This is a genomic window from Pseudoalteromonas sp. Of11M-6, assembly GCF_022347905.1.
In the GTDB taxonomy this organism is placed as follows: domain Bacteria; phylum Pseudomonadota; class Gammaproteobacteria; order Enterobacterales; family Alteromonadaceae; genus Pseudoalteromonas.
The window spans coordinates 1-57,671 of the sequence record NZ_JAKRFW010000016.1 but is presented as its reverse complement, the minus strand read 5'-3'; the positions used below and the strand labels follow the sequence as shown (position 1 = coordinate 57,671).

54 protein-coding genes (1 of these 54 running past the window's edge) are annotated in these 57,671 nt (G+C 42.5%); 20 read left to right on the top strand and 34 right to left on the bottom strand.

What is annotated here, in order from left to right:
• The 7 genes from MHN32_RS10560 to MHN32_RS10530 all read right to left on the bottom strand — a co-directional run.
• On the bottom strand, positions 1-292 hold the 5' portion of the coding sequence (locus MHN32_RS10560; protein WP_010604740.1) for a chemotaxis protein CheW. 224 nt of this gene lie to the left of the window's left edge; only the first 292 of its 516 coding nucleotides appear in the window; it begins with the start codon at positions 290-292; the stop codon falls past the left edge of the window.
• Positions 293-615: 323 nt separating this feature from the next.
• Positions 616-1,914, bottom strand: a complete 1,299-nt coding sequence (locus MHN32_RS10555; RefSeq protein ID WP_239421682.1) for an ATP-binding protein — start codon at positions 1,912-1,914, stop codon at positions 616-618.
• Positions 1,915-1,916: 2 nt separating this feature from the next.
• On the bottom strand, positions 1,917-2,498 hold the full coding sequence (locus tag MHN32_RS10550) for a chemotaxis protein CheX (protein WP_010604738.1): 582 nt from the start codon (positions 2,496-2,498) through the stop codon (positions 1,917-1,919).
• Entirely contained in the window at positions 2,495-2,860 is a 366-nt protein-coding gene (locus MHN32_RS10545; protein WP_010604737.1) for a response regulator, read from the bottom strand. The genes MHN32_RS10550 and MHN32_RS10545 overlap by 4 nt, the downstream gene beginning before the upstream one ends.
• Before the next feature lie 284 nt (positions 2,861-3,144).
• On the bottom strand, positions 3,145-3,579 hold the full coding sequence (locus MHN32_RS10540) for an acyl-CoA thioesterase (protein ID WP_010372783.1): 435 nt from the start codon (positions 3,577-3,579) through the stop codon (positions 3,145-3,147).
• Positions 3,576-4,400, bottom strand: coding sequence for a M23 family metallopeptidase (locus MHN32_RS10535; RefSeq protein ID WP_227387132.1), 825 nt, complete (start codon positions 4,398-4,400; stop codon positions 3,576-3,578). The genes MHN32_RS10540 and MHN32_RS10535 overlap by 4 nt, the downstream gene beginning before the upstream one ends.
• The gene (locus MHN32_RS10530; protein ID WP_010604735.1) at positions 4,393-5,247 is read right to left on the bottom strand and encodes a 6-carboxytetrahydropterin synthase; all 855 of its coding nucleotides are present in this window, start codon (positions 5,245-5,247) and stop codon (positions 4,393-4,395) included. The genes MHN32_RS10535 and MHN32_RS10530 overlap by 8 nt, the downstream gene beginning before the upstream one ends.
• Positions 5,248-5,487: 240 nt before the next feature.
• Between MHN32_RS10530 and fabA the strand changes: the two genes are divergently transcribed.
• Positions 5,488-6,003, top strand: a complete 516-nt coding sequence (gene fabA, locus MHN32_RS10525; protein ID WP_239421681.1) for a 3-hydroxyacyl-[acyl-carrier-protein] dehydratase FabA — start codon at positions 5,488-5,490, stop codon at positions 6,001-6,003.
• A gap of 78 nt (positions 6,004-6,081) precedes the next feature.
• Here fabA and rmf read toward each other — a convergent pair whose 3' ends face one another.
• The 7 genes from rmf to lrp form a co-directional block, all read right to left on the bottom strand.
• Positions 6,082-6,252 (bottom strand): ribosome modulation factor, encoded by a 171-nt coding sequence (rmf, locus tag MHN32_RS10520; protein WP_010372771.1) that lies wholly within the window; start codon positions 6,250-6,252, stop codon positions 6,082-6,084.
• Positions 6,253-6,740: 488 nt separating this feature from the next.
• The gene (serS, locus tag MHN32_RS10515; RefSeq protein ID WP_239421680.1) at positions 6,741-8,036 is read right to left on the bottom strand and encodes a serine--tRNA ligase; all 1,296 of its coding nucleotides are present in this window, start codon (positions 8,034-8,036) and stop codon (positions 6,741-6,743) included.
• A gap of 7 nt (positions 8,037-8,043) precedes the next feature.
• Positions 8,044-8,424 (bottom strand): fluoride efflux transporter CrcB, encoded by a 381-nt coding sequence (gene crcB / locus MHN32_RS10510; protein WP_010604733.1) that lies wholly within the window; start codon positions 8,422-8,424, stop codon positions 8,044-8,046.
• 2 nt (positions 8,425-8,426) lie between these two features.
• Positions 8,427-9,767 (bottom strand): replication-associated recombination protein A, encoded by a 1,341-nt coding sequence (locus MHN32_RS10505; protein WP_239421679.1) that lies wholly within the window; start codon positions 9,765-9,767, stop codon positions 8,427-8,429.
• Positions 9,760-10,398: an outer membrane lipoprotein chaperone LolA gene (gene lolA / locus MHN32_RS10500; protein WP_239421678.1), complete on the bottom strand. Its 639-nt coding sequence runs from the start codon at positions 10,396-10,398 to the stop codon at positions 9,760-9,762. The genes MHN32_RS10505 and lolA overlap by 8 nt, the downstream gene beginning before the upstream one ends.
• Positions 10,398-13,007, bottom strand: a complete 2,610-nt coding sequence (locus MHN32_RS10495) for a DNA translocase FtsK (RefSeq protein WP_239421677.1) — start codon at positions 13,005-13,007, stop codon at positions 10,398-10,400. The genes lolA and MHN32_RS10495 overlap by 1 nt, the downstream gene beginning before the upstream one ends.
• A 114-nt stretch (positions 13,008-13,121) precedes the next feature.
• Positions 13,122-13,601, bottom strand: coding sequence for a leucine-responsive transcriptional regulator Lrp (gene lrp, locus MHN32_RS10490; RefSeq protein ID WP_095726862.1), 480 nt, complete (start codon positions 13,599-13,601; stop codon positions 13,122-13,124).
• 139 nt (positions 13,602-13,740) lie between these two features.
• Between lrp and ald the strand changes: the two genes are divergently transcribed.
• Complete coding sequence (ald, locus tag MHN32_RS10485; protein WP_102056785.1) at positions 13,741-14,862, top strand: alanine dehydrogenase; 1,122 nt, start codon at positions 13,741-13,743, stop codon at positions 14,860-14,862.
• Positions 14,863-14,916: 54 nt separating this feature from the next.
• Here the strand turns inward: ald and MHN32_RS10480 are convergent, their stop codons facing one another.
• Positions 14,917-15,876, bottom strand: a complete 960-nt coding sequence (locus tag MHN32_RS10480) for a DUF4382 domain-containing protein (RefSeq protein ID WP_239421676.1) — start codon at positions 15,874-15,876, stop codon at positions 14,917-14,919.
• 165 nt (positions 15,877-16,041) lie between these two features.
• Here MHN32_RS10480 and MHN32_RS10475 point away from each other — a divergent pair, with 165 nt between their 5' ends.
• From MHN32_RS10475 to MHN32_RS10445, 7 genes are all read left to right on the top strand, one after another.
• A complete protein-coding gene (locus MHN32_RS10475) occupies positions 16,042-17,910 on the top strand; it encodes a methyl-accepting chemotaxis protein (RefSeq protein ID WP_206472912.1) in 1,869 nt (622 codons plus the stop codon).
• A gap of 66 nt (positions 17,911-17,976) precedes the next feature.
• The gene (locus tag MHN32_RS10470) at positions 17,977-18,543 is read left to right on the top strand and encodes a PilZ domain-containing protein (protein ID WP_239421675.1); all 567 of its coding nucleotides are present in this window, start codon (positions 17,977-17,979) and stop codon (positions 18,541-18,543) included.
• 114 nt (positions 18,544-18,657) lie between these two features.
• Positions 18,658-19,695: an agmatine deiminase family protein gene (locus MHN32_RS10465; RefSeq protein WP_239421674.1), complete on the top strand. Its 1,038-nt coding sequence runs from the start codon at positions 18,658-18,660 to the stop codon at positions 19,693-19,695.
• 5 nt (positions 19,696-19,700) lie between these two features.
• Complete coding sequence (locus tag MHN32_RS10460; protein WP_010604726.1) at positions 19,701-20,591, top strand: carbon-nitrogen hydrolase; 891 nt, start codon at positions 19,701-19,703, stop codon at positions 20,589-20,591.
• Between the two features lie 16 nt (positions 20,592-20,607).
• Positions 20,608-24,081 (top strand): transcription-repair coupling factor, encoded by a 3,474-nt coding sequence (gene mfd / locus MHN32_RS10455; RefSeq protein ID WP_239421673.1) that lies wholly within the window; start codon positions 20,608-20,610, stop codon positions 24,079-24,081.
• Entirely contained in the window at positions 24,078-24,902 is an 825-nt protein-coding gene (locus MHN32_RS10450; protein WP_239421672.1) for a CsiV family protein, read from the top strand. The genes mfd and MHN32_RS10450 overlap by 4 nt, the downstream gene beginning before the upstream one ends.
• 12 nt (positions 24,903-24,914) lie before the next feature.
• Entirely contained in the window at positions 24,915-25,163 is a 249-nt protein-coding gene (locus MHN32_RS10445) for a hypothetical protein (RefSeq protein WP_010604723.1), read from the top strand.
• A 463-nt stretch (positions 25,164-25,626) separates the two neighbouring features.
• Here the strand turns inward: MHN32_RS10445 and MHN32_RS10440 are convergent, their stop codons facing one another.
• The 7 genes from MHN32_RS10440 to seqA form a co-directional block, all read right to left on the bottom strand.
• Positions 25,627-28,557: a TonB-dependent receptor gene (locus MHN32_RS10440; RefSeq protein ID WP_235367445.1), complete on the bottom strand. Its 2,931-nt coding sequence runs from the start codon at positions 28,555-28,557 to the stop codon at positions 25,627-25,629.
• 649 nt (positions 28,558-29,206) lie between these two features.
• Complete coding sequence (locus MHN32_RS10435; protein ID WP_239421671.1) at positions 29,207-30,778, bottom strand: dihydrolipoyllysine-residue acetyltransferase; 1,572 nt, start codon at positions 30,776-30,778, stop codon at positions 29,207-29,209.
• A gap of 9 nt (positions 30,779-30,787) precedes the next feature.
• On the bottom strand, positions 30,788-31,765 hold the full coding sequence (locus MHN32_RS10430; RefSeq protein WP_010604720.1) for an alpha-ketoacid dehydrogenase subunit beta: 978 nt from the start codon (positions 31,763-31,765) through the stop codon (positions 30,788-30,790).
• Complete coding sequence (locus MHN32_RS10425) at positions 31,765-32,982, bottom strand: thiamine pyrophosphate-dependent dehydrogenase E1 component subunit alpha (protein ID WP_010372716.1); 1,218 nt, start codon at positions 32,980-32,982, stop codon at positions 31,765-31,767. Before MHN32_RS10425 ends, MHN32_RS10430 begins: the two co-directional genes overlap by 1 nt.
• 351 nt (positions 32,983-33,333) lie before the next feature.
• Complete coding sequence (astE, locus tag MHN32_RS10420) at positions 33,334-34,368, bottom strand: succinylglutamate desuccinylase (RefSeq protein ID WP_239421670.1); 1,035 nt, start codon at positions 34,366-34,368, stop codon at positions 33,334-33,336.
• A 245-nt stretch (positions 34,369-34,613) separates the two neighbouring features.
• Positions 34,614-36,251: a phosphoglucomutase (alpha-D-glucose-1,6-bisphosphate-dependent) gene (gene pgm, locus MHN32_RS10415; protein WP_239421669.1), complete on the bottom strand. Its 1,638-nt coding sequence runs from the start codon at positions 36,249-36,251 to the stop codon at positions 34,614-34,616.
• 13 nt (positions 36,252-36,264) lie between these two features.
• Positions 36,265-36,813, bottom strand: coding sequence for a replication initiation negative regulator SeqA (seqA, locus tag MHN32_RS10410; RefSeq protein ID WP_010604716.1), 549 nt, complete (start codon positions 36,811-36,813; stop codon positions 36,265-36,267).
• 136 nt (positions 36,814-36,949) lie between these two features.
• Between seqA and MHN32_RS10405 the strand changes: the two genes are divergently transcribed.
• The 5 genes from MHN32_RS10405 (at position 36,950) to fur (ending at position 39,397) form a co-directional block, all read left to right on the top strand.
• Positions 36,950-37,717, top strand: coding sequence for an alpha/beta fold hydrolase (locus MHN32_RS10405; RefSeq protein ID WP_239421668.1), 768 nt, complete (start codon positions 36,950-36,952; stop codon positions 37,715-37,717).
• Between the two features lie 87 nt (positions 37,718-37,804).
• Entirely contained in the window at positions 37,805-38,026 is a 222-nt protein-coding gene (locus MHN32_RS10400; protein ID WP_010372701.1) for a DUF2788 domain-containing protein, read from the top strand.
• A complete protein-coding gene (ybfE, locus tag MHN32_RS10395; protein ID WP_010372698.1) occupies positions 38,026-38,304 on the top strand; it encodes a LexA regulated protein in 279 nt (92 codons plus the stop codon). Before MHN32_RS10400 ends, ybfE begins: the two co-directional genes overlap by 1 nt.
• A 14-nt stretch (positions 38,305-38,318) precedes the next feature.
• Positions 38,319-38,846 carry a flavodoxin FldA gene (fldA, locus tag MHN32_RS10390; protein WP_010604714.1) on the top strand — a complete coding sequence of 176 codons (528 nt, stop codon included), beginning with the start codon at positions 38,319-38,321 and terminating at the stop codon, positions 38,844-38,846.
• 104 nt (positions 38,847-38,950) lie between these two features.
• Positions 38,951-39,397 carry a ferric iron uptake transcriptional regulator gene (gene fur / locus MHN32_RS10385; protein ID WP_010372691.1) on the top strand — a complete coding sequence of 149 codons (447 nt, stop codon included), beginning with the start codon at positions 38,951-38,953 and terminating at the stop codon, positions 39,395-39,397.
• Positions 39,398-39,487: 90 nt separating this feature from the next.
• On the opposite strand, the gene MHN32_RS10380 is transcribed toward fur, so the two are convergent.
• The 7 genes from MHN32_RS10380 to glnS form a co-directional block, all read right to left on the bottom strand.
• Positions 39,488-40,117 carry a glutathione S-transferase family protein gene (locus tag MHN32_RS10380; RefSeq protein WP_239421667.1) on the bottom strand — a complete coding sequence of 210 codons (630 nt, stop codon included), beginning with the start codon at positions 40,115-40,117 and terminating at the stop codon, positions 39,488-39,490.
• A 54-nt stretch (positions 40,118-40,171) separates the two neighbouring features.
• Complete coding sequence (locus MHN32_RS10375) at positions 40,172-40,525, bottom strand: DUF1428 domain-containing protein (RefSeq protein ID WP_010604712.1); 354 nt, start codon at positions 40,523-40,525, stop codon at positions 40,172-40,174.
• A 14-nt stretch (positions 40,526-40,539) separates the two neighbouring features.
• Positions 40,540-40,929: a YciI family protein gene (locus MHN32_RS10370; protein WP_010372682.1), complete on the bottom strand. Its 390-nt coding sequence runs from the start codon at positions 40,927-40,929 to the stop codon at positions 40,540-40,542.
• An 85-nt stretch (positions 40,930-41,014) separates the two neighbouring features.
• Positions 41,015-41,860 carry a YciI family protein gene (locus MHN32_RS10365; protein ID WP_102056770.1) on the bottom strand — a complete coding sequence of 282 codons (846 nt, stop codon included), beginning with the start codon at positions 41,858-41,860 and terminating at the stop codon, positions 41,015-41,017.
• A gap of 137 nt (positions 41,861-41,997) precedes the next feature.
• Positions 41,998-43,272, bottom strand: a complete 1,275-nt coding sequence (locus MHN32_RS10360) for an RNA polymerase sigma factor (RefSeq protein WP_239421666.1) — start codon at positions 43,270-43,272, stop codon at positions 41,998-42,000.
• Positions 43,273-43,374: 102 nt separating this feature from the next.
• Positions 43,375-45,201 (bottom strand): serine/threonine protein kinase, encoded by a 1,827-nt coding sequence (locus MHN32_RS10355; RefSeq protein ID WP_239421665.1) that lies wholly within the window; start codon positions 45,199-45,201, stop codon positions 43,375-43,377.
• Positions 45,202-45,257: 56 nt separating this feature from the next.
• On the bottom strand, positions 45,258-46,922 hold the full coding sequence (glnS, locus tag MHN32_RS10350) for a glutamine--tRNA ligase (protein WP_211868904.1): 1,665 nt from the start codon (positions 46,920-46,922) through the stop codon (positions 45,258-45,260).
• A 247-nt stretch (positions 46,923-47,169) separates the two neighbouring features.
• On the opposite strand from glnS, the gene MHN32_RS10345 reads away from it, so the two are divergent.
• On the top strand, positions 47,170-48,240 hold the full coding sequence (locus tag MHN32_RS10345) for a DUF3083 family protein (RefSeq protein WP_211868902.1): 1,071 nt from the start codon (positions 47,170-47,172) through the stop codon (positions 48,238-48,240).
• A 111-nt stretch (positions 48,241-48,351) separates the two neighbouring features.
• Here the strand turns inward: MHN32_RS10345 and fos are convergent, their stop codons facing one another.
• The 3 genes from fos to MHN32_RS10330 form a co-directional block, all read right to left on the bottom strand.
• Positions 48,352-48,759, bottom strand: a complete 408-nt coding sequence (gene fos, locus MHN32_RS10340) for a fosfomycin resistance glutathione transferase (RefSeq protein ID WP_239421664.1) — start codon at positions 48,757-48,759, stop codon at positions 48,352-48,354.
• Positions 48,760-48,872: 113 nt separating this feature from the next.
• Positions 48,873-49,799, bottom strand: a complete 927-nt coding sequence (locus tag MHN32_RS10335; RefSeq protein ID WP_239421663.1) for an FAD-binding protein — start codon at positions 49,797-49,799, stop codon at positions 48,873-48,875.
• Complete coding sequence (locus MHN32_RS10330; RefSeq protein WP_239421662.1) at positions 49,796-50,548, bottom strand: electron transfer flavoprotein subunit beta/FixA family protein; 753 nt, start codon at positions 50,546-50,548, stop codon at positions 49,796-49,798. The genes MHN32_RS10335 and MHN32_RS10330 overlap by 4 nt, the downstream gene beginning before the upstream one ends.
• 176 nt (positions 50,549-50,724) lie before the next feature.
• On the opposite strand from MHN32_RS10330, the gene MHN32_RS10325 reads away from it, so the two are divergent.
• Together MHN32_RS10325 and MHN32_RS10320 are read left to right on the top strand one after the other, a co-directional pair.
• Entirely contained in the window at positions 50,725-52,374 is a 1,650-nt protein-coding gene (locus MHN32_RS10325; RefSeq protein WP_239421661.1) for an electron transfer flavoprotein-ubiquinone oxidoreductase, read from the top strand.
• A gap of 84 nt (positions 52,375-52,458) precedes the next feature.
• Entirely contained in the window at positions 52,459-52,938 is a 480-nt protein-coding gene (locus MHN32_RS10320) for an acyl-CoA thioesterase (RefSeq protein ID WP_010372647.1), read from the top strand.
• Positions 52,939-53,320: 382 nt separating this feature from the next.
• Here the strand turns inward: MHN32_RS10320 and MHN32_RS10315 are convergent, their stop codons facing one another.
• Both MHN32_RS10315 and MHN32_RS10310 read right to left on the bottom strand, forming a co-directional pair.
• Entirely contained in the window at positions 53,321-53,608 is a 288-nt protein-coding gene (locus tag MHN32_RS10315; protein WP_239421660.1) for a hypothetical protein, read from the bottom strand.
• Complete coding sequence (locus MHN32_RS10310; RefSeq protein ID WP_102056761.1) at positions 53,608-53,790, bottom strand: hypothetical protein; 183 nt, start codon at positions 53,788-53,790, stop codon at positions 53,608-53,610. The genes MHN32_RS10315 and MHN32_RS10310 overlap by 1 nt, the downstream gene beginning before the upstream one ends.
• Before the next feature lie 157 nt (positions 53,791-53,947).
• On the opposite strand from MHN32_RS10310, the gene tsaA reads away from it, so the two are divergent.
• The 3 genes from tsaA (at position 53,948) to MHN32_RS10295 (ending at position 57,445) form a co-directional block, all read left to right on the top strand.
• Positions 53,948-54,655, top strand: coding sequence for a tRNA (N6-threonylcarbamoyladenosine(37)-N6)-methyltransferase TrmO (gene tsaA, locus MHN32_RS10305; protein WP_010604700.1), 708 nt, complete (start codon positions 53,948-53,950; stop codon positions 54,653-54,655).
• A gap of 131 nt (positions 54,656-54,786) precedes the next feature.
• A complete protein-coding gene (locus MHN32_RS10300) occupies positions 54,787-56,514 on the top strand; it encodes a proline--tRNA ligase (protein WP_010604699.1) in 1,728 nt (575 codons plus the stop codon).
• 130 nt (positions 56,515-56,644) lie between these two features.
• Entirely contained in the window at positions 56,645-57,445 is an 801-nt protein-coding gene (locus MHN32_RS10295) for a UDP-2,3-diacylglucosamine diphosphatase (RefSeq protein ID WP_010604698.1), read from the top strand.
• Positions 57,446-57,671: the final 226 nt, after the last annotated feature.

Sequence of the window (57,671 nt, the reverse complement as noted above, 5' to 3'; positions counted from 1 at the left end):
CACCCATCTCAATGAGGTTGTCAGAAATACTGAATTCACAAATGATAATGCAGGTTCGTCTGCCAACTTCTATTACTTCTCCACAAAGCCGAGCTGACAGATCGATAACGGGTACGACTGAGCCTCTTAAATTAATCACTCCTTTAATAAACTCAGGCATCAAAGGGACTTTTGTCACGGAGCCCAATTCAATAATCTCCTTTATTGACAGGATCTCAATTGCATAGCAATCCTGTCTTGACTGAAAAGTGAGATATTGCAATGACTGTGTGTTTTCTGTGATCGCTTGCATTTTTCGCCCCGTCTCATTTGTCTTATATGTTACTTTAGTCTTGTATTTCTTATCTGTCAAAATTTGAGCAATAATTTATTTTATCTATTTTTGAGTGGTAAAAATAACTTTAAAAACATGTGGTTATAAATTATTTTTCAGTATTTAGCATTGTCGCTGTGACGGTCTTGCATTGGATTTTATGATGATGAAAGCGTCAGAAAGCTAAAGCCAAATAATTGAGAACTGGATAATCAGAACAAAAACAATAAGGGAGTACATGAATTGCAAAGAAACGCTAACCTAATGAAGGCTAATTTTATTTATGAACTGGGTTTGATTGATTAATTATCCGTAAATTCGTCGGAGAAATCTGCTTCGCTGAGCTTAGGAAAGGATACCGTAAACGTTGTGCCGACACCGACTTGTGAGTCAACTTGAATGCGACCCTTGTGCTTGGCGACGATGCTATATGATAGAGACAGCCCAAGGCCAGTGCCTTGACCAACAGGTTTGGTGGTAAAAAATGGATTAAAAATTTTATTGATGTCCTCAGCTGGGATCCCTTTGCCAGTGTCTTGGATAGCAATAATTACCTCGTTTTGTTTATCTTCGATAGAGATAGTTACCGTACCGCTTGACGCTATTGATTGCGCTGCATTGATGATTAAGTTTAAAAATACCTGATTAATCTGCATTGGCTGACAATATAGCAACACTTCATCATCAAGCGAGTAAGTTTTGTTGATAACCGCATGGTACTTAATTGAGTTGTTGGCTATTTTCAGCGTACTTTCAATCCCTTTAATGAGATCTGCCTCTTGCCACTCCTGGTTATCAACATGAGAAAAGGATTTTAAACTCTCAACTATCTTAGAGACTCGGTCCAGCCCTTCTAAGCACTCTTGCAGTAATTCAGGCACATCCTCCTTTAAAAAGTCGATACTATGCTGACTTTGGAGCTGCTGCTCCTGCTGTGCTAGATCACTGTCGGCAAGTGTACTAAAATTCGATTCATAAAAATCGAGCATCGCAAACAGTCCGCTAGCCTGGCCTTCTAAACTTTGAATATTGGAATTCACAAAACCAATTGGATTGTTGATTTCATGCGCCACGCCAGCGGCTAGTTGGCCAATTGCTGCCATTTTCTCAGACTGTAGTAATTGGTTTTGTGTAGCTTCCAACTTAAGGTTGAGTGTTTTTAACTCCTGCTTTTCTATCTCCAATTCTTCGGTTAGACGTTTTTGCTCTTGATAATAGCTCGCAAGCTCCGTCACATCTTGTATGATCACGCATACCTTTTTCACTTCTTCAGAATGCTCAAAAATCGGCACATATTGAATATTCTGATACATTGAAGTTTCATCACCAGTAACAGGACGGCTGCTGCTTAGTTCAAAAACATGAGGACGATGCTCCCAGTAGCTAAAACTTGCTGCTTTTAAAGCAAAAACACTCTTCAATTTCCGCTTAATGATTTTTGCAGCTTCAGGAAATACCTCATCGATAGACATGCCCTCAATATTTTTGGGAGTGTTATCCGGTAGGCGGTTTTTCAAAAATTCATTCGCAAAAACCACCGTATGTGATTGGTCGAGTACACAAATTCCAACCGGAATATAACGCTGCAATTCGTTAAACACAGTCAGTCCTCTATTCCAAGCATGGCATTGAGCTTTTGGATCACAGTTTTAATGGATTTCTCATCCAAACAAATAATCACTCTCGAATCAAAAGCAATAGACTCGATTATAAATGCAATTTTCATCACCAATGTGGTTTTCCACTCGGCAATGTCGTCGGATAGTTGATGTTTGTAAATAGTCGGCATAGTCAATGAGGTTTTAAGCTCTAACTGACTAGAAAAGCCGTTTAAACATGCACCAGCCAAGATATTAGATAAATCTAATAAGACTTCATTAAGATCAGAGTCATCCAGTGGACTATCGTAGTCCATAAGTTCGGCTATTTCTTGTAAGCCTTGCGGTGACAATAGATTAATGACTTCACCTTTAATTTCCCCTAAAAATGACTGCCTCGTTCTGTAAACATGTGCGGTATTACAGATCTCATTGAGTTGATTTGGGCTGACCGAAGTTATTTCAGGGATAGATAAACTAATTTTCGTTTCAATTAATCGAGCTAAAGAGTTCGCTGCTTGGCCCATGGATATATTCATTAGCTCTTGCAAGCCGTCCCTTTGCTCTTCACTGAGTGGCATGTTCATAATAAACCTAGCTCTTGTAGCGTGTTATGTAACTCTTCTTTTTGTAATGGCTTTTGCAAAAAGCGAAATGCGCCGAGTTTATCCACCAACTTCTTCGCTTCGGGCTGAATATCGGCGGAAATAACGATTACCACGGTTTTTGCATGGTGTTCGTGTAGATGCGTAAGAACTTCAAAACCATCCATTTCTGGCATAGTTAGATCCAAAAATAACACCTCTGCTTTGCCCTGCTCAACCATCACCAATGCTTCTTTGCCATTTTTTGCCTCACTGACTTCGACATCCCAGCCTTCAGGTATTGCCCTAAGCACAGCCTTTCTCGACATCATAGAATCGTCTGCAACGGTTACTGGAATTGCCATGAGCACCACTCCTATTTCACTATATTGGTAAAAAGTATGGTCTTTGGCTTTTTGACTGTCAAAAAATTATGAGTAAAAAATGACTCATTTGTCCTCTGAACGAAAGAGATTCAACTTAGAAATAACAAATAATGGCTCGATTAGTTATCGTAAATCAGTTTTAGCGGTTCTTGACGAGTAGCAATTTTACAATCTTGTATGATGTGTTCTTTTAGGTCGGTAAAATATAGGGCTTAGCCCTATATTTGCTTTAGAGATTTTAAAAATAAAATCTTAGCGAAAAACTAGCTATCAAAGCCGTTTAGCATTTTGTCACAAACAACAGGAGTTGGCCTATGATTGTCATCCACGGCAACAAAGGTAAAACTACCTGTAATTGCTAAGTGTTTATCATCTTTGTGCATTCTTTCAAGATAGATTTCAACATCAACCTTTAAGCTGGTATTACCAACATGCACTACCTTCGATACTAATTCTGCGAAAGTACCTGCAGGAATTGCCTCTTTGAAATCAACTCTGTCTGAAGAGATAGTCACCAAAGGTTTGCGGCAAAAACGCGTTGCAGCAATAAAGGCAACTTCGTCCATCCAAGCCAGTGCGTCACCACCAAATAAAGTGTTATGGTGGTTTGTTCGGCCTGGGAAAACGGTCTTTGTTACATGTGTGATTGAGCTTTTGATGCGTTGCTCAACAATGGCTTGTCTTTGTTCGTCTGTCATTTTTGTACTGCTTTATCCGCTAGTGTATCTTTCATAAGTAGAGCTGGATCGAGTCGTTCCCCGAACCAATTAAAGCGCCAATCCAAATGCGGGCCAGTTACCCTGCCCGTCGCGCCAATTTCAGCGATTTTATCGCCTGTTTTTACCGTATCGCCAACCTTAACATCCAGTTTACTAAGGTGGATATACGTAGAGGTAATGCCGTGACCGTGATCGATAATCAAAGTGCCGCCACTGTAATAAAGATCTGGATTTGCAAACACCACTTTACCCGATACCGGCGCTAAGACCGGCTCACCCGTTTTATTTGCGATATCCAATCCAAAATGTGGTCGTTTTGGCTCACCATTAAAATATCTTTGGCTACCATAAACACCTGAAATACGGCCCTTCGCAGGCCTGAAAACGGGGTCTTTAAAGAATAATAAATCCGAATTGCCTTGTCTTGCTTTTGACACAGCTTGTGCTTCTTCACGTATGCGTTTTAGCACCGACTCTGGTGGCGAAACATACTTTTTCGCCACCCCCGTGATCTTGTCTATATCGTAATCTCGTTTCGTGATCACTATCGCTTGGCGATGCTTTTGGCCATCATCAGATTGCCAACTCAAGATGTGGTTAAGTTCAGCATCACGACCAAAACCAAACACGAAATAGCCATCTTTAGAGCGCTTTAATTCTGTTTCGTTTAGCTTTATCTCAGTTGCATTTTCAAGCTTGCCGACGACCATGCCACCTTGTGTCAGGTTACCTTTTAATTCAAGCGCCTCAGCAAATAATGTGGTGCTCGCAAGCAATATGACAATTGCACGTTTAAGCATACGCAATCGCTCCTTTTCCAACCCCTTCGTATGCTCTTACTTCAACCTTATCATGTGGGTTTTGCAGCTTTATTTGGCCAGCAAGATACTCCGCAATACATTCAACTGTTGTATCACAAGGTAATATATCGCAACGTGATTTGCTGATCGCCAACTCAAAATATCCCTGCGACGAGGTATATGCGAACGCATAATCTTTATCATGCGCGGTTACGTACTGAAGCAAACTAGGATCAATCAAGTCTTCTTCACTGCCAAGATAAATATCCTGCCATTTATCCGCCCATTGTTTTTGTAATCTAGGCATGCTGATATCGTTGAGCTTTACACCAATCAGTGAACGATGACCATGAATAATACGCTGACAGTTGCCATCGTGTTTCTTTAAGCCATGGCTATAGTGATAATAGAAGCCAGTTGCGGCCTCTGGACGCAGTGTTATATCTAAATCTTTCACGTTTTCAGGCATATGCGGCATAATAACAGACTTAAGGTAAGCGATTGCATTGGCTTCATTGATTTCATCCCCTTCCACTACACACACCGCTTCTTCTGGTGCATTCATGGCTAAGTGATTTCCATCAAATTGCATATCAAATTCAAATCGGCCTTCACTGTGTTTTGCATTACACGCAAGTGCACTGGGCACCGCTAATTTGTGGTCCAGCTTTTCGTCGATAATACGTTTGATTTGCTTTTTAACTTTTGCAAAGTCTAACACCATAGACTCTTCGTTTAACTCACCATGCAGCACAATATCGGTGATCCAACTTTCACCTACCGCACCACGACGTGGGCAGAGGTACGAAAAATCAATTACGGTCAAAGAGTCAACAAAAAGGATCATAGATCACCCAAAATAGCCTGCTAAAATATCATCTCCGATTATAATGATTTTCACATTATAAATCGCCCCTAATTGGAACTGATTTGCATTTAATCTCTTCAATTTTTTGAAATTTAATCAAATAGACATATCTTTAGCGCAAAATTTACAAGTCTCCGTACGCTTTTTAACTGTTCGGAGTTGTTTAGCGTACATCTGTACGCTAAAGTAGCGTCAATTTGCAAGTTAAGAAGAAGATTTATGGAACCGAAGAACAGCTATACAAAAGAAGAACTTATTTTATGTGGTCGCGGAGAAATGTTTGGTGAAGGCAACTGTCGCCTACCTAGCGACAACATGCTAATGATGGATCGCATCGTTCAAATTAATGATGACGGTGGTGAGCATGGTAAAGGTCAAATTATTGCTGAACTCGATATCAACCCTGATCTGTGGTTCTTCGACTGCCACTTTAAAGGTGATCCAGTAATGCCTGGTTGTTTAGGTTTGGATGCGATGTGGCAATTGGTAGGCTTCTTCCTTGGTTGGTCTGGTGGTCCTGGTCTTGGTCGTGCACTCGGTGTGGGCGAAGTGAAGTTTACGGGTCAAATCTTACCGACTGCTAAAAAAGTGACTTATCGCATTGAAATGAAGCGCGTTATCAAACGTAAGCTATTTATGGGTCTAGCAGATGGCATCGTCGAAGTTGATGGCCGCATGATCTATGAAGCAAAAGATTTGAAAGTAGGTCTTTTCCAAGATACCAGCGCATTTTAACTTTTTCGCTGTTATCGTTTTATAGCTTTAAAAACACACAAAGCCCCATCTGGGGCTTTGCTCTCCTAAAATTCGGTATCAGGTTTTAAAGATGTTGCGATTATCCATCGCTTCTCGCCATCCGCCTAACCATTCTGATCTGTGTTCTACTTGTTGATAGGGACAATTTTCTTTCGACCGACCGGCTAATCCTGCCTTAAATCCTTGTGAATGTGCTCTTTCTAAACGGTCTCTTTTCTGTCTCTTCATAGGTAATATCCTCACCTTTTTCTCGATCAGCATTAACGTTTCTAATACTGTGTAGTTCAAACTTAAGCGAACGTCATTCAAAACGAAGATAGTGACTTGCGATATAATGACAATTCGTACTAACAATTTAAATTAAAGATTTTATTGAGAAAAGTTAAACACGAGCGACATCATATTTCATACAGATGTGCTACTTACCGATGAGATTTGGCCAAACCCATACCTTCAATAAATCACATCTCAGCGAGTCATGCAATGATCAGAAATGTAATTCTTGTACAGCTGACCACAAAAAGCATAATTATTTTAATTTTATATAGATACCTAGATATTCAAGACGTAAATTATTGGTTGATGATCTTATTTTTCTATATTTCTCTGTAAAAAAACATTCATAATATAGTAATAAAAAGAGGCTGGACGAATCCAACCTCTTTTCAATAACTTGAGTTTTTAAATCGAGCAAAGCTCAATTAAGCAGTACTGTCTTAGCTTGCTTTGATAACCTCTACACCACCCATATATGGTTTTAGTGCATCAGGCACAATAATTGATCCATCTGCCTGCTGGTAGTTTTCTAAAATCGCAACTAGAGTACGACCTACCGCTAAACCAGAACCATTAAGAGTATGAAGTAGTTCTGGCTTCTTCTCACCACTACGGCGGAAACGCGCTTGCATACGGCGCGCTTGGAAATCCCACATGTTTGAACAAGAAGAGATTTCTCTGTAGGTATTTTGTGCTGGTAACCAAACTTCCAAATCGTACGTTTTCGTCGCACCGAAACCCATGTCTCCAGTACAAAGCACCACTTTTCTGTAAGGTAAACCAAGTGCTTGTAAAATTTGCTCAGCATGACCTGTTAACTCTTCAAGCGCTGCCATAGAATCTTCAGGTTTTACAAGCTGGACAAGTTCAACCTTATCAAACTGGTGTTGACGAATAAGTCCGCGCGTATCACGTCCATAGCTACCTGCTTCGCTTCTAAAACAAGGCGTGTGCGCCGTCATCTTAATTGGCAGTTCTTTTTCGTCGTAAATAACATCACGAGCGCAGTTAGTTAACGGTACTTCTGCAGTTGGAATTAAACTAAAGCCATCTTGGTCTTCAGATAATGCTTCTGTGTGGAATAAATCTTCTGCAAACTTAGGAAGCTGACCCGTGCCAAACAAGCTCGCTTTATTCACAAGATATGGTACATACATTTCTGTATAACCATTTTGCTCCGTGTGGGTATTCAGCATCAGTTGTACAAGTGCTCTATGCATACGCGCTACGCCACCGCGCATCACTGTAAAGCGGGAACCACTTAGCTTAACACCAGTTTCGAAATCGAGACCCTTATCAAGCGCTTCACCAAGGTCAACATGATCTTTAACTTCAAAGTCAAATTGCTTTGGCTCACCCCAAGTGCTTATTTCAACATTCTCAGACTCATCAGCACCTGCAGGTACCTCTTCAGCAGGGAGATTTGGCAACGACATTGCGTAGTCATTAAGTTCAGCAAGAATTTTATCCTGCTCTTCTTTCGCTGCACTTAATTGGTCGCCCAAGTTTGCAACAGCATCTAGTAAAGGTTGAACGTCTTCCCCTTTCGCTTTAGCTTGACCAATCGCTTTGGAGGAACTGTTACGCTCACTCTGTAATTCCTGAGTTTTGGTTTGTAGCGCTTTGCGCTTTTCTTCTAATTCGGTGATCTTAGCAACATCGAGTTCAAAACCACGCTTTCTCAAACGCGCAGCGGCTTCCTCGATGTCTTGACGAAAGTATTTAGAATCTAACATTGTTTTTTTAACCTTTTTGCATGATGAGGCAGAGACCAACCCAGGCCATAAAGATACACGCCACCACGTTTAATGTGACGTTAAACGCCATTTTCACATATTGCCCTTGTTGAAGTAACAACAAGGAATCCATTGAGAATGTAGAAAAAGTAGTCAGCGCACCTAAAAAGCCAATACCTATCAACGTTTTAGATGGAGAAACTGAAATAACTTCTTTTTCAATTAAACCGTAAAGCACACCCATCAATAATGAACCAAGAATATTAACGATCAACGTCCCAAAAGGGAATCCCTTACCTAAGAGTTTTATCGACATATCGCTGATAAAAAAGCGTAACATTGCACCAAACGCTCCACCTAGCGCAATTGTGAGATAATTTATTAGCATCGCTACTTGTACCTCTTGGTGCTACTTTGCGCATTTTGCATCTGTAGATAGTTAAGCTTGTCGGCTATTTGTTTCTCAAGTCCCCGATCTGTCGGATGATAGTATTGTCGCTCTTGAATGGCTTCTGGAAAGTAATTTTCTCCGGCGGCAAAGGCGCCAGGTTCATTATGTGCATAACGGTATTCTTCGCCAAAACCGAGCTCTTTCATTAGTTTTGTCGGTGCATTTCTGAGATGTTCAGGTACGGGGTAATTCGGATCACTTGCAGCATCGCGTTTAGCTTGATTGAACGCCATGTAGACCGCGTTACTTTTTGGCGCACTCGCAAGATAAAGCGTTGCCTGTGCTATCGCACGCTCTCCTTCGCTTGGCCCAACACGATGAAATATATCCCAAGCATTTAACGCAACTTGCATCGCTCTTGGGTCTGCATTGCCGATATCTTCCGTGGCGATCGCAAGCAATCGCCTTGCAACATAGAGCGGATCGCCTCCGCCTGCTAATATCTTGCAATACCAATAGAGCGCTGCATCTGGTGCGCTGCCGCGAACTGACTTATGAAACGCTGAGATTAGGTCATAGTATAAGTCGCCCTTATTATCATAACTTGATAGTTGGCTGGGCAACACTTGTTTTAGTACAAGTTCATTCACCAAATGAGTGTTTGAATTTGGCTCAAAACTTAAGTCAACCGCCTGCTCCAGTAGATTAAGCGCCTTTCTCGCATCTCCCGAAGCGGCTTTGGCAATGAGTTCAAGTGCGCTGTCATCAATGGTGATGGCTAATTTCGACAGCTGTTCATCTCGTGACAACGCGTCTTTAAGTACTTGACCTAGTTCGTCCTCTACAAGCGATTGTAAGGTATAAACACGCGCGCGGGACAAGATCGCGTTATTCAGTGCAAAAGAAGGGTTTTCAGTGGTCGCGCCAATAAAAATAAAGGTGCCATCTTCAATGTGAGGTAAAAATCCGTCTTGCTGGGATTTGTTAAAGCGATGTACTTCATCAACAAATAACAGCGTACGTCTACCAAATTGAGCTAATCGGTTTTTAGCATCGACGACCGCTTCACGAACCTCTTTAATTCCTGCACTGACAGCGGAAAGTTTGATAAGCTCTGCATCCGCATAGTTGGCAATGATCTCAGCAAGGGTGGTTTTACCCACTCCGGGTGGCCCCCAAAGGATCAGACTATGACAGCGTCCAGATTCGATCGCACGATAAAGTACAGAGCCTTTGGACAAAATATGACTCTGCCCAACATAATGCTCTAACGAGGTTGGCCGCATTCTTGCGGCCAACGGTCGTACATCTGGTGTAAAATCAAACCCTAAACTATTCACTGCCTCTTTGGTCGTCTACGACCACTCCTTGTGGAATTGTAAACTCAAACAAACTCTCTTTTACTGGCGCATTGACTTTGCTTTCCTTAAAGCTAAACGTAGAGACTTGACCTGAAATATCGTTCACTTTCAATAGTGCTAAACCATCGTTTTTGTCATCAAAACGCAGTGTTAATTGCTCTACCTGCGAGTCTACTTTATTTTTTGGCGTGATCAGATATTCTTGACCGTTAAGAGCTACGTTGTACTTCAACCATTGACTGTCCTCTTGTGTCGTAAGTAGCACAAATGGCGTAGTATCAATAAGTTTAGTCGTATCTAGGATGGTCACTTGCTCAGCAAACGTATCGTAGTAATAGGTTGTTGCTCCGCTTGATACAAATAAAGTGTCATCCGGCATCTCTTGTTGCCAGCGGATTTTTAGTGGCTGCGCTAAGGTTATCGCCCCTTCACCGGTTTGCAACTCATTGCCTTCTTGATCTTTAACTATTTGCTCAAACTTACCTTGAAAGCTGGTTAATTCAGCCAGTCTTCCTTTTAGACTTTGCATCGCAGCCTCATCAGCCCACACAGGCTGAATAAAGAGGTTTGATAGTACCGTTAGCAATGCAATTTGCTTAAATTTTTTCATTAATTGGCTCCACCTTTTACCAATACATCTCGTGCACCATTATGACCAGGAGCACTTACCACTCCCGACATTTCCATTTGCTCAACTAATCGAGCGGCACGGTTATAACCAACTCTTAACTTACGTTGTACACTCGAAACAGACACTTTGCCTGTTTCAATAACAAACCCAACGGCTTCATCATAAAGTGGGTCAGACTCTTCATCCCCACCTTCCGGTGCTTCGCCTGGTAGTAAAATATCCTCGGTTGCTTCACCGCATAGAATTTCTTCTACGTAGTTTGGTTTGCCTCTTGCTTTCCAGTCACTTACTACGGCATGTACTTCATGATCGTCAACAAACGCACCATGTACACGAACCGGAACACTCGTTCCTGGCGGCAAATAGAGCATGTCACCCATACCCAACAGGTTTTCTGCACCTTGCTGGTCTAAGATTGTACGTGAATCAATCTTACTTGATACTTGGAACGCCATTCGCGTTGGTATATTCGCTTTGATCAAACCCGTAATGACATCCACTGATGGACGCTGTGTTGCCAGCACTAAATGTATGCCGGCCGCTCGCGCTTTTTGTGCAATACGTGCTATTAACTCTTCTACTTTTTTACCAACAATCATCATCATGTCGGCAAATTCGTCTATAACGACCACGATACTCGGTAATTTATCTAGCTCTTGTGGTTCATCCGCCATACCGTCTGTATCTTTAAAGAGTGGATCTAAGATTGGATGACCCGCTTCTTTGGCGTCTTTAATCTTTTGATTGTAACCTTTAAGGTTACGGACACCGAGTGCCGACATCAGCTTGTAACGGCGTTCCATTTCCCCCACACACCAGCGTAGCGCGTTTGCAGCCTCTTTCATATCAGTAACCACTTCACATAATAAATGTGGGATACCTTCGTAGACTGAAAGCTCAAGCATTTTTGGGTCTATCATGATCATTCGCACATCTTCTGGCGGCGACTTATATAACAAGCTAAGGATCATGACATTAACGCCCACTGACTTACCAGAGCCGGTTGTACCGGCCACCAGCAGGTGCGGCATTTTGGCTAAATCAGCAACAACCGGCTGGCCTGCGATATCTTTACCAAGCACCATAGTCAAAGGAGATGGATTTTGTTCAAACTTAGGGGCATCTATCACTTCGGACAAACGTACGATTTCGCGGTGTTTGTTAGGCAACTCTAAACCCACATACGTCTTGCCTGGGATAACCTCAACTACGCGCACTGAGACTGCAGATAATGAACGCGCTAAGTCTTTTGCCAGACCGGTGATCTTAGCAACTTTAATGCCCGGCGCGAGATCTAACTCAAAGCGCGTAACGACAGGGCCTGGATACACACCAACTACCTGTGCTTGGACATTGAAGTCTAATAGTTTAGTTTCAACTAACCGCGAAACCTGATCTAACTCTTCTTGCGAAATTGGATTCTTAGCCTTGTCCGGCCTATCCAACAAATCTAATGAAGGCAATGGCTCTGCTGGTGGCTGAGCCTCTAGAAGCGCTTCAAATTGCTCTTTTGCGCTTGGTGGAGGCTGATAACCATTGGCCGCCTTTTCAGGTGCTTTAGGCTTAAGAGGCCTTGCAGGAGAAACCACTTTGGTTTCGTGCACAGGTGCTTCATCCAAGGCATTTAATGCCGCGACAGTATCCAGTGGCTCATCCTCTATCGCTGAAAAGTTGATTTCTTGCTCAAGGATATCATCTAGCTCATCGAACACCGACGGTTCTTTCTTCTCTTGTAGATCAGTGTGCTGTGCAGACGAAGTTTGAGGTGTAGATTCAATGTTCGTTTTGCGGAACAATTTATCTTTTAATTTACCAAGTCCACTAGGTTCTTCTTCAACATCGAAGTCAATATCAGTTTCAGTATCGGTTTGCTGCTGGAGAGCCTGCTCATAATCATTTTTTTTCTCGGGAGCTATTATTGGTGTCTCACTGTCTACTCTATCCGCTTTGGTGCTAGCGGCCTCAGGTTTCTGTGAAACTGACTGCGTTTGCTCTATATTGCGCTCTGCTGTCAGTCTATCGCGTAACCATCTAAAGCCGGCGAGTACCTTTTCACCCAAATAATCAACAAATTCAACCCAAGACACACCGGTAAGTAGCGTCATTCCTGCAAAGAAAAAGCATAGTAACAGTATAGAAGTACCGGTAAAGTTAAAGGCGGGCATCATGGCCCCTGCAACCACATCCCCTACTACCCCACCAGATGAGAAATTATAGATATCATCAAAGTTGATACTGCTGATTGCACTCGCAGAGGTGATAAACAATGTTGCGCCAATAAGGCGTAAACCTAGCGTGGTGTAATCGAGTTGCAGTAGCTTATGCGGCTTTTTAAATAGCAGATAACCAAGAAACTGCAGCGCCGCTGGGATCAAAAACGCCAGCCACCCGAAACTCAGCAGCATAATGTCTGCCAGCCAAGCTCCGGCAGCACCCGTTATATTGTTTACTTTTACGTACTCACCGGATTGAGTCCAAGCAGGGTCTGCTGGGTCGAAACTTATCAACGCACACAACATAAATATTGCTGCAGCCGTGCTTACAATCAAACCTGTCTCTAAGAGGCGTTGCACACCATTTAAGCGCATTGTAATTAAACCTTTTTTCTGTTTCTTTTCTGGACTATGTAAGCCCAAAACGTCAGCAAATTAGTGATTTGCGTTAGTATTGCTGTATATACTTACACCTTACCAAGAAATACCTCAAGGTGCACAAGGTTTTATTACTTCTCCTTCTTCTCCTTTTACTTCTTCCATGACCACAAAAGTGCGACTTTCACTGATACTTGGCAGCTTAAGTAAAATTTCTCCTAATACTCCTCGATATTCTGACATGTCGGTCACTCGTGTTTTCAATAGATAGTCGAAACTACCGGACACAAGATGACATTCAATAATTTCGTCATGCTGCTTTACTGCTTGATTAAATCTATCGAATACATCAGGCGAGTTTTTATTCACTGTAACTTCAACAAACACCAAAAGTCCCTGTCCAAGCTTAGCAGGATCGACTACGGCTTTATAACCCCGAATAAATCCTTCTCGTTCCAGCTTTTTAACGCGCTCCAAGCAAGGCGTAGCGCTCAATCCTATGCGTTTGGCTAATTCTACGTTTGAAATTCTGCCATCTTTTTGAAGTTCGACTAAAATCTTTCTGTCGATTCTGTCTAGTTGTTGATACATAGTGTAGTTTTTTATCCTGAATGAATCATTAATTCAGAGTATATCACTACATTAAAATATTAAAACAGTGAGACACACTGGCTATAGGTAAATATAATAGTCAAAAATTTTACCCCGTTCTTATTTTGAGGCGAATATTATGATTATTGGTGTACCTAAAGAGATAAAAAACCACGAATACCGCGTAGGTATGGTTCCTGCGAGCGTTCGTGAACTAATCAATCACGGTCACGAAGTCGTTGTTGAAACAAATGCTGGTATCGGCATTGGTTTTACTGACGAAGATTATGTTCAAGTTGGTGCTAAAGTTTTAGACACTGCAGCAGACGTTTTTGCTACTGCTGATATGATTGTTAAAGTAAAAGAGCCTCAAGCTGTTGAGCGCGCCATGTTACGTGAAGACCAAATCCTATTTACTTACCTTCACCTAGCACCAGACCTTCCACAAACAGAAGATCTAATCAAGAGCGGTGCTATCTGTATTGCATACGAAACGGTAACTGATACACGTGGTGGTCTTCCATTGCTAGCGCCAATGTCAGAAGTTGCTGGTCGTATGTCAATTCAAGCTGGTGCTCAAGCGCTTGAAAAGTCGCGTGAAGGCCGTGGTATGCTGCTAGGTGGCGTGCCTGGTGTTGAACCAGCTAAAGTCGTTGTGATCGGCGGTGGTATGGTTGGTCGTAACGCAGCGCAAATGGCTGTAGGTCTAGGCGCAGACGTTACTATTCTTGACCGTAACATCGATGTTCTACGTTCTTTAAATGCACAGTTTGGTAGCCAAGCTAAAGTTATCTACTCAACTGCTGATGCACTTGAAAAACACGTACTAGAAGCAGATCTTGTGATCGGTGGCGTACTAATTCCAGGTGCAGCGGCTCCTAAGCTTGTAACTGCAGAGCACATCAAAGCGATGAAGCCAGGTGCTGCTATTGTTGACGTTGCAATCGACCAAGGCGGCTGTATTGCTACTTCTAAAGCGACTACACACGCAGATCCAACATACATTGTTGACGACGTAGTTCACTACTGTGTAGCGAACATGCCTGGTGCCGTACCTCGTACTTCAACGTTTGCACTTAACAATGCAACGCTTCCGTACATCATCAAGCTTGCAAACTTAGGCTACAAACAAGCGCTACTTAATGACAAACACTTTATGGACGGCCTAAACGTTCTGAAAGGTCAGGTAACGTGTAAAGAAGTGGCAGAAGGCTTCAACATGGAATATGTTGACCCACGCGCTGCACTAGAAAATGCTTAATTTTGAATTTTAAGTAGTAAAAAGGGCTTCACTTGAAGCCCTTTTTGTTTGCTGTTAGTTTGTCTCAAAATTCACTTCGGTATCTTGCGTCAACGTAATGTCTTTTGTTTGATACAAACTAAAATCCGCATCTATCGTTTCGGCATCATCTAAATGACCTAAGCACGAATACCCTACTTTGTAATCTCCAGAACCAATAAATGCTATCTCATATTCACTCTCAGCATCTAAGTTTGCAGTTGCTACTGGCGCTGAGTCTTCATCACTGATGTCGCTTGGCACTGCAACATCGGCTTTATAAAGATAAACAACATGTTTGTACTCTCCGACAAGAGGGGCTAGGTCTGCGTTATCTGCTATACATGCATTTTTCACAGACTCGCTAACCATACCCTCAATCTCGAAACTGGTTAACAGATTTTCCAAACGGACAGCTGTTGGTTTTAGATAAACGGTGTCATCATTTGTGCGCTTCAACAGCGCCTTATTTAAGTCAAACTCCAATACGATTTGGTTTTCACCTTCATTTAACGAGAAGTTATTGAGTTGGATTTCACCCACACCATCATTACCTTTACGGGTTACGGCTAGCGGTGCTTGGCTACCATCTAAAAAACGCACGCTAGAGGTTAAATCAAAATTAGACCCCGCACCACCGTTTACAACATCGGCTCTAATCCACTCATAATCACCGGCATCGATCTCTTGGTCGTTTACAACCAAATAGATATCATCACCCGTATACTCAAGCAGATTGATCTTCATTGGATTACCCTGCGCATCCAAGGTATCAAATGTCACATCTTCTTTTCCAGATGCTCTAAATGTCAGCCGTTGAATAACGAGGTTTACCTCTGCAAGATTATTCACAGCAGCATCTGAAACACCAACACTTACGGTGGTTTTTTGAGTTGGTTGTGAGGTGTTGTTGTCGTTTGAGTCAGAACCTGAACCGCCACCGCATGCAGCGAGTATCATTGCCGAGGCAATCGCTGTTAAAACTGGTTTGTACATGATGTTTTCTCCTCTTCTAAGTCTTAAAGAATAGGAATTGCGCCATGAATAAATAATTAATATAAACGCAATAATTTGAAATACCTTCAAATGCAGTGCAGAAGGTTTGGCATTTTCTTATTAAATGTCATAAGTTTAATGTATCAAACTTATTGGAGTGTGGCCGTGAAGTTTAAACACAAAGTCGTATCCGTCTCTGCGCTTGTGCTGCTTGCAGCATTACTGATCTTATCTGTTATTCAATATATTTCCGTGCAATCAGCAATCAAAGCGCAAGCCGAACAAAGTGTGAATGAAATAATTCAGGGAATTGGTAATACTGTCACTGCGCAAATGAAAGGAGCAACCGATCTCGCCGCTCTTGCTACCAACCTCGTAGCTTCCACTGACACCTTAGACGCGGCCTTCCCTATTCTCTCTCAGCCACAGCTCACAACCTCTTTCCTACTAATAGGTTATGGCGAAGAGCAAACAGGAAAGTATGTCGCTAGCGATCCAAAATGGAACCCAGGTGCAAACTGGGATCCGAGAAAGCGGCCTTGGTATACCGACGCAAAAACTGCACGAAAGCTCATTATCACAGCACCTTACGCTGATGCGGTAAGTAACGAAATCGTGGTATCAATTGGTACACCTGTGTTTAAACAAGGCCAATTTAACGGCGCAATTTTTTACGACGTTAGTTTGGCAAAACTCGGCGAAATGATTAACTCGTTTAACCTGCTAGGCGCAGGCTTTGCCTTTATGGTGAGTAAAGACGGGTCGACTATCTCACACCCTGATGTAAAACTAAATGGTAAGTCTTCTCGTGCATTTCTCGGTGACATAAGTATCTCAGAAAATATCCAATACGTTGAAGTTAACGGCGAAGACAAATTAGTGCAGTTTAAAGAGGTCGAAGGCTTAGATTGGTATTTAGGGGTGATGCTGGATGAAGACACCGTTTTTGCTGCACTTTCACGACTGCAAAGAGATGCAGTCATATTTGCCTTTATTTCTGTGGCACTCGCGACTGTGCTACTTTCTTTTGTGATTAGTTTATTATTAAAGCCACTCGATGAAATCAACACTGCCATGGCTGCTATCGCACGTGGTAATGCAGACTTAACCGTACGATTAAATACCGAGCATGAACCCGAATTTGCAGCACTGGCGCAAAATTTTAATGCCTTTACCAGCAGCTTACAGTCTTTGATAGCGAATATTCAAGGTTTAGGCCATGAGGTATTAAACGATGCTCAACAAACATCTAAGGTCGCAAATAAAGCCAAACTTTCCATTCAAGAGCAATTAGCGAGTATCAAAGTCCTTGATGAAGCAACAACACACATGTCTGCAACTGAGCATCAAGTAACACAATCTGCCCATGAAGCCGCTGAAGCAATTAAAACCACCGATCAAGTTGCTCGCCAAGGAGAAACAATCGTTGCAGAAACAACGGAAACAATTCAAGAGCTATCTAATCAAATCAGTTCGGCAATGACCGTAGTTACTGAGTTAGAAAGCTCGTCTACGGCTATTGAACAAATACTATCTGTTATCAACAGTATCGCCGAGCAAACCAACCTCCTAGCGCTCAATGCAGCCATTGAAGCCGCAAGGGCTGGTGAGTCTGGTCGCGGCTTTGCCGTCGTTGCAGATGAAGTGAGATCGCTTGCACAAAGAACACAAGAAGCCACAACTGAAATCCGTGGAATGATAAGTCAACTGCAGTCGGGTTCTGAAAGCGCGGTCACTGTAATGAAGCAAAGCCAACATTATGTCGATAAAACGGTTGAAAAGGCAGACCAAACCAAAGCCGCGCTTGAAGATATGCGCAGCGCCATTCGCCACATTGTCGATTTGAACTCTCGTATTGCTGATATGCTGAATGAGCAAAATGACATTGTAAATAACGTGAATAGCAGTAGCTCATCAATTCGTGGTATTTCCGAGTCGGTGTATAGCGAAGCTAAGAGCGTTGATGCCACCATGCAGTCTCAAGTAGAAAAGATAACAACCCAAGAACAACTACTAGAGCAATTCAAGGTTTGATTATCGGTAAACTAAACCGTTACTATAGAGACAGTTGTAAAGCGGCGCGATGCCAAGAGATAAAACATGAAAGCGAATTTGCAGGAATTATTTGAACAGTATTTTCAGATAGCTGAACAGGTTCAGATCAACCTCTATCCGGTTGATGACAATATGGTTCCAGAGAACGAATATCAATTAGAAGCTGCAATTCCGCCGCTATTTAAGCTCGCGAACGAAATTAATGAGTTAGATCTTAATGCCCTGCGACCACTTCGTAATCTGGGTGATATTGCCAATGAGTTAGCAGCTTATTTGCAGGCGCAATCACGTAAGATTGATTTAATTATCAGCCACATTCTCGCAACTGAAGAACCTGACGACAGTCATCTATTTTGTGACAGCTACGGCGGTGGCGGCCTGACCGCAACGTTAGAAGCAGATTATGAGGTCGGACAATCATTGCGAACTAAAATATTTTTGCGCAATGAAGCCAGTGCTATCTTTTGCTACTCAGAAGTCATTGCCAAGCAAGATGGTAAATTCACTCTCGCCTTTACCGCTATTAGAGAAGCGGATCAAGAGTTACTCGTACGGGCGAGCTTACACGCCCAGACCAGACAACTTAAGCTAAAGCAGCAAAAAGACCTATAAGGCATTTAACGCATTAGGTGCCTTCTTTAAATGCTCAATTATCTTCATAAAACTTACTGACACACCTGAGGTTAATGATAAACTATAGGCTTATTATTATATGGTGATGATTTAATGAGTTTTACTTTACTCCCAGAATGGGCACCACAAGATGCAATCATGCTTACTTGGCCGCATTCTGATACCGATTGGAGCGACATTCTCAGTGACGTTGAACCTGTGTACGTTGCACTTTGCCAACATATTACCCAAGTTCAAGAAGTCGTTATCGTGGCGCATAATGAAGCGCTAAAACAGCATATCGAAAACTTACTCAGCACAGCTGAGGTTAGCTTAGCTAAGTGTCACTTTGTTGTTACGCCTTGTAATGACACATGGGCCCGTGACCACGGTCCACTTACGACGCAAACAAGTACAGGAAATCTATGTATCAAAGATTTCACCTTTACAGGTTGGGGTAACAAGTTTGCTGCGGATTTAGACAATAAGATCAATCAGCAGCTTGCCAAACAGGTCCTCAACCCAAACTGTACCTTTGAACAGGTCAACGTGGTACTTGAAGGCGGCGGTATTGAGATTAACGAGTCCAATGTCTTATTGACCACTTCAGAGTGTCTGTTGAACCCAAATCGCAATCCACATCTAAGTAAAACCGAATTAGAACTATTGTTGCAAAAAGAATTGGGTGCTGAGTCATTCTTGTGGGTAGATCATGGATACTTAGCCGGTGATGATACTGACAGTCATATCGACACTTTAGTGCGTTTTGCACCGGATAACACCTTGGTATATGTTAAGTGCGATGACAAATTAGACGAGCACTATGATGCCCTCAATAAAATGGAACAGCAGCTACGCACATTCCGCACCCCAAATGGCGCTCCATACCGTTTGATTAGTTTACCTTGGCCTAGTGCTAAGTTTGATAATGAGGGTGAGAGATTACCTGCCACCTATGCAAACTATCTGATCTTGAATAAAACGGTGTTAGTACCTATCTATGGCGATGACAAAGATCAAGAAGCGCTAGACAAAGTCTCTCTTGCCCACCCAGAAAGAACGGTAATTGGCGTTAACTGCCTACCAATCATCCATCAATTCGGTAGCCTGCACTGTATTACGATGCAGTTACCAAAAGGTTTTTTAAGGTAAGTACCATGACTGAAAAAAACATCAAAGTTGGTATTGTTCAACATAGTAACTCTACAGATCTCGTAAATAACTTTGCGAAAACCTGTGACGGTATCCGAAAAGCCGCTAGTCAGGGTGCTAAGCTTATCGTGCTACAAGAATTGCACCGCAGCTTGTATTTTTGCCAGACTGAAGACACCGCTCTCTTCGACTTAGCGGAAACCATTCCAGGCCCAAGCACAGACTCACTAGGCGCACTTGCAAAAGAGCTTAATGTTGTCATCGTTGCGTCGTTATTTGAAAAGCGTGCAACAGGGCTTTATCACAACACCGCTGTTGTACTTGAGTCTGACGGTACGATTGCCGGCAAATACCGTAAAATGCACATTCCCGATGACCCAGGTTTTTATGAAAAGTTTTACTTCACCCCTGGCGACATGGGCTTTACTCCAATTCAGACTTCTGTTGGCAAATTAGGCGTACTGGTGTGTTGGGATCAATGGTTCCCAGAAGGTGCGCGTCTGATGGCGATGGCAGGCGCTGAGTTTTTAATTTACCCAACGGCAATTGGCTGGGATCCTCGCGATGACAAAGCAGAGCAAATCCGTCAACGAGATGCTTGGATAATTGCGCAGCGTGCACATGCAGTTTCTAACGGAGTACCTGTGATTAGCGTTAACCGTGTTGGCCATGAATCAGATCCTTCGGGTCAAAGTGAAGGTATTCAATTCTGGGGCAATTCTTTTGTTACCGGTCCGCAAGGTGAAATGTTATTGCATGCATCTGAAGAAGCTGAGGAAATCTCGGTTGTTGATGTTGATCTTGCACGCAGTGAATCCGTTCGTCGCATCTGGCCGTATTTAAGAGACAGACGAATCGATCACTATCAGGATCTTTGCAAAATTTATCGCGATTAATAAATAGGAGTAATCAATGGCGAATGTGCAATGGAACAATTTACCTTGGGTAAAATCAAACAAGGATAAAATTTCGTGGGGTAATTTGGTTGGCAGTAGCTTATCACTGTGTTTGAGTGAGCACATCCAACAACATGACAACTTAGTTGTACTCGTCACCCCCGACACCCCCTCTGCACTTCGCCTTGAGCATGAACTAGCGTATCTTTTAAAAGATACGCTAGTCATGATGTTTCCTGACTGGGAAACATTACCCTATGATCACTTTTCACCACATCAAGATATTATTTCTCAGCGTCTTGCGACGCTAAATACACTCAAACAGGAAAAGCAATCCGTACTCATCATTCCTGTTTCAACCCTTATGCTACGTACCGCACCACCTAGCTTTATCCACGGCATGAGTCTTCAGGTAAAAAAAGGTGACACAGTAGACGCACAAAGCTTGCGTGATACCTTAACTCAAGCGGGTTATCGTCATGTTCAGCAGGTAATGGAACATGGTGAGTTTGCTGTTCGAGGCTCCATTATCGATTTATACCCCATGGGTAGCCCACTCCCCTTTAGACTAGATTTCTTTGATGATGAGTTAGACTCAATTCGTCATTTTGATATCGAAAGCCAACGCTCAAATGATGAGATTGATGCTATCGATTTATTACCGGCGCACGAATTCCCAACCAATGCAGAAGACATTGAACGCTTTAGAATTAATTACCGCGAAGCGTTTGGCGCAAGTAGTGAAAAAGACAGCATCTATATGCAGGTTAGTAAAGGAAACTGGCCTGCGGGTATAGAGTACTATTTGCCGCTCTTTTTTGATTCGTTAGCGACGGTGTTTGACTATTTGCCTGAAGATACCGTATTTATGCCTTTTGGCGACATTGAATCTGCAGCGCAAACCTTTTGGCAAGACGTATCTAAACGCTACGAAAGCCGCCGGGTTGACCCACTTCGCCCTCTACTTTCACCAGCCAAGCTATATCAGCCAATAGAGACCTTGTTTGAAGGCCTTAACGGCTTCTCTCGAATAAAGCTTAGTCAAGCGATGCTAGGAACCAAAGCGGGCAATAACAATGTCGCAGCGGAATTAATCGACGATGTCCGCATTGAGCATAAACACGCTAATCCATATCAAAAAATCCTCGATTACATCGCTGCTGAGAAAAAGCAAAAGTCTCGGGTATTATTCAGTGTTGAATCAGAGGGCCGACGAGAGTCACTGCTTACCCTATTAAAGCCGACAGGACTAAAGCTTAAGCCTTATAAACGCATTGCAGAGTTTGTCTCTAGCGACTCAGATGTTGGTGTGGTCGTCACTCCACTTGCGACCAGTGTGAAACTACTGGATAAAAAATCGCTGTCTATCATCACCGAACAAGAGCTATTAGGTGTTAAGATCTCCCAAAAGCGCCGTCGAAAACATAAATACGAACAAGGGCAAGATGCGCTGATCCGAAACCTCGCTGAGTTAAAAGAAGGTCAACCTATTGTTCATTTAGATCATGGTGTAGGCCGCTATTTAGGGCTGGAAACCATAGATGCTGCGGGTATTGCTACCGAGTTTGTGACTATCATCTATGCCAATGACGCTAAACTTTATGTGCCAGTCTCTTCACTTCATATGCTCAGTCGTTACTCTGGAGGTGAAGAAGCTTCTGCACCACTTCATAAACTGGGTAATGACGCCTGGGAAAAAGCAAAACGTAAAGCGGCTGAAAAAGTCAGAGATGTTGCAGCTGAACTCCTAGACATATACGCAAAGCGGCAAAGTAAACCGGGTTATGCATTTAAGCTAGATGCGAGTGCCTATCGAGACTTTTCTGATAGCTTCCCATTTGAAGAAACAGACGATCAACGCAATGCAATCACAGCCGTACTTGCAGACATGCAATCAAGCCTAGCAATGGATAGACTCGTTTGTGGTGATGTTGGCTTTGGTAAAACCGAAGTGGCCATGCGTGCTGCATTTGTTGCCGTCAACGATAGCAAACAAGTGGCAGTCTTAGTACCAACTACGCTCCTTGCCCAACAACACTTCGAGAACTTTAAAGACCGTTTTGCCGATCTGCCTGTTGAAGTCGGTGTGCTTTCGCGCTTTAACTCAGCGAAAGAACAAAAAGAGACGTTACAAAAACTTGAAGAAGGCAAAATTGATATTGTAATAGGCACCCATAAGCTTATTCAAGAAAACATCAAGTTCGCCGATTTGGGTTTGTTGATTGTTGACGAAGAACACCGCTTTGGTGTGAGGCAAAAAGAAAAGATTAAGCAGCTTAGAGCGGATGTCGACATTCTTACCCTTACCGCTACCCCAATTCCGCGTACACTGAATATGGCCATGAGTGGTATGCGTGATCTCTCTATTATCGCGACACCGCCAGCCAAACGATTAGCAGTAAAGACCTTTGTGCGAGAGCGCAACGACGAGCTTATTCGCGAAGCAATTCTGCGTGAAATAAAGCGCGGTGGACAGGTTTACTTCCTCCACAATAACGTCGAGACGATAGATAAGGTCACCGCTGATATCTCGGCACTCGTGCCAGACGCTAACGTTACTACTGCCCACGGGCAAATGCGTGAAAAAGAACTTGAGCACTTGATGGGTGAATTCTATCACCAAAAGTATAACGTGCTTGTATGTACAACCATTATTGAAACCGGTATCGATATACCCTCTGCTAATACCATCATTATGGATAGGGCCGATAAACTCGGATTGGCACAATTACATCAGCTTCGCGGCCGTGTAGGACGAAGCCATCACCAAGCATACGCATACCTGCTCACGAAGAATAGCCAAGCCTTAACTAAAGACGCGGTCAAGCGCTTACAAGCCATAGAACAACTCGAAGACTTAGGCGCGGGCTTTGCCCTTGCCACCCACGATTTAGAGATCCGTGGTGCGGGTGAGCTACTGGGAGATGACCAAAGCGGTCAAATTCAAACCGTTGGCTTCACGCTGTATATGGAAATGCTAGAACAAGCAGTTGAAGCCTTAAAAAATGGCAAAGAGCCAACACTCGATAACCTACTTCAGCAGCAAAGTGAGGTTGATCTTAAGTTCCCAGCACTGCTACCGGACGATTACATTCATGATGTAAATATTCGTCTTAGCATGTATAAACGCATCGCAAGCACTAAGTCGCTGGCGGAACTTGATGAGCTGCAAATCGAATTAATCGACCGTTTTGGACTGCTTCCAGATGCGGCGAAAAACCTTTTTGCGGTGCAGTCTGTTAAGCTAAAGGCAACTCAATTGGGCATTAACAAGGTCGAAGCAAACCCCAAAGGTGGCTTCTTTGAGTTCAGTAGTCATACAAAAGTTAACCCAACATTCATCATAGGATTGATACAAAGTAGCCCGTCAACCTATAGAATGGAAGGCGCGAATAAACTGAAGTTCCTGATCGAAGAAAAAAATGGCCAAGAGAGATTAAAACTGGTTAATGCGATGATTGATGACTTTGAGAAAAAGGCTGTAGCATGAAAACAATAAAAAGTCTGGCCATCCTAGCGGCTTTGGTAAGTAGCGCGTCTGCACATGCCACCCGTTGGTTTGAAGTAGAAATGATAGCATTTGAGCAAGAGCCTAGTTTCTCTTTGCGAGAAGACTTTAGTATTGAACCTGAACCGCTCAATAAAAAAACCATCAAGTCACTATTATTCGACGGTTTTAATACCACCGGCTATAAACTATGCTTGGAAGGCAGTGAGCAGTTTGCTGAGCAAGATTTTATTCGAGGATTAACGTCGGGCGCGCACTCCAGCTCTTGCGATCCAGATGCAAACTATGTTGAAAAATTCGACACTTTGCCTCTTTCACCGCAAGTTGAGCCACAAGAACATATGGACTCAATTTATTTATTGAATGAGTCACAGTTTAATTTTTCTAACAAAATTGCCGAGTTAAAACGTAAAGGACTCAAGCCACTGTTGCACACTGGTTGGCGATTCCCTGAACAAAGTAACAAGCGTGCTCCCAACATCGAAATTATTGCTGGCAAACAGTTTGCGCCACCATCCAGTTATAGCGTAACTGAAAATGACGATCAGTTTTCGTCACTATCGAAGCGCTTTAATATTCAAGAATCAAAAGAGCAAGTGCATTGGCAACTTGAAGGCTTGATTAAAATTCACGTGAGACACTACCTTTACGTGACCACGGATTTAGATTTAAAGTACGAAGACGGCAACGACATTCGTACTGCTCGTATGTCCCAATATACACGCGTGTATAGCGGCGACATACATTACTTAGATCACCCTAAACTTGGGGTCATCTTTCAAATAAGAAAATACAAACATTAGACGGGCAACCCTATGAAAAAATTACTAACTGCTGCTGCGCTACTTACCCTAGTCGGCTGTTCTAAAGTAAGTTTAGAAAACTACAACAAAATAGAAGTGGGCATGGACAAAGCTGAAGTTGAGAGTATTCTTGGCTCTGCTGATAACTGTGAAGAGAAAACACTACATACCAATTGTATTTGGGGAAGCGAAGACAAGCATATTAAAGTAACGCTACTTTCTGACAAAGTCACCCTTTATTCAAAGAAAGGGTTAAACTAACCACAACTCAGTGCTTTATCGTTTATGTGATAGAGCACTCTAGTGTTGAGTTCCGAGAAACAACTTAAGCTAAACCTAAAAAATCGTGTAAATTTCATATAGTACTAATCAAAATCACAATTTAGGAAAAGCGAAAGGTATTCCTTCAAATTCGCTTCGCAACAAAACCACCAGAGTAAAGTGGAATAAAGAGCACACATGTAGGCAAGTTTAATAACGATTTGTCTTAATACTTACTCAATCTGTAGGAGCGAATCTGAAGCTAACTGCGTTAAGAACTTCTTATTTAGAACAACTAAATAGAAAAGCTTTTGGCTTCCCTAGATGGATGTAGGTACCTTGGAGAGTAGTTGGATGTATCAGTGGTATTATCGGCAAATATCACTTAATTAAGCAAATTGGTATAAGTGAAAGTTTATGAAAAAAAGAGTACTACTTTGAGTACTCTTTTCTCGTATTTAGATTAGAAATTATATTTCAAATTCACAAACACTTTACGACCCCAAGGATCATAGAGTGAAGAGTTTGCACCTCGGCCATCTACGTAATCTGGTAGAATTTTGTCGAATACGTTTCTAAACCCAACCTCTACTGAAGCTTTGTCGAAGCGATACTTAGCAGAAATGTCATGCGTTATAAAGCTACCAGTATATGAATGCTCCTGGTCTTCTTTCGACTCACCTCTTTCTTCTCCAGACTCAGTCAGTGTATCTTCTAAATCAATCAAAGCTGAGCGATCAATAAATCTTGCATACCATGTTGCAGACCAGTTATCTTGAGCATAAGTTGCTCTGAACGTGCTTTGCCATTCTGGATCACCAAGCTCGCCATGTTCGCGCTTTACAAGCTCAGGGCGGTTTTGGAATTGGAATGTATTTCTTTCGATCAAATGACTAACAAACCACTTTAATTTCAGATCACCAGGAAGTCCAATAGATGTCAGATCTGTATTATAATGAATATCAGCTTCAACACCTTTAACTTTTAGTTTAGCTGTATTTAAGTAACCAGACTCAACACGCGTAATTGACATAGTAGCCGGATCGCGAGTTACTTGTCCGCAGAAGACAGTATCTAGATCAGGACCATCTACACAGTTATCCGCTACGGTTTGTATTGTTAGCGATTGAATTGCGTCTGTGATCTCAATATCAAAGTAATCAATACTCGCCGACAGCCCCTCAATTGGCGTGAATACAAAGCCTAAAGTTAACGACTCAGCTTCTTCTGGGTTGAGATTTGGGTTACCGCCTGTAAGCGTCTCTTTTGATACATTATCTTCAGCTTGGAAATTAGCCGGGATCCCTAATGCCGCACAGTTCTTGACACGGTTTGGGTTATCGGAAATATTATCGACGTCACATGGATCGGTAACTCGACCAAAACCTGGTGATCTTGGAGAGAACGACTCTGCAATGTTTGGTGCTCTAACCGCTTCGCCGAAAGTACCACGTAAGCTATAGCCTTCTAATGGAGACCACATAAAACCAACTTTCCAAGCATCAGCTTCACCGGTATGTGAGTAATCAGCTCTTCTGAACGCTGCATCAACAGAAAGTTCATGTGCTAAAAATACATCAGCCAAAATTGGTAGGCGTGTCTCGACGAACCATTCTGATACATCATACTCGCCATATACATTTGGTGTAGCAGAATTTGATAATACATTTGAACGAGTTAATTCATCGGTGATAGTCTCTGACGACTCCCAACGCTTCTCATAACCAAACGCAAATCCAACTGCACCACCTTGTAATTCAAAAAACTCAGCGGTATCGAACGATGCAGAGCCTCCCACGAAACGCTGTTTCACAGCATCGCTTCTGGTAACATCGGCTGTGATCCAATCCATAGCTTCAGCTGAGGCTTGGCCAAATCCAAATGGATTGTAAGGTACACATCCGCCAATATTTACTGTCTCAGGACTCTGGTAACCTTCCGGCTGAGCTTCAGAAACATTGCTACGGCAGTCTGCTTTACCCGTATTCGGATCGATCACCGCATCGATTGCTGCCGCCCAATTCCCCAAAATTAAATCATTTTCAGTAATTCGGTCATTTTCAGTGCGGCCGTATGAGTAATACACATCGTAATCAAATATTGTGTCACTCAGAGTAAAGGCACCACGTAACCCAGACATAAGCGTAAACGTTTCTCGTTTGTTTTTAGCCGAACGGTTACCAATTTCGTCTAGAAATTTATTAATTTGAACTTCTTCTAGTCCACGATCTGCAAATACTTTCTTATCTGCAGCAGATAAGTAAGGGTTATCTGCCACTTTGATTCTATTTTGGCCAAATCGAAAACTTGGCTGGAATTGTTGAGCGATATCAGAGCGAACGTACTTGAAATCACCATAAAGCTCTACATTATCGTTAAAGGCATAGTTAAACAACGCCCCTGTTGAAACTTTGTCACGCTGAGGAAGATAGTTCACATAGTCTTCAGGAGAGAAACAATATTTACAACCATCAGGGAAGCTTGCAAACGCACTATTGGCGAATAACCCTCGAGTTGGCATGAACTCACCAATGCCGTCATTCGAGAATGTGTAGTTAATACCGCCACCTCTCAATACACCATTAGGGCTAACATACTCCGACACAACGTTTGGAACCCAAAGCTCATCAAAGATCCCGTCATCTTCACCAGTATTTTCAGGATTTGGCATATGACCACCAAGATTGAAGTTTGGCATATCTTTTGTCATAACTTCTTCTATGGTGTCTTTTGTTACGAAAAAGGTTACATTCCCTTTGCCGTCCTCTGAATTCACACCACCAACTAAACTATATGCGCTATTTTTACTGCCCACGCCCTCTGTTGAGTCGCTGTAACTAGCGCTTAGCTCTAGACCTTCAAAATCTTTCTTCAAGATAATGTTAACAACACCTGATACCGCATCAGAGCCATAAACTGCTGACGCACCACCAGTTGTCACTTCAACTGTTTTAATCAATGCGGAAGGTATAGTCGATAGGTCAACTGTAGAAGAACCGGCTTCACCCGAAACATGTCTCTTACCATTAACGAGCACAAGGGTTCTATCTACTCCAAGCCTTCTCAAATCTACAGTACTCATACCTGCAGAACCGTTACTATTTGAGTTGGCTCGAATTGTTCCGGTCGCACCAATCGCAGGTAATTCTGCAAGTACAGAAGCTAGGTCTGGAATACCCGCTTGTTCAATTTCCTCACCAGTTATTGAAATAATGGGCGCTGGTTGACTCAACTCAAAACGGGCAATACGTGAACCTGTAATCTGAATCTTTTCAACTTTATCAAGTGATTCATCTGAAGCAACTTCTTCTGCAATCGCTGTTGATGCAATGATACCTGTCAATGAGATGGCTAATGCAGAGTGAATAGCTTTACTCAGTTTGCTTTTTTTCATATAGACTTTCCCTAATTATACTTTTTCTTTGAGACAAAATTAGTCTCGCGATCAGATTAACTTAATTTAAAAAAAAGCAAATACAACCAAACGCAATTTCCATTATCCCCAAAAAGTGTACAAATTTATTTTTACACTTTTACTACACAGAGCTAACCCGCATCCATTGTTAATTAGTTGAAAAAATACCATTTTAGTCATCCCACCCACTCTAGTAATCGTAAAGAAATAAATACGAAGTACAATTATTGTAATGGGATCTTTTTAATATTTTTTTGCAAAATAATTAGCAGTTGCTTCTTAAGCTATATTCAAATTATCTTTTATATACAAAGAGTTAGAATGTAGAAATGCAGATAATATCTAATAAACTTTCGCTCAATTTGAAGGAACGAATCTGACGCTAAATCCGTTAAGAACTTCCTACTTAGAATAGAGTTTTTTGCCTACATGAATGTAGATACTTTGACGATAGCTGGTGACGTAGCAGTGTTATCGAAAAGGCTTTCTTGCTTCAGAATAGCTCTCTAAATTAAGCAAACAGGTATTACAAGTTTGCTTTCACGGTGGTTTACATATATATATGGCGGGAAATAAAAAAGGGCCGTAAAGGCCCTTTACAACAAGTAGAAACTAGCAAAAACAAGGACTAGCGCATTGCCATCATCATTTTAGCCGGTTCCTCTAGGAAGGTTTTCCATAAATTATTGAAACGTGCGATCGTGCCACCATCAATAATACGATGGTCGCCAGACCAACTTACTTGCATGATAGAGCGCGCAACTACATTACCTTGTGCATCGAAGCGTGGTAACTGCTGCACTTTGCCAAGCGCGACGATAGCAACTTCTGGTTTATTAATAATCGGTGTAGCAACCGTGCCACCAATCGCCCCTATATTTGAGATTGAGATAGTACCGCCTTTCAGTGAATCAGGAGATACACGCCCTTCTCTCGCCGCTTCTGTCAGCTCAGTAACAGACTGGGCAACTTCTACAATCGATTTGCTTTGGCAAGATTTAATATTTGGTACAAGAAGACCGAGCTTGCTGTCCACCGCCATACCAATATTGTGGTCATCAAAATAAGTGATTTCCGTACAGTCATCATTTACTTTTGCATTCAAAATTGGGAATTCGTTGATTGCAAGTGACAACGCCTTGATAAAAAATGGCATCATCGTCAGCTTCACGCCTTGTTTGGCATATTGCTCTTTCAAAGCACCACGAAGTGCAATTAAATCGGTTAAGTCAATCTCGTCACAGTAAGTGAAATGTGGGATCGTCGAAACAGAGGCCACCATCTGTTTGGCCATCGCCGCTTTCATACCACGTAGAGGCTCAACTCTTTTACCACCTTCTGAGGTAGGAGCCGGCTTTTGTGTTTGAGACTGTATCGTTGTGTTAGCTTCATTCGTGGTCGAAGCACCACTTACACCGTGCTCAAGGAAATGTTCGATGTCCTCTTTATACACACGACCATTTTTACCAGAGCCTGGTACTTCAGAGAGGTCAACACCAACTTCGCGCGCCTTGCGGCGTACTGCCGGAGAGGCAATCGCTTTACCATTTTTCGGTAAACTACGCGTAGCCTCATCGTTTGCAGTAGCAGCTTGTACTGTACTTTCTTTAGGCTTGTGGACATCAGCGATTGGATCGTCTGATTTTCCGGCGTGAGATGACGCCAACTTCATTTGAAATAGCGGACTATGCACCTGTGCTATTTCACCTTTTTGATAATAGAGTTTTTCAACAATACCATCGTACTTGGCTGGAATTTGCACTAGCGCCTTGTCAGTCATTACATCACAAACGGCCTGATCTTCTTTGATTTCATCGCCTTCAGCAACAAGCCATTCAACGATTTCGCACTCAACAATGCCTTCACCAATATCAGGTAAGATAAAGTCTTCAAGTACAGCACTTGTTGAAGTAGTTGGCGAGGACTGAGGTGCCGATTGCTCCGGCTGAGCAGCTTGCTCGCCGGCAACATCCATTGCAAACAAAGGCTCATGCACCTTTGCAATTTCACCTTTTTCGTAATGCAGCTTAATGATCACACCGTCATGTACCGCAGGGATCTGCACTAGTGCCTTATCCGTCATTACGTCACAAATAGGTTGATCTTCTTTTACTTCGTCACCAACAGCCACCAACCACTCGACGATTTCGCACTCTACGATGCCTTCACCAATATCTGGTAAGATAAATTCTTTAGCCATAACTTATCCTTAAAATTCCATAGAACGTTTGATAGCGGCGAACACTTTCAGTGCATCTGGCACATACTCTTTTTCAAGTGCTAGAGGGTATGGCGTATCTAATCCACAAACTCGCTCAATTGGAGATTCTAAATGCAGGAAACACTCTTTTTGTATGGTTGCTGCGATCTCAGCACCAAAACCATTTGTGATTGGCGCTTCGTGGCTCACGACCAAACGACCCGTTTTAACCACTGACTTGGCTACCGTATCCATATCCCAAGGAAGAATACTTCTTAAGTCGATTATTTCACAGCTAATACCCGCTTCTTCAGCTTTTTGTGCCGCTTGTTCGATGATTTCCATCTGCGCGCCCCAAGCCAATAGCGTTATGTCAGTACCTTCTTTAATTACTTCAGCTTTACCAAGCTCAATGCTGTAATCTTCTTCTGGCACTTCACCAACAGAAGCGCGATATAAGCGCTTAGGTTCAAAGAAAATAACCGGGTTATCATCTTTAATGGCAGCACGCAGTAGGCCTTTTGCTTGATACGGGTTACGCGGTACTACAATTTTAAGACCAGGTGTATGTGCAAAGTAAGCTTCTGGTGATTGTGAATGATATAGACCACCTGCAATACCGCCACCGTATGGCGTACGAATTGTTAAGTTACCCACATCAAACTCATTACCTGAGCGATAACGGAACTTGGCCGACTCGTTCACGATTTGGTCAAATGCCGGGAAGATATAATCCGCAAATTGAATTTCAGCAAGCGCAGGAGCACCAAACGCTGCAAGACCATTGGCAAAACCCAAAATACCTTGCTCGGTCAATGGCGTATTAAAAACACGGTGTTTACCATATTTTTCTTGAAGGCCTGAAGTTGCTCGGAATACACCTCCAAAGTAGCCGACGTCTTCACCAAAAATACAGGCCTGTGGATGCTCCGCCATCGTGATATCTAGCGCCGAATTAATGGCGTGTAGCATGTTCATTTTAGCCATTATTTAATTCTCCCTGCTGTGACTGGGTATGCGTCTGGATAAGCTTTAATATGCGCTTTCAATTCATCATATTGTTTCTGCAGCGATGGAATTGGCGTGTCATAAACATCTGAGACCAGATCTTCTAATGCAGGCTTCTGTACTTTTTCTGCAACCTTCAATGCAGCCAAGATATCTTCACGGATTTTCTCTTTTTCCGCATCATCTTGGGCTTCATCCAGCCAACCTTGTTTTAGAAGCCATTGCTTAAATCGATTTACTGGGCAACTATTTTTAAATTCAGCTTCTTCGTCTTTAGTACGGTAACCAGACGGATCATCAGATGTTGAATGTGCACCCAAACGATATGCGATAGACTCAATCATCACAGGCTCACCGTTTTCAACTGCGATTTTACGCGCGGCTTGTGTTGCGGCGTAAACGGCAAGCGCATCAGCACCATCCACACGGATGGTCTTAATACCATAGCCCACACCGCGAGCGGCAATACCATCACCTTTGAACTGTTCATCCGCAGGTGTTGAAATCGCATAGCCATTATTACGTGCATAAAAGATGACCGGTGAACCATGCACCGCGGCCATGTTTAGTCCAGCGTGGAAATCACCTTCTGACGCAGCACCTTCGCCAAAATAGCAAATCGTGACGTTGTCAATTTCAGACGTTAGCTCGCCAGTTTCTTTATCAATGTGTTTTAGCTTTTGGCCGTATGCATAGCCCGTTGCTTGAGGAATTTGCGTTCCTAGCGGCGACGAAATAGTCAAGTAATGTAATTCTTTAGAACCATAATGCACAGGCATTTGACGGCCCTTGCCTAAGTCCTTCTCATTCGAGAATAGCTGATTCATGAACTGCTCAAGCGAAAAACCACGATAGTGAATTGCGGCTTGCTCTCGGTACTGAGCCATGATCATGTCATCTTCTTTAAGCGCTGCAGCACTTGCCGTAACAGCGGCTTCTTCGCCAAGACATTGCATGTAGAAGCTAATACGTCCTTGACGCTGAGCCCCTTGCATACGCTCGTCAAGTAAACGGATAAACCGCATTGTTGAGTAAATTCTTAATGCCGTTTCTTTATCAATATCTGGTGCTGTTGCACCGTCTAAAACATCGCCTTGGTCACTTAAAATCTTTAATGTAGGGATATTGAGTGCATGACCATCTATAAATTCCAGCGCGTGGCTGATATTTAAGGATATATTATTGGGGTTAGTCATAACCTACCTTCTCTTGTTGTCATAACAAACTTACGGAGTTCAAACCCGACTTTCTCATACGAGATCTGGCTTCAGATTGCGTAAGACGAAAAGAGTCTTAACTCACCTCGCATTTATGATTGTGTTAATTGGTCTTGATCACATTCGTGGTTAGTATGAATAACTGGTCTAACAACTTATCAAAGACTGAATAATATTTGCGATTTAAGTAAGTAAATTAAATTAAAGCGTTTCAACTTTACGTTAACGTAAACGGTTATTCAACTAATCCTAGATGAATAACCGTGAAAATGCATCAATGTTTTTGGAAAGATTTTGATACGAAGGCAAGTAGAATTTTACATCTATGATTTATATAAAGTTTCCATCAACCTCTAACGGGATAACCGTTAGTAATGCACGTTGCCCCAAAGCAACATTGGCATTTGGGAAGATAATAGCTTCCCCCTCAACTTCAGCGAAATATTGCTTATCTCCGTCCGTCGCTAGTAATTCACCTTTCGAAAAGCCTGTAAAATTCTCAGCAGAATCAGCGAATGGAAAAGAAAATTCGGCTTGAGTACGATTGATTGTACGATGAACCTTAAACAGCTCGAACTCATCTGCATTAAATTCTTTATATTCTACTTTTTCTTGGCTAATTAATGCTTTTAGCGTTTCTTTGGTTTTTGCAAAGCTTGCCATGTTATTCTCACCAAATGGCTTAACCTGTCCAAGTTCGATAGTAAAAGCGTCGGCCCCAAACTGATAAGAAGAAAAATAACTAAATGTCGTAGCAGCCGAGCGCATCATTAATACAGTGTTGACACCGCATGACAATAAAAATTGCAGCTGCGATTTCTTCCACGGCTTACCATGTAAAAATGGATAGACTGCAAACTTTTCGTTTTTAGATCCTCGAATAGCAGTGTGAAGGTCGTAATGACATCGATAGCGCTCACCGCTTCCCTGTTCAAAGAAAGCCCTAACATAACCTTCTAGTTTTTGCGCTCGGACCTTTTCTGGATTATCTGATTCTTGATTATGTGCGCCGTTAAATAGGCGGTTTAGATTTTCATCGACAAAACGCTGCCCAATATTAATGGATTTCGGGTTGCCAAAAATAAATAACACCCGTTGTGCCAACGCTAGTCTGCCAGTAATAATATGTTGGATAAGCTCATCACATATCTCAATTGGCGCGGTTTCATTGCCGTGCACAGCGCTCGATAGCACAATATCTTTCGTTGTTTCACCTACAGGCGTAAACTGGATCACACCAGTATCATGGACTTCCACCAAAGTACCGTTGTCTAAAGTGAAGTTCACGGGTTCCAGTGTAAATTCGTTATTTCTTGTGATAGTAAGAAAGTCACCGCTTTGTTTTAATTCTGCTAAGTACGTCATAATTCCAAATTGATGTTGTTGAGTAATACCAATTATCTTAATTAAGTGATCTATTTTGAGGCGAGAAAATCTTGTCGATAACAAGGCTAAAATTTTGCTATTTAGTTATTCTAAATAAGAAATTTTTAACGCGGTTAGCGTCAGATTTACTCCTTCAAATTGAGCAAGTATTACGACTAATTGGTATAACCCGCATTGGGATACAAAAAAGCCATACGAGGAGTATGGCTTTTAGAAGCTTTTTGTTAACTAATCACTGAGTCAACCAATGTCTTTGCCTCATGTTCAAGTTCAGCTAAATGCGCGTCACCTTTAAATGATTCAAGATAAATTTTGTAGATATCTTCAGTGCCCGATGGACGCGCCGCAAACCAACCGTTTTCGGTAACGACTTTAAGGCCACCAATAGCCGCGCCGTTACCAGGGGCATTGGTTAATATCTGAGTAATTTTATCACCTGCCAGGGTGTCCGCCTTGATATTGTCCGCGCTTAATGCCTTAAGCTTTGCTTTTTGCTCAGTATTTGCGGGTGCATCAATACGTTTGTATACAGGTGCGCCAAATGCTTGTTCAAAAGCGTGATAATGTTGAGATGGCGATTTACCTGTGACAGCTAGGATTTCGGCGGCAAGTAATCCCATGATAAAACCGTCTTTGTCAGTACACCATGTGGTGCCATCTTTTCTTAAAAACGCAGCGCCAGCACTCTCTTCACCGCCAAACGCGAGCTCTCCAGCCGCTAACTCGTCTACAAACCATTTAAAGCCAACTGGCACTTCGTAAACTTCTCGGCCGTTTGCGCCACACACTTTGTCAATCATGGCACTAGATACCAGTGTTTTACCGATTTTTACTGAGCTCTTCCAGCTTCGGTGTTTAATGAGGTAGTCAATTGCAACCGCTAAAAAGTGATTAGGATTCATCAGGCCATCAGGGGTAACAATGCCATGTCTGTCGAAGTCCGGATCATTACCAATACCGATATCGTAGTCATCTTTCAGTGCTATCAAATTAGCCATCGCAAAAAGCGATGAACAATCCATCCGCACCTTGCCGTCTTTATCTAGTGGCATAAAGGAAAAACTCGGGTCTACAACGTCATTTACAACCGTGAGCTTCAAGTCATAGTGTTTGGCGATCACTGGCCAGAAATTAACACCTGAACCACCAAGAGGATCCACACCAATATTAACACCAGCTCGAGTAATGGCTTCCATATCAATTATGTTACCCAAGTCTTCAACATATGGAGTGATCAGATCTTCGTACTTGATAAATCCAGATCTTCTCGCCTTAGCAAACGGAAATAGTTCAACTTCAACCAAATCTTCGAGTAGTAACTGATTCGCCCTATCTTCAATCCATTTGGTGACATCGGTATCGGCAGGTCCACCATTCGGAGGATTATATTTAAACCCGCCATCTTCTGGCGGGTTATGTGATGGCGTAACGACAATTCCATCTGCAAGCTCATGAGGATTGACTAAATTGTGCGAGACAATCGCATGGCTGATCACAGGGGTTGGTGTGTAGTCATCATTTTCTTGTGTGATGACTTGTACTTCGTTGGCAACCAAGACCTCAATAGCCGAGTTAAAAGCGGCTTCCGACAACGCATGAGTGTCTTTACCAAGAAAAAGCGGACCGTAAATATTGTTGTTTTTACGGTAATCGCAGATCGCTTGAGTGATGGCCAGAATATGCGACTCATTAAACTTAAAATTAAGTGAGCAACCTCGGTGGCCACTTGTGCCAAAGGCGACACAATGCTCTGGATGCGCTTCTAAGTCAGGCTCATTTAAATAGTACGATGAAACCAGCTTAGGTACATTTACCAATAATTCTTTCGATACCTTTTTGCCAGCTTGCGGATGGATCGCCATAAGATTTCCTTACTTATAGGTAGTCTCTAATTTTCTCGGCAGCTTCATCTGTGTAACCTAACACCTTAGCTACTTCATGAAGCATCATTTTCTTTCTAGTCGTATTTGAATTTGTCATCACCCAATATTCGCTGTCTGCTATATTTTTCGGGTTCATACTGCTACCACTTTCGAGTAGTGCATTTTTACTCGTGGCGAAGTAAATCCTATCGCGGCCTTTAATTTCGAGCACACAATTAAATTCGGATTTATGTGTACGATGAAGCGCGGATAGGATAAACAAAAATCGCCCGACCACGCCCTTTTGCATGGCAAGCTCTTCTTTATTTAGAATATTAAAGACATTCGCAACGGGTTTTACAGGTTGGCTTGGTGTTTTTGTTTGTGACTCAGCTGTAATTTCTGGTACTTGTTTTTCTTCCTGCTGTGCGACGGCTTTAGATTCTGTCCCAGAAGTAAGTTTTAATAAACGACGTAAAATCTCAGAAGCACTTTCTCCAATACTTTGTGTGTTACTTGCAATGTATTGATATAGCTCGTCATCTATTTCTATCTTTTTCATGCGTTTCCTGTCATCTATGCTAATTAGGAGCAACTCATTTCAATTGCCACTTAGTATATCCAAATTTAACTTATTACTCTATGGCTTTGCATTTTTACTCTTCAATGTCACAATTAGCGCCAATTTTGGAGGATTTATGCAGTTAAACTATCAACAAATTGGCGACCAAGCCAAACCTAGTGTATTTGTTATGCACGGACTCTTTGGTTCCTTGGAAAATTTGAATGTGGTGGCAAAAGCACTTGCTGAACATTTCAGTGTGATTAACGTCGATTTGAGAAATCACGGTCGCTCTTTTCATGATGAGCAAATGTCCTATCCAATAATGGCAAACGACATCAAAGCGTTATTGGATGAGTTAAAACTGGATAAAGTCAGCCTAGTTGGCCACTCAATGGGTGGTAAAGTGGCAATGCAATTCGCCCAATTATTCCCAGAAAGCGTCAACAAACTTGTCGTATTAGATATTGCGCCTGTTGATTATCACTCAAGGCATGACGCAATAATTGCCGCGCTTAACGAAGTGCAGAAAAGTGATGTATCAAGTCGTAGTGAAGCAGATACCATAATGTCCCAATATATTGAAACAGTCGGCGTGCGTCAGTTTTTGCTTAAAAGTTTGGCAAAAAATGAAGAAGGTAAGCTTACTTGGCGTTTTAATTTAGATGTAATTACTGAAAAATACGACGCAATTACATCTAATATTAATGAAACGCATTCCTGTTTATGCGATACTTTGTTCATTAAAGGGAATAACTCTGACTATATCCTGCCTGAGCATAGGGAGCCCATCGCTCGTTTTTTCCCAAATGCGCGAGCAAAAATAATACAAGGTGCGGGCCATTGGCTACATGCTGAAAAGCCTGAAGCTGTAAATCGCTCAATTATTGATTTTCTTCAATAAAACGAATTGAATTTACCGTTATAAACTTAATTTATGCATGTAGGTTATGGTATAGTAGCCGCCGTTTAAGTATTGAGTAGAGCTCAGATGGTCAGTCAATTTATAAATGAATTTGAAACGCTAGGGCTGTGGTTTGCGCTAGCTGGTATATTCTTTTTCATCGGTATGGCGATTCAGGACGTACTGAAAAAAGGTGATGTGCCAAAGTTCGGACGCTACATCGTTTGGCTAGTGCTGTTTCTCGGCTGTTCTGGATTTATAGCAAAAGGCTTGATCCAAGTATTTTGGCAAGGCGCAGGTGTTGGATAATGGCCAAGGCTGAAACTGATAGAACAACTATCGACCTATTTGAAAATGAAAAACGTCCAGGACGTCCTAAGACGAATCCACTGCCACGAGAAGTGCAGTTAAAGGTTAACAAGCGCAATCAAATTAAGAGGGATCGCGCGCGTGGCCTAAAAAGAGTAGAATTTAAGGTTTCATCAGAGTTGTATCAAGCGCTAAGTGATATGGCGGAGTCGCAAAACATTAGTCGAAGTGCACTCATCGAGACCATCTTACAAGAAAAGTTAGCGGTTAATAGATAGAAGGTAAGAAATTAATGGCAAGCGTAGGTATTTTTTTCGGCAGTGATACTGGTAACACAGAACACGTTGCTAAAATGATTCAAAAAGAGCTAGGTAAAAAGCTCGTAGACGTAAAGGACATTGCTAAAAGCAGTAAAGAAGAGATTGCCGAATTCGATTTACTACTTTTCGGTATTCCAACATGGTACTACGGCGAAGCTCAGTGTGATTGGGATGATTTTTTCCCTGAACTTGAAGAAGTCGATTTCGAAGGTAAGTTAGTAGCTATTTTCGGCTGTGGCGACCAAGAAGATTATGCTGAATATTTCCTTGACGCGATGGGCATGGTTAATGACATCGTTACCGAACGCGGTGCGATTGTAGTTGGTCACTGGTCTACCGACGGTTATGACTTTGAAGCATCAAAAGCTGTAGTTGAAGACGGTAAGTTTGTTGGCCTTGGTATTGATGAAGATCGCCAGCCTGAGCTAACAGAGCAACGCGTTAAACAGTGGTGTGCACAAGTATATGACGAAATGTGCTTAAGCGAGCTGGAAGATTAATTCCATTTGCTTTGCACTTGCTGCCCGAGCAAGTTATTCTTAGGTGATAGCGTCGTGAATATTGACCTAAGACAAATTATAACTAACAGATTGAGACAGATTTAATGACTGATCACAACTTAGAGCTTAAAAAGGCTGGTTTAAAAGTAACGCTTCCACGCATCAAAATTTTAGAGATCCTTCAGTCTCCTGATAATCAACACATCAGCGCAGAAGATGTGTACAAGATCTTATTGGACAAAGGTGAAGAAATTGGCCTAGCTACAGTATATCGCGTGCTAAACCAATTTGATGATGCTGGTATTGTAACACGTCACCACTTTGAAGGCGGTAAATCTGTTTTCGAGCTGTCTGGCAGCACGCACCATGATCACTTGGTATGTTTAAAATGTGGCAAAGTTGTCGAATTTGAAGATGACGTTATTGAAACACGCCAAGAAGAAATCGCGAACAGCAATGGCATCAAACTCACGAATCACTCACTATATTTATACGGTGAGTGTGAAGATAAAGAAGCGTGCAAAAAGTACGCTGAGGAAAATGGTAACTAACCTACCTTTTCGCCAATTTAAGCATTAAGCCAGCAAATTGCTGGCTTTTTTAATTTGTTGCATAAACACCACCTTCCATTTATATAGTCACTATATTCTAGAGTACAATTCCAGCTGATCTTTGTATGCTTTTTTAAAAGCAGCTCTAGAAACACATTGCTCTAGATACTTTCGGCAATAGCTATATTGTTTTAGCCCATCAAACCTATCGACCAAACGAAACACGTCAGCCATCGCGATGTCTGCAACAGAAAATTGCTCAGCCAACCAAGTTTTTCCCCGAAGATATTCATTCATGTGTTTCAAACGGCTATGTAAAAATCGCTCTATCGCTTTGCTGCCATCACTCTCAAAAGTATCTTCAGAAAATTTCAAAATTGTCCATGGAAGAGTTGCCATTTCTACAGAGTTGAGCGCGGCGAATAACCACTGTATTACCGATGACCTATTTTCTGTCGATATTAACTCATCGTTATGTTCAGCGATGTATAACAGACCAGCACCACTTTCAAATATCTCCTTATCTTCATGGCTAAGCCAAGGAACTTGACCAAATGGTTGATGTAAATAATGCGCATTTTCTCGTTCTTTGAAAGCGGTAAGTTCTATATCATAGGGTATGCCCGCCTCTTCTAGCGCCCAGCGCAAGCGAATATCTCTGACATATCCTCTTGGCAGCTCAGGCACCCAATCAAACGTAGTAATGGTAAAGTTCGGCATATATCTGCTCCATGTCAATTGGACTGATAACTCAGCCCAATTTAATAACTAAGGTTAACACTCTACTATTGTCTTAAAGCCACCATAGATAAGCCTTTTGCCATCAAACGGCATTGGATTAGCTTCTTGATCGCAAATAGGATCTTTAAATACTTCTGCCATGCCAGCATCACGCACTTCTTTTGAAGGCCAAGTGATCCAGGAAAACACCACTGTTTCATCAGGCTTACATTTTACAGCCATTGGAAAAGAGGTAAGCGTACCATCAGGGACATCATCCCCCCAGGCCTCGACAACGTGTTCTGCTCCAAATTTTTTAAACACTTTTGCCGCTTTGCTGGCGTGTGCTTGATATTCTTCACGCTTACTGGTGGGTACAGCGCATACAAAACCATCTATATAACTCATCTTTGACCCCTCTATTATTCTCGTCTTTGTGCTTCATAGCTGACATTGTTCTCGTCTTGTAACTCGCGAACAGGCCGAATTTCAATGCTGCCATAGCGTGCTGGCGGAATTTTGCTAGCCGCTTGGATGGCCTCATTTAAGTCTTTAACATCAAGTAAATAAAACCCCGCAAGCTGCTCTTTAGTCTCTGCAAATGGGCCATCGGTAATATCGACTTTACCCGCTCGTACCCGCAAGGTTGTCGCACTTTGAGTTGAGAGCAACGCGTTGCCCCCTATCATCTGCTCGCGCTCTTTTAATGATTCCCCACACGCGATACATTCACGGTTAAGTGCGTCCCATTCATCTTGTGAGAGCTTTTCCATTGCTTGTTCATCGTAATAAACCAAAGCGACATATTTCATAGTGTGTCCAGCTCCTTATTAATTAGTATCTGAATAGCGAACGTCTTTTGCTGCTCGATTTGACTTAGCTATTCCGTGCTCAAGGTTAATTAGTATTACTAGGTAACATCACCATCCACGCAACACCGAATTTATCAACGACTTGACCATAAAGGGGGGACCAAAATGTTTCTTGTAATGGCATTCTGACCGTGCCACCATCGGCTAGCGCATTAAATACTCTGTGGACTTCTTGTTCAGAATCAATGGTTATAGACTGGCTAAATCCTGCAAACGAAGCATCATCACCACAGCCGTCAGATGCAAAAATCTTCATATCGCCAATGCTAAACTCACAGTGCATTACTTTATCTGAGAAGTTTTCTGGTATCGCACCATCAGGAATAGGATCTGGACTTTCGTTAAAACGCATAAGCAGACCGACTTTGGCATATAGATGCTGTTGATAGTATTCAAGTGCCTCTTCGGTACGCCCTGCAAAAAACAAATAATTGCAAACATGTGCAGTTTGCATCGCAATCTTTTGTCTTAATTGTTCTTCGCCTGCGAGGATTTCGCCGCTGGGATCGATACCTGCAAAGTCAGCCATTTCATAAAACGGTCTAACTTCAATATCAGATTCCTCATTCATGGGATTAGGACAGCGCTTAACCCATTCTAACGCCTCTTCCATTGATGTAACTTCCCATACCCAATAACCTGCAATTAACTCATTAGTCTCTGCAAAAGGCCCTTTAGTTACTATGCGCTCTTCGCCTTTAAAACGAACGCGAACTCCCTCTTTACTCGGCTTTAAACCATCACCAGAAGTCATTATTCCAGCATCAACTAAAGCATTATTGAATTCTCCCATCGCAGCCATTAATTCCGCGGTTGGTAGCTCCCCTGCTTCAGACCCTTCACTTGCTTTTACAATCACCATTACTTTCATCGTCAATTCTCCTGTTGTCTTTTATAAATAGAGCTGAATAACCAAAGGTTACCTGCGGTGTTAATAAATAAAGTGCTCTATACACTCTAGTCGAATGCATTCTTTAGAGATCGACAAAGTAAGGAAAATTTTCTTAATTAATTTTCACCGAGCTTGAGAAGCTTTTGTTTGAGAACCCTTTGCTCTGGTAATTGCGTTGTTAAGTTGAGAGCCGTTTTAAATGCATTAATCGCACTAGCCGTTCTGCCAGCACGAGATAATAGTTCGCCATAAGCCGCATGAGCCAAGTGATATCTTTGCATTTCTTTGTGCTCAAATAGCCGCTCTATAATGGTAATACCCGCATCCGGCCCCTCTTTCATAGCGATTGCGACCGCTTGGTTGAGCTCAATAACGGGAGACGGGCTTACTTGGTGTAGCTGAGCATATAATTCGACAATCTGTGACCAATCTGTCGCCGCTGCAGTTGTCGCAACTGCATGAGTCGCAGAGATAGCCGCCTGAATGGTGTAAAAGCCATATTCACCGGCGCGCATTATTTCAGCGACCAACTGCGTACCTTCGGCGATCATACCTTTACTCCAAAGGTTTCGGTCTTGATCTTCCAGTAAAATGATGTCACCGCTAGCATTGGTGCGCGCCGCCTTTCTTGCATCATTCAAGAGCATCAAGGCGAGTAACCCCGCCACTTCTGGATCTGGTGTTAGAGAATAAAGTAAACGAGTTAAGCGGATTGCCTCGGACGTCAGTTCACTGCGTATTGCAAGTTCGCCTTGTGTTGCTGAATACCCTTCATTAAAGACCAGATAGATAACCGTAAGCACCGCATCAAGTCGGTTGTTAAAGTCAGTGTCGTCTGGCAGCTCGAACGGAATACGGGCATCACGGATCTTCGCTTTGCCGCGCACAATTCGTTGTGCCATTGTTGTGTTTGACACCAAAAATGCACTGGCAATTTCTTCTGTTGTTAGTCCACAGACCTCACGCAGAGTAAGCGCAACTTGTACTTTTGGATCAATAGCCGGATGGCAGCAGGTAAAAATTAACCGCAATTGGTCGTCTTCAATTGCATTGGTGTTTTTCTCTTGAACGTGGCCTGCGATATCAGAAACCCCATCCACTTCAGTAGCAGCAACTTCTAGCTTTTCTCTTTGACGTTGCTGTTTACGTATTGCATCAATGGCTTTAAAGCGACCAGTAGAAATTAACCAAGGGACTGGCTTTTCCGGCATGCCTTGAGTAGGCCAGTGTTTTAACGCCACATTAAACGCGTCTTGCAATGCTTCTTCCGCTAACTCAAAGTCACCTAAAAGGCGGATCAGTGTGGCGTAAATTTTCCGGCCTTCTTGCTTGTACAGCACTGCTATAGACTTACGAATAGCATTGCTATCGCAAGCAAGTTGATTGCTCATCACTTTCCTTCGTCAGCTAGGTTATAGCAATTAGAATTGGTATAGTCACTATTTCATAAATCAGCAAGAGCCTCAATAACTGGCCAGAAGCGGTACTAACACCTAAGTGTTAACGACAAATGTTTTGGGATTTTTGGGAAAGAAAAAGTCAGGCTGACGGTCGCATAAAGCAAACTCACGTGTATTTTTATAGGGCAGCTTCATAAACCCTGCTACGCCATAATCTTGAATACTAACCGCGTATTGCATGATCCGAGTCAATAGCGCCTTAAATTGCGCTGCTTTATTAGCATCAAGTAGCCGGTAGTAATAATGAATTTTCATCCTATCTTGCAACGATTCAAAAATGATGCAACCTGTATGATGGATCTGATTTAACTCGAACACGCATTGAATTATCTGTCTTGGCAGCTGCAGTTGCTCGTCTGGATCTTTGCCGTCTTCAAAGTATGAATGCGGGCGTGTAATTTCATTGCTCGAAATATCGCTAACGCTAAACTCTAGTTCTGGCAGATGGTCAAATTGGAACGCACCGGTGCCGTCACGAGTCAATTGAATAGTTTGCCGCGCGTCGAATAAACAACATTTAAATAAACCTTTTTGTTTGATCCCCTGCGCGAGCATTACGGTGGCGTTCAACGCGTCTTTAAATGCAAGGCCCAATGTTTCATCGTGTAAAATAAGACTCGACTCAACAAATAACTGCGCGTCTTTCCAGTGAAAACTGAGACCACCAACCACTGGGTATTTTGCCAGTCTGCTAATTGAGGCCAAAAAGGCTTTCTCAGTATCGCCGGTATCGAACAAAAACTCTTTATAATATCTATCTAATTGCGCGTCGTTTACGTCTCTTAGATTGTGTTTATCATCAGCACGGCGCAAAAACTGCTTACGTGAGCTGTATACGACCGTTTCAGGCTTAACTGCGGTTTCGTAGGTCCAAAAAGGAATGCGGGATTTTTTCTCTGACAGTGTTAAATCAGGTAAATACATTTTTGCCATTGCTGGCATATTACGAACAAAGTAATCCCCTGCGCTATCCCTCGTTGCTTTATCTTTGCTAAGCATGCCATCTAGCACCTGCGCAAATACTCTTGGCAGCCCCAAAGCGCTAGCAGGAATGACCTGAGCACCAAAGCGACATGATTGTGCACTAGCCAGTGCATAAATCGTCGATGCAACGCCTTGTTCATCAAAACGAGGAGAAGATTGTGCACCCGACATTTGCTCATCGCCAATAAAGTACACATCTCCCATCCGAGCGTTAGTCGTACTTACATCAGATGACATCAAATCCATAATATTGCTGGCGATAGGCTCGCCATATACATCCACCTGAGCATAGACTGAGCTTCCCCAATCAACCAAAGAGAAACCATCGGAAGCTTCATCCCAAACGATATTAGATGGTTTAATATCTCCATGAACGATAGGCTGAGGAGACATGCCATTGCGACGCTCGCGCAAATCAACCAATACATTTCTGAGTTTTAACGCGAGGCTTACCAACTCATGCGCTTTAAAACGGCCCTTTTTGAGTGAGATCTTTTCTAAATCTTCACCAGGGGCACGCTCCATCATCAAAATGCCTTGCTTCTTTACTCGCTCGAAGGCATAGAAGTTTGGCACCATAGGGTTGTCAATTTGCGACAACATATAGCCTTCATCTTCAAGCCTATCACGCACACTTTGGGCAAGCGTGATCCGAGAAAATTTAAACACCCAGTCCTTCCCCATATCACTTGTACCAGCAAATACGAAGCCAAATGCACCAGAGCCAATTACCTCAACATGTTTATAGCCAAGTTGGCTCAATTGTTTTTTACAGATATTCAGCCATTGACGATGCTTTTTTGCATCATGATGAGACAGTAAGTAGATGGACTGCTGTTCGTTGATATAGAAGTGTTGGATGGATTTTTCAGACATAATTGTACGTAGAAAAAGCAATAAAAAAGGTCGACATTAGCCGACCTCATTCAGTATTAACCTTGCTGTTCTATCTTAGCCCACGAATCACGTAGACCAACAGTTTGGTTAAACATTAGCGCTTCTGACTTGTTATCACGACAGAAGTAACCTAAACGCTCAAACTGATAACCTTGCTCAGGCTTAGCGTTTGCAAGTGCTGGCTCAAGTTTGGCATTTGCAATGGTTACCAAAGAGTCTGGGTTTAACACTTCCGTGAAATCTTCAGCAGCCGCTGGGTTTGGCACAGTAAATAGGCGGTCATACTGACGCACTGGCGCTTCAATACAATGTGAAGCAGATACCCAGTGAATTACGCCTTTCACCTTGCGACCATCTTCTGGGTTTTTACCCAAAGTATCAGGGTCGTAGCTACAGTAGATTGTCGTAATATTACCGTTTTCGTCTTCTTCAATGCGCTCAGCTTTAATCACATAAGCATTACGAAGACGCACTTCTTTACCTAGCACCAAACGTTTGAACTTTTTGTTCGCTTCTACGCGGAAATCTTCTTGTTCAATGTAGACTTCGCGCGTAAACGGTAGCTCACGCTCGCCCATGTCTAATGTTGGGTGATTAGGCGCTTGTAGCATTTCAACTTTATCTGCATCAAAGTTTTCAATGACTAGCTTAACAGGGTCAAGTACCGCCATTGCGCGTGGTGCATTTTCGTTTAAGTCATCACGGATACACGCTTCAAGCATACCCATTTCAACCATGTTGTCCATTTTGGTTACGCCAATGCGCTTACAAAATTCGCGAATTGCAGCTGGTGTATAACCACGACGACGAAGCCCTGCAATTGTCGGCATGCGCGGGTCGTCCCATCCTTCAACATGGTTATTAACAACCAAGTCATTAAGCTTACGCTTCGACATCACCGTGTATTCAAGATTTAAACGAGAAAACTCGATTTGCTGCGGATGACACGCAATGCTGATGTTATCTAGCACCCAGTCGTACAAACGGCGATTATCTTGGAACTCTAATGTACAAAGTGAATGCGTGATCCCTTCAAGCGCATCGGAAATACAGTGCGTAAAGTCATACATCGGATAGATGCACCACTTATCACCAGTTTGATGATGGTGTGCAAAACGTACACGATAGATGATAGGGTCGCGAAGCACCATAAATGAGCTTGCCATGTCAATCTTGGCACGAAGAACACATTCCCCTTCTTTAAACTCGCCATTTCTCATTTTTTCGAATAAGGCTAAGTTCTCTTCAGGTGAAGTGTCACGATAAGGGCTATTTTTGCCAGGCTCAGTCAGCGTGCCACGATATTCACGCGCCTGCTCAGGCGACAAGAAGCAAACGTACGCTTTGCCATTTTCGATTAGCTCAACTGCGTAGCTATAGAGCTTGTCAAAGTAATTTGATGAATAGCAAATTTCGCCATCCCATTCGAACCCTAGCCACTGTACGTCTTCTTGGATCGACTTAACGTAATTGATGTCTTCTTTTTCTGGGTTGGTATCGTCAAAGCGTAAGTTGCACTTACCTTGATAATCTTGGGCAATACCAAAATTTAAGCAAATTGATTTAGCATGACCAATGTGTAAAAAGCCATTTGGCTCAGGTGGAAAACGTGTGTGCGTAGACGCATGTTTGCCACTGGCAAGATCCGCATCAATAATGTTGCGAATAAAGTTTGATGGGCGATTTTCAGTTTCCGCCATAGGAAATCTTTCCTCTGAATTATGCTCTTAGTTAACCTCGGCATTATTACAAAAACTCAGCCGAACTTACAGCAATTATCTGCGCTGTATCAGGATTTATTCATTTGGTTAAATGTTCATCAGGTTTTTGTGACAAATTTTGTTCTAGCGCAATATTTCCGTCACAACTTCATCCTATAGTTGCGCCATCTCAGTGTTTATATCACAAACACTGCTTAAGTCACGTTACCGAGGAAAGGACAAAGTAATGGCTTCAATGAATTTGAATCGTGTTTATATATCAACTAAGGCTAGGAACAACCACTATATTCTTGCTGAGTTTAAACCGGATGATGCATTCTATGCATGTTTTGACTCCAGCAGCGCGTGTTACGAGCGTTTGTCTCGCCAGCTATTCGCATTGTGTGACGAATATGAACTGCATAATGTACATGTAATTGCGAACGATAAATTGCCGGTGGTGCGTTACCACGACGAAGCCTATACCATGCAAACAGAAAAGCAGATTTTGTTTTTCTACAACCCTAAGTTCCACGAAGCGCACCAAACTTATCTCAATGACGGATACCAAGCGCGTAAAATCCGCTTATTATTTTTAGCCACGGGAAATGAATTACGCGCCAATGCTGCGACCTTCCACAGCAAAGTGAAAAAGGTGCTTGATGCACTTAAAGAAGGCTTTTCTCCAGTAGAACCTCAGTTTAGAGTGCGAGACCACCAACATTTAACCTATGACCTTTTTGCCAAAGCTAAAGGCGACAAAGAGTCATATGGCTATAAGTTGCGTGCGCTTTACCCACGCTATCAAGCCAGAAACTGCACGTTACCAGAAGAATATAGCGAAATGACTTACGCGACCTTTAACATTCCAGTGTCACGAGCAATAAAAACAGAGTTCCAAAGCCAAATGCGCCCGGGTGACTACGGACAATTCTATCGCACACTAGAAGATGCATTTCTTTCTTCTTGCAATGATAAACAGCTCAATATGGTAGCAATGGTAGCCGATGGCCGTTTGCCTATCGTCAGAAGCGCCAAAATCGATAAGTCCGATACTAACCGAGAGCTACAAAAACTGAGTTTTGATACCGGCTCCGGTGACAATCAAATTTACTCACTGTTTAACGAAGCAAACCTAGTGGACACCATTCGCTTTGTCATCGTCGCCAATGACAAAGACAAAAAAGACATGGGCTATGGTCGTTTTATGAATCACGTAGAAACGGCGATTAAACGCTTTGTTGCACAACTTCCTGTTAATGTTGAAAAGCAAGATATCAACGTACGCTTCTTCCAACATATTAGTTACGACTACTAACCATTAAATATGGTTTGGGCGCTTCTGAGCAAGTCATTGCGCCCTACTTCTTTACCAGAATAATATAAGCATCAATTTAAACGACGAGATAATTAATACTGGTAATTAAAATTATAATTTTTTATACCAAGTGAGGCCTGAATACGGTTGCTGCTGCAAACTTTTTAACCGACTTTGCAAACTACCACTATGGATCTCAAGTTTGTGATGATCGGGGTCATAAATGTAGAGCGAGTCTCCTTCGCTGCTATTTTGCTGCCATAAGCCAACTCCGTTATCCAATAATGTTTTAGAAAAAGTCGTAAAGTCTTCGGCAGCAATATTGAACGCTATATGACTGTAATCTGAGCTCGGAGATGGCTCTCCTAAAGATAAACAAAGCCATACTTCACCAAGCGCTAAATACGCGCCTTTGTCCCAAGTTACCCAAAGCTCAAACCCTAGCAAACCGCAGTAAAAATCCAGTGATGTATTTAGGTTAGATACCGCTATTGTGATGTGATTTAAGCCTGATAACATATTTATTCCTACCGTTTTTTATCCCAAACACGAAAAAAGCCGCGACCAAAGGTACAACGGCTTTAACAACCAGAATTATTTTTCTTGATGTAGGCTAGCTACAAAAAGAAGCGTTACAGTGCCTGTTCAAGCTCTGGTAACGCATCAAATAGATCCGCAACAAGGCCATAATCAGCCACTTGGAAAATCGGGGCCTCTGGGTCTTTGTTGATAGCGACAATGACCTTAGAATCCTTCATACCCGCAAGGTGTTGAATTGCGCCGCTGATCCCAACTGCAATATATAAGTTAGGCGCCACAATCTTACCGGTTTGGCCCACCTGCATATCATTAGGCACAAAGCCCGCGTCAACAGCAGCACGCGATGCACCAATTGCGGCCCCTAGTTTGTCAGCAATACCATTTAGCAAGGCAAAGTTTTCACCGTTTTGCATACCACGGCCACCTGAAATAACAACCGGTGCGGCAGTTAATTCAGGGCGCTCAGATTCAGTTTGTTCAATGCTCACAAACTCACTCACTTGAGAGGCAATACTTTGCGAGCGATCCTCAATGTCACATGCTGCTTGAGTATCTACGGCATCAAATGCTGATGCACGCACAGTGATAACTTTTTGTGAGTCTAATGATTTTACAGTCGCAATTGCATTACCCGCATAAATTGGACGCTTAAAGGTGTCTGCATCAATCACATCGATAATTTCTGAGATCTGTGATTTGTCGAGTAACGCCGCGACACGTGGCGCGATATTTTTACCTGTGGTAGACGCTGAAAACAAAATGTGTGAAAAGTCACTTGCTAATTCAACAACTAGCTCAGATGTGTTTTCTGCCAACTGATGTTCGAATGAAGCATCATCAACGGCAACCACCTTCTGTACGCCAGCGATCTGTGCAGAGTGATTGGCAGCCTTAGCAATGTTGTGACCTGCAACTAATACGGTAACATCGCTTGCAATTTTTGTTGCAGCAGCAACCACCTTAGCGGTTTCAGGTTTCAATACACCATTTTCGTGCTCAGCAATAACTAATACGCTCATGAGATCACCTTTGCTTCTGTTTTTAACTTGTTTACTAACTCTTCAACGCTCTCAACCATCACGCCACCAGAGCGCTTAGCTGGTTCTTCAACTTTAACCAATTCAATACGAGGAGCTAAATCAACGCCTAACGAATCCGCTGCAATTACGTCTAGTGGTTTACGCTTAGCTTTCATGATATTTGGCAGTGAAGCATAACGAGGCTCATTCAAACGCAAGTCTGTTGTCACGACAGCTGGAAGTGATAGCGACACCGTTTGCAAACCGCCATCAACTTCACGCGTCACTTGTACTTTAGCGCCTTCAACTACAACTTTAGAGGCAAAAGTGCCCTGAGCACGCTTAGTTAACGCCGCTAGCATTTGTCCTGTTTGGTTATTATCAGAATCGATAGACTGTTTACCTAGAATGACCAGCTCTGGACTTTCTTGTTCCACTACCTTAGCCAGTAGTTTTGCAATGTGCAGAGATTCAAGCTTTGCGTCTGTTTCAATGTGAATTGCTTTATCTGCACCTAGTGCAAGCGCCGTTCTTAGCTGCTCTTGACAAGCTTTATCGCCAATTGATACGGCAATAACTTCCGTTGCGGTGCCTGCTTCTTTTAAACGAACCGCCTCTTCTACCGCGATTTCACAAAATGGGTTGATCGCCATTTTGACATTGCTCAAATCAACATCACTGTTGTCAGATTTGACTCTTGCCTTTACGTTGTAATCAATCACGCGTTTGATTGGCACAAGTACTTTCATGGTTACTCCATCATCTGGTTATTCTCTAAGCTGACGTCTACGTCAACAAATTATTTTATTGGTTTCAGACTACTTCCTGTTGACGTAAACGTCAACCTCAAATAACCTTAGTTTAACGAAAATCAAACTAAAGCCTCTCTTTAGTTAATCTACCGTCAAATAGTGTGAGGTTAATAATGGTCGAACGTGAAACCATGGAGTTTGATGTTGTGATAGTTGGTGCAGGTCCTGCGGGCCTGTCTTGCGCTATCCGACTCGCTCAACAGGCTCAAGAAAAACAACAAGAATTAATGATCTGTGTAGTCGAAAAAGGCTCAGAAGTAGGTGCACATATCTTGTCAGGTGCAGTATTTGAAACCAAAGCACTAGATGAACTTATCCCTGATTGGGCTGCAAAAGGCGCTCCCGTGACAACGAAAGTGACGGGTGACGACATTTATTTATTCAAAAATGAAACCAATGCCACCAAACTGCCTCATCTAGTAGTACCAAAAACATTTAAAAATGACGGCAACTATATTGTTTCTATGGGTAATGTTTGCCGTTGGCTCGCTGAACAAGCAGAACAACTTGGCATTGAAATTTTCCCAGGCTTTAGCGCCCACTCTCTAATAATAGAAGAGCAACAAGTTAAAGGTATTATTACCGGTGATATGGGCCTAGATAGAGATGGCCAGCCTAAAGACAGCTACATGCCTGGAATGGAGCTTAGAGCGAAATATACCGTATTTGCTGAAGGTTGCCGTGGCCACTTAGGCAAACAACTTATAGCTGAATTTAAACTGGATAAAGACGCTTCCCCTCAACACTATGGCATCGGCTTTAAGGAAATTTGGCAAGTAGACCCAAGCAAGCATAAAGAAGGTCTTGTTGTACACGGCACAGGTTGGCCACTCGACAATGATACCCATGGCGGTTCATTTATGTATCATGCTGAAAACAATCAAGTCGTGGTCGGGTTAATCATCGACTTAAATTACACTAATCCACACCTAAGTCCATTTGATGAGTTTCAGCGTATGAAGCATCACGACACCTTTGCGAGTGTACTTGAAGGTGGTGAGCGCATTGCCTATGGTGCTCGAGCAATCGCCAAAGGTGGCTTTCACAGCCTACCTAAAATGCATTTCCCAGGTGGTTTACTGATTGGCTGTGACGCAGGTACCCTCAACTTTGCCAAAATTAAAGGCAACCATACTGCAATGAAGTCAGGTATGCTTGCAGCCGATGCCATCATTGAGGCATTAGGCCAAGAAAGCGCTCCGTCAGACTTGGTAAGTTTTGCCGACAAATTTAAGGCAAGTTGGCTTTATGATGAGCTTTATCAATCTCGTAACTTTGGCCCAGCAATGCATAAGTTAGGTCGTATTATGGGTGGCGCCTACAATATGATCGACCAAAACATTTTCTCAGGTTCGCTACCATTTACTATTAAGGACGAACATCAGGATCACGCACAGCTTAAGCTTGCATCTGAATCGCAAACTATAAGTTACCCAAAGCCGGATGGTAAATTAAGTTTTGACAAACTTTCTTCCGTATTTTTATCGAATACCAATCATGAAGAAGTGCAACCATGTCATTTACAGTTAAAAGATTCTGAAATACCAATCAAAGTGAATTTAGCTAAGTTTGATGAGCCTGCGCAGCGCTACTGCCCTGCAGGCGTGTATGAAGTAAACGAAAACGAGCAAGGTGAGAAGCAGTTTGTTATCAATTCGCAAAACTGTATTCATTGCAAAACCTGCGATATTAAAGATCCGAGCCAAAATATTACCTGGGTCACCCCAGAAGGGGCTGGTGGTCCGAACTATCCAAACATGTAATATCAATAAATCCTAAATTGCGGGGGCGAAATGCCCCTTTCTTTCCTATACTTAGCGTATATTTTTAAAAATAGAGCTGAGCCTATGCCACAACAATCCGTCACCTTTCGATTTTTAGCAGAGCCCACCGACGTCAACTTTGGCGGTAAAGTACACGGTGGTATGGTCATGAAATGGATTGATCAAGCTGGGTATGCTTGCGCCGCGGGTTGGAGCGGCAGCTATTGCGTTACCGTTTCAGTTGCGGGCATGCGTTTCCACCGTCCGATTCTTGTGGGTCAGATTGTTGAGGTTTCCGCGCGCATTGCCCATACCGGGAACACCAGTATGCAGATTTTTATTCAGGTGCGCTGTGGTGATCCAAAAACGCAACGACTTGTCGAAACCAATCACTGTATTATCAGCTTTATCGCCATGGACCAAGCTGGGTATCCAATTCAAATTCCTCAGTTTAAAGCGAAAACCGAAGAGGAGAAAAAATTAGAAGCCTATGCGGTGAAAATGAAGGAAATAGCGATCCAGACCGAATCGCTATTAGAAGAAACCTTGTCCGATAGTAAATAACATGAAGGTTTGATAACAAAAATTAAAGTGTAGAAGTTCAACTACGATTGAACTTCTAGCAGTTTAAAGGCGCTATTCGGCTCACCAAAAACCACGACATTACACTCACCCCAACTTTTCGATATATGCCACTGCATATTTTCAGCAAATTTAAATTGTGAGAACTGGTTACAATGACGAACTTCGGGGCATTTGGACGGATTTCTTGCAAGTGGACCAGCATTAACAATGTTGACAAGTGCAAATTGGATTCGCTCTATGCAGAGATACTAAAGCTGCTGAAACTAAGTACCATTGAACTAGCGATTTAATCCAATTTTACATTTAAAAGCTTATCCAACAAAGAACATTACTTATTCAAACTTTAAGTTAAATAGCAATTTCACAAAAGGTTTCTTGCAAGAGAAAAAATAACTTTTTCACTAGCTGCTAGCGCATCGCGTTTGCTTAAATTACCTTCTTTTAATAATTGTAAGCTTACTTTTTCGGCCTCTTGACTGAGCAGTACATCAATTTTAGTTGGACTTACTACCCCTTCTGTTAAATCATTAATTATTGCTTGCAATGCAGCTCTACGCTCCGATATAGCGCGGATCAAAATAGGCTTTAAAGGGGATGATTTACAGAGCACTTCTTGACAACTTTGGTTAACCTTTCTATGAAACTCCATTATTTACACTCATCTCGTTTCAGGCGATTAAATGCTTGTAATTTTTCTCGTAAACCTTGAATTGGCTTTATATCTTCTACCAATTGCTTGTACTCGTACGCTCGAGTACCAATAATTTGTTCGTTATCTGTGCGTAAACTCGAACGTAAGCCATTTTGGGGCGAAAAAGTGTGCCGATTCATGTTGCGACTTCCACCAGCAATTCCATTGTTTACAAGGTTATGCGAAAAATCTGAATAGATAAATTACATGACATTACAGGGCTAATTACGAGCAGGGTTTTGTGAAAGTCAGGATCAATAGTAAACTTCGCTCATCTTAATTAAAACAGAGACCATAGTGGAACAAATCACTATCGAGCCCATCGGCTTTATCCAATCTCCTTATAAACAGAAGTTCGCTATACCGAGACAACCAAGGCTTGTCCCAGAGGCAAAAGCCAAGCTTAGATTTGTTGGTGAATTCAATCGCGAAGAATTTGTTCGTGGTATTGAAGCGTTCACGCATATATGGTTGTTGTTTCGTTTTCATGAAACCGCTGATAAAGGTTACTCCGCACTTGTACGTCCTCCGAGACTCGGTGGCAATGAACGTAAAGGCGTGTTTGCGACTAGAGCGACTTTTCGACCCAATGGGATTGGCATGAGTGCAGTAAAGCTCGAGGGCGTAGAGTATAAAAATGGTCAGCTGGATCTATTGCTCTCCGGCGTAGATTTATTGGACGGTACACCAATCATTGATATTAAGCCGTACCTTCCCTATTCAGATGCCTTGGTGGATGCCACGGCTGGCTTTGCTGATACTCGGCCAGAAACGCAAATGTCTGTTAGTTTCTCAGACGAGGCCAACATTTTTATCGAAAAACAGAAAAACTATCCTGAACTTCGACAGTTCATTACCAATGTACTGAAGCAGGACCCTCGTCCGGCTTATAAAAAGAAACGCACATCACAGCAGGACTATGGTATGAGTTTGTATGATTTTAATATTCGCTGGACTGTGGATGGTGAGCATAACCATGTCACTGAAATATCGTTAGCAAAATAGCAAATTCAGCGGCTTGCCAATAAACTTATAAATTATGAAGATGTTTAGGTATTAAAGCTTTTTAAGCGGCTACTGCACTGCTAGAATAGCCGCCAATAAGAGAACAATAAGTAACTTATACTGGAATAAGAATGCGTACGAGTGAATATATATTAGCGACTCTAAAAGAGACGCCGTCTGATGCAGAGGTGGTAAGCCACCAGCTAATGCTTAGAGCGGGTATGATCCGTAAATTGGCTTCAGGTCTTTATACTTGGCTACCATCAGGCCTAAAAGTTTTCCGCAAAGTAGAGAGAATTGTCCGTGAAGAAATGGACAAAGCGGGAGCGATTGAGCTGCTAATGCCAGTGATCCAGCCTGCAGAGCTATGGGAAGAGTCAGGCCGTTGGGAACAGTTTGGTCCCGAACTACTTCGTATTAATGACCGTCATGGCCGTCCATTTGCACTTGGTCCAACGCATGAAGAAGTGATCACTGATCTTGTACGTCGCGAAATCAACAGCTATAAGCAACTGCCGATCACACTTTATCAAGTCAGTACGAAAGTACGTGACGAAGTTCGTCCACGTTTTGGTGTGATGCGCGCGCGTGAATTCACCATGAAGGATGCCTATTCATTCCACATGACTGATGAGTGCCTTGAAAAAACGTATCACAAGATGTTCCAAGCTTACTGCAACATTTTTGATCGTTTAGGCGTTGACTACCGTCCTGTTATTGCTGACAGTGGTTCAATTGGCGGCAACCTATCGCATGAGTTCCATGTACTTGCAGAGTCTGGTGAAGATGCAATCGCATTCAGTGATGAAAGTGACTACGCTGCAAACATTGAAAAGGCAGAAGCACTTGCACCAACTGAAACTCGCCCAGCGCCAAGTAAAGAACTTAATACGTTTGACACGCCAGAAGCTTTCACCATCGCTGAACTAAAAGCAAAACATGGCGTTAAACCACACCGTGGTGTGAAAACACTCATCGTGTATGGCGCACCAGACGAAGACGGTAAACGTGGGCTTGTCGCGCTTATCGTTCGTGGCGATCATGACTTAAATGAGCTTAAAGCTGAGAAATTAGCACTAGTGGATTCACCGCTCGAGATGGCAAGCGAAGAAGACATTGTTAACGCTATTGGTGCAAAACCAGGCTCTTTGGGACCTGTCGGTCTTTCAATGCCTATCATTGTCGACCGTAGCGCAGCTATCATGGCTGATTTTGTTGCCGGTGCAAACAAAGATGGTGTTCACTATAGTGGGATCAACTGGGACAGAGACGTAAGCGCTTATACTGTTGAAGATATCCGTAACGTGGTTGAAGGCGATCCAAGCCCTTGTGGTAAAGGTAAAATCCTTATCAAACGTGGTATCGAAGTAGGTCACGTGTTCCAACTTGGTACTAAGTATTCTGAAACGATGAAAGCTGGTGTACTTGGCGAAGAAGGGAAAAACCAAACATTAACCATGGGTTGTTATGGTATTGGTGTTTCTCGTATCGTTGCCGCTGCAATCGAGCAAAATAACGATGATTATGGTATTAAATGGCCTGTTGCTATTGCGCCATTTGAGTTGGCAATCGTGCCAATGAATATGCATAAGTCTCACCGTATCCCAGAGATCGCAGAAAAGTTCTATGCAGATCTACAAAATGCGGGGATTGATGTGTTATTCGACGACCGTAAAGAGCGTCCGGGCGTTATGTTTAACGATATGGAACTTATCGGTGTTCCTTATACCCTAGTGATTGGCGAACGTAATCTTGATGAAAATAAGGTTGAGCTGAAAAATCGTCAAACTGGCGAAAAACTGATGCTGGATATTGGATCTGCGGTTGAAACAATCGTTAATGCAATTAGAAGTAAATAAACCTACGTAAATTGCATGACAAAAGAGCATACAGATGTATGCTCTTTTGTCATATTAGCTTCTCCTAACTGCCCCGCCACTGTCATCTTTGCCTCTTAGCATTGTCATTATTACGCTAAAGAGCCAAGCCATGAAAACAACATACTATCCGAGTATTTGGATCTCAGACGTACACTTGGGCTACAAGGACTGTAAAGCAAAGTTCTTGCTAGATTTTCTCAACAAAACCGAATGTGATGTACTCTATCTGGTTGGTGATATCGTTGATCTATGGTCAATGAAACGCCAGTTTTTTTGGGATCCATCCCACTATCAGGTATTAGAATGCATACAAAAAAAAGCGGGATCTGGTACACGCGTTATCTACATACCGGGTAATCACGACGAAACCTTCAGAAACTATGTTGGGCAAACGCTTTTTAAAGTCGAAGTGCATAAAACCTTTATTCATACCACTTCCGCAGGTAAGCGGTTTTTATTACTACACGGTGATGATTTTGACTCGGCAACAAGATACAACAAACTGATCAGTATCATTGGGGATGCCGCTTATGATTTTCTACTCTTCTTAAATCGCTGGACCAATCGCGTACGACGTTTATATGGTGGTCATTATTGGTCGCTTGCATCTTGGCTGAAAAAGCGCGTGCATAAAGCCAGAGAGGCCATTGCCGCATTCGAGAACGCAGCAATTCATGAAGCGAAGAAACAAGGTGTCGACGGTATTATCTGCGGGCATATCCACCAACCAGAGATCCGTGTCGTAGATGGTATTGTGTACTGCAACGATGGTGATTGGATAGAAAACTGCACGGCATTGGTTGAAAACCAAGAAGGTCGTATCGAATTGCTGCATTGGTCAGATGTACAATCTGTCCTCAACGTAGTTGAAATTGACAATGTTAAAACCGATAATGTTGAAGCCGCTTAATAGCGGCTTCAGTTCTTCCAGTCACTCTTCTTTTAATAGCTTATGCAGTAAGTCAGTACGCTTATTGATACGCTTGTTTTGCACATATGCCTCTGCGCTTAAGCGCATCATTAAAATCAAAAAGATGTATAATACCAATTGAATTAATTCTCTAATCAATTTGAAGGGTGAAATAGCATATTAGCTTCGTTAAAAATTTCTCATTTAGAACAACTAAATAGCAAAA

Bases quoted from the DNA above. Each gene is read 5' to 3' on its own strand.
- fldA (WP_010604714.1), top strand. From the start codon at position 38,319: ATGGCAAGCGTAGGTATTTTTTTCGGCAGTGATACTGGTAACACAGAA.
- seqA (WP_010604716.1), bottom strand. From the start codon at position 36,813: ATGAAAAAGATAGAAATAGATGACGAGCTATATCAATACATTGCAAGT.
- MHN32_RS10400 (WP_010372701.1), top strand. From the start codon at position 37,805: ATGGTCAGTCAATTTATAAATGAATTTGAAACGCTAGGGCTGTGGTTT.
- MHN32_RS10300 (WP_010604699.1), top strand. From the start codon at position 54,787: ATGCGTACGAGTGAATATATATTAGCGACTCTAAAAGAGACGCCGTCT.
- lrp (WP_095726862.1), bottom strand. From the start codon at position 13,601: ATGTATCAACAACTAGACAGAATCGACAGAAAGATTTTAGTCGAACTT.
- glnS (WP_211868904.1), bottom strand. From the start codon at position 46,922: ATGGCGGAAACTGAAAATCGCCCATCAAACTTTATTCGCAACATTATT.
- MHN32_RS10335 (WP_239421663.1), bottom strand. From the start codon at position 49,799: ATGAGCGTATTAGTTATTGCTGAGCACGAAAATGGTGTATTGAAACCT.
- MHN32_RS10430 (WP_010604720.1), bottom strand. From the start codon at position 31,765: ATGGCTAAAATGAACATGCTACACGCCATTAATTCGGCGCTAGATATC.
- MHN32_RS10360 (WP_239421666.1), bottom strand. From the start codon at position 43,272: ATGAGCAATCAACTTGCTTGCGATAGCAATGCTATTCGTAAGTCTATA.
- MHN32_RS10470 (WP_239421675.1), top strand. From the start codon at position 17,977: ATGAAAGCGAATTTGCAGGAATTATTTGAACAGTATTTTCAGATAGCT.
- fabA (WP_239421681.1), top strand. From the start codon at position 5,488: ATGGAACCGAAGAACAGCTATACAAAAGAAGAACTTATTTTATGTGGT.
- MHN32_RS10540 (WP_010372783.1), bottom strand. From the start codon at position 3,579: ATGACAGACGAACAAAGACAAGCCATTGTTGAGCAACGCATCAAAAGC.
- MHN32_RS10535 (WP_227387132.1), bottom strand. From the start codon at position 4,400: ATGCTTAAACGTGCAATTGTCATATTGCTTGCGAGCACCACATTATTT.
- MHN32_RS10480 (WP_239421676.1), bottom strand. From the start codon at position 15,876: ATGTACAAACCAGTTTTAACAGCGATTGCCTCGGCAATGATACTCGCT.
- MHN32_RS10445 (WP_010604723.1), top strand. From the start codon at position 24,915: ATGAAAAAATTACTAACTGCTGCTGCGCTACTTACCCTAGTCGGCTGT.
- ybfE (WP_010372698.1), top strand. From the start codon at position 38,026: ATGGCCAAGGCTGAAACTGATAGAACAACTATCGACCTATTTGAAAAT.
- MHN32_RS10375 (WP_010604712.1), bottom strand. From the start codon at position 40,525: ATGAGTTATATAGATGGTTTTGTATGCGCTGTACCCACCAGTAAGCGT.
- ald (WP_102056785.1), top strand. From the start codon at position 13,741: ATGATTATTGGTGTACCTAAAGAGATAAAAAACCACGAATACCGCGTA.
- MHN32_RS10530 (WP_010604735.1), bottom strand. From the start codon at position 5,247: ATGATCCTTTTTGTTGACTCTTTGACCGTAATTGATTTTTCGTACCTC.
- MHN32_RS10370 (WP_010372682.1), bottom strand. From the start codon at position 40,929: ATGAAATATGTCGCTTTGGTTTATTACGATGAACAAGCAATGGAAAAG.
- pgm (WP_239421669.1), bottom strand. From the start codon at position 36,251: ATGGCGATCCATCCGCAAGCTGGCAAAAAGGTATCGAAAGAATTATTG.
- mfd (WP_239421673.1), top strand. From the start codon at position 20,608: ATGGCGAATGTGCAATGGAACAATTTACCTTGGGTAAAATCAAACAAG.
- MHN32_RS10345 (WP_211868902.1), top strand. From the start codon at position 47,170: ATGGCTTCAATGAATTTGAATCGTGTTTATATATCAACTAAGGCTAGG.
- MHN32_RS10295 (WP_010604698.1), top strand. From the start codon at position 56,645: ATGAAAACAACATACTATCCGAGTATTTGGATCTCAGACGTACACTTG.
- MHN32_RS10435 (WP_239421671.1), bottom strand. From the start codon at position 30,778: ATGGCTAAAGAATTTATCTTACCAGATATTGGTGAAGGCATCGTAGAG.
- MHN32_RS10495 (WP_239421677.1), bottom strand. From the start codon at position 13,007: ATGCGCTTAAATGGTGTGCAACGCCTCTTAGAGACAGGTTTGATTGTA.
- MHN32_RS10320 (WP_010372647.1), top strand. From the start codon at position 52,459: ATGCCACAACAATCCGTCACCTTTCGATTTTTAGCAGAGCCCACCGAC.
- MHN32_RS10550 (WP_010604738.1), bottom strand. From the start codon at position 2,498: ATGAACATGCCACTCAGTGAAGAGCAAAGGGACGGCTTGCAAGAGCTA.
- lolA (WP_239421678.1), bottom strand. From the start codon at position 10,398: ATGAAAAAATTTAAGCAAATTGCATTGCTAACGGTACTATCAAACCTC.
- fos (WP_239421664.1), bottom strand. From the start codon at position 48,759: ATGTTATCAGGCTTAAATCACATCACAATAGCGGTATCTAACCTAAAT.
- MHN32_RS10450 (WP_239421672.1), top strand. From the start codon at position 24,078: ATGAAAACAATAAAAAGTCTGGCCATCCTAGCGGCTTTGGTAAGTAGC.
- MHN32_RS10465 (WP_239421674.1), top strand. From the start codon at position 18,658: ATGAGTTTTACTTTACTCCCAGAATGGGCACCACAAGATGCAATCATG.
- MHN32_RS10310 (WP_102056761.1), bottom strand. From the start codon at position 53,790: ATGAATCGGCACACTTTTTCGCCCCAAAATGGCTTACGTTCGAGTTTA.
- rmf (WP_010372771.1), bottom strand. From the start codon at position 6,252: ATGAAGAGACAGAAAAGAGACCGTTTAGAAAGAGCACATTCACAAGGA.
- MHN32_RS10355 (WP_239421665.1), bottom strand. From the start codon at position 45,201: ATGTCTGAAAAATCCATCCAACACTTCTATATCAACGAACAGCAGTCC.
- crcB (WP_010604733.1), bottom strand. From the start codon at position 8,424: ATGCTAATAAATTATCTCACAATTGCGCTAGGTGGAGCGTTTGGTGCA.
- MHN32_RS10545 (WP_010604737.1), bottom strand. From the start codon at position 2,860: ATGGCAATTCCAGTAACCGTTGCAGACGATTCTATGATGTCGAGAAAG.
- MHN32_RS10460 (WP_010604726.1), top strand. From the start codon at position 19,701: ATGACTGAAAAAAACATCAAAGTTGGTATTGTTCAACATAGTAACTCT.
- MHN32_RS10330 (WP_239421662.1), bottom strand. From the start codon at position 50,548: ATGAAAGTACTTGTGCCAATCAAACGCGTGATTGATTACAACGTAAAG.
- MHN32_RS10380 (WP_239421667.1), bottom strand. From the start codon at position 40,117: ATGCCGAACTTTACCATTACTACGTTTGATTGGGTGCCTGAGCTGCCA.
- fur (WP_010372691.1), top strand. From the start codon at position 38,951: ATGACTGATCACAACTTAGAGCTTAAAAAGGCTGGTTTAAAAGTAACG.
- astE (WP_239421670.1), bottom strand. From the start codon at position 34,368: ATGACGTACTTAGCAGAATTAAAACAAAGCGGTGACTTTCTTACTATC.
- MHN32_RS10325 (WP_239421661.1), top strand. From the start codon at position 50,725: ATGGTCGAACGTGAAACCATGGAGTTTGATGTTGTGATAGTTGGTGCA.
- MHN32_RS10440 (WP_235367445.1), bottom strand. From the start codon at position 28,557: ATGAAAAAAAGCAAACTGAGTAAAGCTATTCACTCTGCATTAGCCATC.
- MHN32_RS10425 (WP_010372716.1), bottom strand. From the start codon at position 32,982: ATGACTAACCCCAATAATATATCCTTAAATATCAGCCACGCGCTGGAA.
- MHN32_RS10405 (WP_239421668.1), top strand. From the start codon at position 36,950: ATGCAGTTAAACTATCAACAAATTGGCGACCAAGCCAAACCTAGTGTA.
- MHN32_RS10315 (WP_239421660.1), bottom strand. From the start codon at position 53,608: ATGGAGTTTCATAGAAAGGTTAACCAAAGTTGTCAAGAAGTGCTCTGT.
- MHN32_RS10365 (WP_102056770.1), bottom strand. From the start codon at position 41,860: ATGAAAGTAATGGTGATTGTAAAAGCAAGTGAAGGGTCTGAAGCAGGG.
- serS (WP_239421680.1), bottom strand. From the start codon at position 8,036: ATGTTAGATTCTAAATACTTTCGTCAAGACATCGAGGAAGCCGCTGCG.